Source organism: Natronolimnobius sp. AArcel1 (assembly GCF_011043775.1).
Classification (GTDB): domain Archaea; phylum Halobacteriota; class Halobacteria; order Halobacteriales; family Natrialbaceae; genus Natronolimnobius.
Genome location: NZ_JAAKXY010000004.1, coordinates 447,869 through 505,539 on the forward strand (window position 1 = coordinate 447,869; position 57,671 = coordinate 505,539).

Sequence of the window (57,671 nt, forward strand, 5' to 3'; positions counted from 1 at the left end):
CTCTGCTTCGTGGGTATTTCGGAACAATGTCTCGATCAGTTCAGTATTCGAGCGGTCACCGTCTGCGTGTTCGCGAACGGCATCTCGTTCCCGTTGCTCGAGTTCCTCGACGCGCTCTTCGAGCCTATCTTGGGCGTGTTCGATCATGTCCTCTCGAGCATCGTCATCTGCTTGCTCGAATTCGCGGTCAACGAGGAGGTACTGATCCGCATCGGACCGAAGTTGCGTGTCTGTCTGGGCTAACTCCATTCCGATTCCGGAGCGGTACTCGACGTGTTCGTTCCGAATTGGTTCCGGCAACTCGAGACGGTTCGTCGTATTCTCAGCAGTCGTTGGCGATGACGTTGGTTGCTCCTGTGCAGAAAGCGTCGACGTGGAGGGGTTCTGCTGGAGGGCAGTCGCCTGTTGGTTCTCACCCTGCTCGCCATGGAAACCGGTTGAATCGGCCGCAACGAGGGTGAATGCGGGCAGCGAGCAGATGAGAAGCAACGCGAGGAACACGGGGGCCGCGCTGTTCATCGGACCACAGTATGGGCTCCTGATATAAAAGCGGGTCGCACACGTTTTTCGAGCAGATTCACGTCAATTCGGGCGCCAACAGCGTTTGCTCGCGTCTCGAGAGCGTTTATACCCGCCGATAACATTTTATTTTCCGATGGAAAGTGTTTTTTCCCCCGGGAAACCACGCGTTTATACGCATGCGGTTATCCACCGCGATTACACTCGCCCTGACGGCCCTCCTCGCTACCTCCATGATTGGGGCGGTGGCTGCGTCACCGGCGGCGTCGCCAACGGATCCGGCCAGCGCTGGATCGATCTCCACGCCGGCGGCCGACCAGCCAGCATTGACCTCGTATGAGGCTTCACAGCCGGCGGTATCTTCGACAACCGCGACAACACCAGCCGCGACGCAGCCCACAGTTCAGGAGACTGCAACCCCGTTCGAACCCGCTGACCGCGAGCAGGTTATACGCATCAACGTCAGCGACAGTGGCAACGCCGAGTGGACAGTCGAAACTCGATACAACCTGAGCGACGACGACGTCGAGGACTTTACCGAGTGGAGCAACGCCGTTGCCGCCGGTGAACGTGAGGTGAGTTACGACTCTGATGTCCAACTCTTCCGCTCGTTCGCCGCCGATGCCGAGCAAGCAACAGACCGCTCGATGACGATCGAAAGTCCGCATTGGAACGAGCCACAGATAGAGTCACCGGCAGATGACGATACCGACGCAGACGACCACCAAATCGGTGTCATCTCCTACTCCTTTACCTGGACGAACTTCGCCCAGGCCGATACCGACCGAATCCACGTCGGCGATACCTTCCACGAACCCGACGAACCGATGTTCGAGCGACTGCTCGAGGGCCAACACCTTGTTATCGACTATCCCGACACCTACGCCCTCGAAACGCCAACCCAACTCGAGTGGGACGGCCCACACGAGTTCGATGACGATGAACTCGCAATTGTCTTCGTTCGTGGTCCCGGTGGTGGGCTGGGTCAGACGATCCTTGCGATTGCCTTCTCAGGGTGGGGAATTGGGGCGGGACTGCTTGCACTAGCCGCCGTCGCAGTGGGCTACGTCGTTATGACGCGGCGCGATGAGGACCTAGCCAACGGCGACACGGCGCCAGTCTCACAGTTCATGGGCCCGGTCGTTGCAGCACTCCCTTCGACACTGAGGCGGCGACTTGGGACTGGTAGCGCTACCGACGAGACTGAGCCGCCTCGAGACGTACACCGACCGCCAGACGAGCCTGCACCGGCACCGACAGGTGAGAGCGACGACGGAACACAAATCGCCTTTGAGGAAGAGGAGGAAATCGATCCTGAACTCCTGAGCGACGAAGAGCGTGTTCATCGGATGCTCAAACGCAATGGTGGACGCATGAAACAGGCGACAATCGTCAACGAAACCGGCTGGTCGAACGCCAAAGTCTCACAACTGCTCTCCCAGATGGACGACGACGGTAAAATCGAGAAGCTCCGTATCGGGCGCGAAAACCTCATCACGCTTCCCGAAGTTGATCCGACGGAAGTCGAGTAGTTGCTTCTTGCGACCGGTTTCCTATTGCGGTCGCTCTGCTCATCTTTGTCTAAAACTTCGATCAAAAAGTGCCGCTCACTCACGTCGTTCGTTCGCGGTACTCACGCCAGCGGCGTCCGCTCGACAACCTGTCCGTCGTAACTCGGATACTGTTCAACAATTTCGCCATCCTCGAGATCACCCTCCTCGATCATCTCTTCTAAGAGCCACCAGGCGATTTCGACGTGATTCGTTTTGACGGTGTAGAATTCCTCGGGGACGCCAAGCGCTTCGAAGCGCTCGGGGTCGGCGCGGGTCTTGCCGTAGACGAGCGTGCCGTCGTCGGTCACGTCATCGAATTCGCGGCGGATGTTGCGCGCCATGCGCTTGAGGCGACGGCGGTGCTGGGCGGCGTCTTTGAACACGGAGGTACAGAAGTAGACGCGTTCGTGATCCCCCATGACCTCGAGAATCTCCTCGCGGGAGCCCTCGACGGCGCTCATGTGGTTTTCCTTGAGTTCGTAGCCCTGCTCTTGCATCCGTCGGTAGTTCCCGTCGGACATCTCGAACTCGTTGATGTTACAGAAGTCGGCTGCGCCCTCATCTAAGAACTCGAGGAATTCCTCTTCGGCGCGGATACCCGGAATTTCGAACGCGGGCGTGAGGCCCTCCTCGCGAGCGATGTACAGAATCTCCTCCCACTCGGTGCCGTGGAGGTCGCCCCACTGCTCGTAGGGCGGGTGGAACCGAATCTCGTCGAGGCCGGCCTCGGCAAGTTTCCGCATGTTCTCGCGCCCGCCCGGAATCCCCGTATAGAGGTGGGTGTGGTGGTCCTCGCCGAACTCGTCTTTCAGAAGCTCGAGGTAGTGACAGGTTCGCTCGAGGGCCTCCTGGGGTTCGCCGCCGGTGATTGAGGTGCCCAGTGCGTCCATCCGGTGGGCCTCCTCGAGGACGTCCTCGTCGTCTTCGACGAGTCGTTCGTTCGCGTAGACGTCGGTGACGTTCTTGCGGTTCTCGCCAAGCGGGCAGTAAAAGCAGTCGCGCTGGTCACAGTAGCCGTATACGAACATGACCATCTTGCCGCCTTTCGCGCACTGCTCGCAGCCCTCGGAAATCATCTACTCGTATCGAACGGTTCCAGCGGAATAAGCGAACCGGGTTCGAAACGGTGTGTGAGTGGGTGTCCTGCGGCGTGTCGTGTGTGCATCTGTTCGTCATACCCACCGCACGTTGCTGTCGTTGCGCTCGTGATGATAACAAAACATATACTGACTCATTACAATTCGTATTGGTAACGGTACTTGGAATGGAGAAACGACTGAAACGACGACACCTCCTCGTCGGACTCGGTGCAAGCAGCCTCGTAGCAACCAGCGGCTGTACCGACCGCCTCGAGTTGGGTAACGACGATGATGAACTTCGCTGTCGAGGGGAGTATCGGTATCTCAGGCCAGAACTCGAGGACAGAGCGATCGTCTACGACGAACAAATGCCCGGCGTATCGCTCGAGGTCCCCGCGGAAGTAGAGGAGCTAACAGAATTCACTGTTACCCTCACGAACTCCAGTGACCGAGAGTTCGAGATTTACGACGATGATCGGCTCGCCGTTCAGGCGCTCGGCGACGATGGAGCGTGGCACACGATTTTCGGCGTCGAGAAGGATTACGAGTGGTCCGAGCAGACAACGGCGCTCTCGCCCGGCGACGATCGATCGTGGACGCTCAACGCAGCGATCAACGACAGCGGTCTCGAGCGGTACTCCTTCTGCTCGACCCCGACTCCTGACCAGTATCGACTGCTTTTCTGGGGATTCCCAAATGACCCCTCGGGAGTTTCGCTGGTGGTCGCGCAGGATTTCGAAATCATCGAGCAGCAAGACAACGAGCACTGATAGCGAGCGCCCGTCTCTATAGCACGCACAGGACGAAGCAGCACCTGGCCACGAACCGACTCGTTTCGAGGCGTGTGAATGACATCCCAGAAAACGGAAGTACCACGCCCGCGAACTCGAGGACGATGCTGTTGGTCCTCTGTGTCGACCTCGATGACGACCTCGGTCGCAAGACCGGCTTTTCGACGCCGGTAATCGGCCGGGAACCCGTCGAAGAGGCCGCTGTTGCCCTCGCGACCGCAGATCCCGAAGACTCCGACGTAAACGTCATCTTCCAGGGGCTGCACGTCTACGACGATCTGGACAGCCGCGACGAGAGCGTCGAAGTTGCGGTCGTGACGGGCAACGAAGACGGCGACGTAGCGGCCAACCGCGAGGTCGGCGACGAAGTGGATACGGTCCTCGCGAGCCTCTCGACTGCCGAGGACGTGACCGCGCTCATCATTACCGACGGTGCTCAGGACGAATCCGTCATCCCCGTTATCCGCTCGCGGGTCCCCATCGACGGCGTCCGCCGCGTGGTCGTCCGCCAGGCCCAGAATCTCGAGTCGATGTACTACACGATCAAGCAGGTGCTGGACGACCCCGAGACGCGGGGTACCGTCCTGATCCCACTCGGAATCCTCCTGCTGATCTACCCCCTCGCGCTCATCGGCAGCGCCCTCGAGATGCCGGGCTTCGTACTTGGAACCACCTCGGCGTTGCTTGGCCTGTACCTCATCTCGAGGGGACTCGGACTCGGCGACCGACTCGATATGGCAGTCGAGAGCGCGCGCCGCTCGCTGTATGCTGGGCGGACAACGCTCCTTGCCTACGTCGTCGCCGCGGCGCTGTTCGTTCTGGGCGGCGTCAGCGGGATGAACGAACTCGAGGGTGTTCAGGACGCGACGACTGGCGAGGTCGGCGCGCCGGTCATGGTCGCCGCGCTCGTCTACGGGTCGATTCAGTGGCTCGCTGCGGCAGGAATCACGACGAGTCTGGGCCAGATCACCGACGAGTACATCGCCGGCAATCTCAAGTGGCGCTACCTGAACGCGCCGTTTTACGTCGTCGCAATCGCCATCGTCCTCCACGCTGTCAGTGCCTTCTTCCTCGATAGAGTGGAAATTGGCTACCTCGCAACGGCGCTGACGGTCGGCACACTACTTGGCATCGTCAGCACGCTCGCCTTTGCCGTCGTCGAATCCCGACTCGAGGATACTGACGGCTCCGACGAGGAGGGTGACACCGACAGTCGTCGACACCCGGATCGAGTCTAGTGCGAGCCTCAATCACATGTTTCGCCAGCCCGCGAGCAGTGTCGGCAGTTGTAGGTAGGACGAGAGAAACCGACGGTTCGCCAGTACAGTTATCGTTCTCGTTCGACGACGAACTCAGCTAACTCGAGTAGGTAGCCCTCTGCTTTGGGATCGGCGACATCGACGCGGTCGAGTGCGTCGAGTGCGCGGTCGGCTTCTGCGCGGGCACGCGCGTTGGCTTCCTCGGGTGTGAGATCCGTGACCTGGACGACCGAGGGGCGCTCTAAAGCGGCGTCGTGACCGGTTGGCTTCCCGAGGTCGTCCGCGTCGGCGACGGCGTCAAGAACGTCGTCGCGAATCTGGAAGGCGATGCCGACGCGTTCGGCGTACTCGCCGAGTGCTTCGACGGTGAACGGATCGGAGTCGGCCGCAATCGCGCCGAGTTCGGCAGCAGCGCGAAAGAGTGCGCCGGTTTTGCGCCGCGCGAGGGTCATGTACTCCTCTTCGTTACTCGGCTGTGCTGAGAGTTCGGTCGCTTCGCCGATGCCGAGTTCGACCATCGCTTCGGCGACGGTGCGAGTCGCCTGTGGGTTCGTCGAAAAGAGGCCAAACGCCTCACCGAGGAGTCCGTCGCTCGTGATGATCGCCGGCCCGTAGCCGAATTCGGCCCAGGCGCTTGCGGTGCCGCGACGCAGTTCGGATCGGTCGATAATATCGTCAATAACGAGCGAGGCGTTGTGGACGAGTTCGATGCCAACCCCGAAATCGACAGCCTCTTCTGCGGTTCCACCGACCGTCTCACAGGCTAACACCGTGACCATCGGTCGGACGCGTTTGCCACCGGAGAGGGCGACGTGCCGAACTTCCTCGTTGAGCGTCTCCGGGTCGACCCCATCGACGACGTCGACGAGACGCTCTTCAATTAGCGCCCGGCGGCGCTCCAGAAGTTCCATTGACGGGCTTTAGGAGCAGGTCAAAAAGTAGGTGACGGTTTTCCGGTGTCTGTGACGCACTCACGCACCAACGCACGCCGTGGTGCGAAAGAGTGCGGTGGCGCTTACTCCTCGTCGTCGAACTGGAACGAATCTGCGAGCGGGTCGCTTCCGTCATCGCTCGCAGCATCCGTGTTCGTCTCGTCTTCGCCGTCGTTGACGTGGTCCTCCCAGCCGTCACCGTGTTCGCCCTCGTCGCTTGCCGACGTCTCGTCGTCCGCACCGCCTTCAGGTGTCGTCGCTAGTGGGTCCGTCGTCGCTTCCGTATCCGAATCAGACTCGTCGCCCTCGGCCACATCGTCCTCACCGAACGAGACGACTTCGTCGTCGTCGAACGAGACGGCGGCCTCCTCAGACGCGATGTCTGACGCCTCGAGCGAGTCGGAAGTGTCTGCATCGGTGTCGAAGTGATCGAGCGTTGCAGAGAGTTGCGTTGCCTGTTGGGCAAGGTTCCCGGCACTGCGCGAGACTTCTGTCAGTGCCGTCGTCTGCTCTTCGGCCGCTGCAGCGACGGTCTCGCTTTCGGTGCTTGTCTGCTCGGCAATCGTCGCAACTTCGTCGACCATCGCGACAACTTCCTGTGTCGAGGCCGCCTGCTCGTCGCTCGCACTCGAGATTTCCTGCATCCCGGTGTTCGTTTCGACAGCGTAATCTGCAATCTCGTCAAGTGCGTTCGCCGCACGCTCGACGGAATCAGTGTGCTCGGAGACGTGGTCGCTCGTCTGTTGGACCTCTGCGGCTGCGCGTTCGGTCTGGGACTTAATCTCCTCGAGGCGGTTCTCGATGTCTCGAGCGGCCTCGCGGGTTTCTGCGGAGAGCTCTTTGACCTCGCCTGCAACGGCGGAGAAGCCTTCGTTCGAGCTTTCCGAGCGGGATGCTTCGATGTTTGCGTTCAGCGCCAGCATGTTCGTCTGCTCGGCGATTTCCGTAATGAACTCGAGGAGGTCGTCGATCTGCTCCATCTCCGTCTCGAGTTTCTCGATTTCGGCGACGGCTGCGTCGGATTCGGTTTCGATCTCCTGCATGCCCTCGATGGCATCCTGTGCAGCTTCACGCCCGCGTTCGCCGGTTTCTGCCGTGCGTGCTGCAAGGTCGGCAACCTGGTTTGAAGAGGCTGCGATCTGTTCGATCGTCGTCGACAGCCCGCTCATCTCCTGATTGATCGACTGCAGACTGTCGTTCTGTCGATCAGCACCTTCGGAGATCTCTTGTGTGGATTCAGCAACCTGCGTCGACGCCGACTGGACCTCCTCGCTCGAGGCAGTCACTTCCTCCGAGGCCGTCGCGACTTCCGTTGCGAACGTCTTGATCGTCGCCGTCGTCGTCTCGAGTTCGGCGATCATCTCGTTGAACTCGGTCGCGATATCGGTCATCGCCTCGTTCTCGCTGTCGGCGTTCATCCGCGCGGTGAGATCGCCGTCGGCCGTCGCCTGCATCACCTCGCTGTATTCGTCGGCTTTCATCTCGAGGTGGTCGTTGAGACGTTCGGCTTCCGCACGAGCGGTCTCTGCCTCGTCGCGCGCCTGCGTCGTTTCCTCAATTTGGGTCTTCAGCGAGTCACGCATACTGCCGAACCCGGAGTATAGGCGGCCGATACTGTCGATCCGCTTGGACTCGAGGTCGACCTCGAGATCACCCTCTTCCATCTTGGAGGCCTTTCGGGTCAGGCGATCGATCGAGCGGGACGTGTTCCAACCGAAGACTGCACCGACGAGTCCGATCAGCATGACAGCGCCGATCGTTGCGATCAGGCCGTACTGCTGGACGTCGTCGACGAAGCCGTAGGCGATGTCAGTTGGCGTATGGATGAGTGCGACCCAATCGGAGCTCCCGATAGTCGCGTAGCCAACAACGTACTCCTGTGAGCCAAAGAAGTCTTCATCCATGAACGAACTCCCCGGTCCGGCTTCCATTGCCCCAAGTGAGCCGGTCTCCTCGTCGCGTGCATCGACCAGCGGTGTGTCATCGCCCCCATCAGTATACAGTTCGAACATCGGGTTCGTTGTAGATGCATGTGCATCGTCACCTGGGTCACTGAACGCAATTCGATCGTTTCCGTCAACGACCATTGCATAGCGGTCATCACCCGTCGTCACTGGATACTCATCCAGTGGAACCGTGTAGACGAGTACCTGCCCGGCCGGGATGTTGTGACTGGCAGTGATGTATGCAATCCGCTCTTCGTTCTCGTCAATGTCACCGCTCTCGTAGGCGTTGGTCACGTATGTGTTCGACTCGTTGTCGATTTCATCCACCCACTCGCCCTCGAGTCCTTCGTCGCCCTGTGGATCGACCTTGGTACTGGCGATTACGTGCCCATCCGTCTCGAGGAGATGGAGGTGTTCTTCGCCGACATCACCCTCGCCGCGGTCACCCATCGTTTCCTCAACGTAGTCTTGTGCCGCCGCCTGATCGTCAGCGTCTTGGACGTCGACCGCGCTACTTCGCGCGAACTCTTCGACCGTATATTCGTTGTTCTCGTGGAAATCATTGACCGATTCCGCTTGCTGTAGCGCAAGCGTCTCGTGATCGGTATAGACGTTCGACTGTACACCATCTTGTAGTTGTGCCGTCCCAACGAGTCCGATTGCCCCCACCGAGAGGCCGAGGATCAGCAATACAATCGCGAACTTCATCGCGTAGCTTCGACGGATGAAGTTCGGCACCACCTTACGCAGCAGTCCGTGCATGATCGATAAAGATTATTACCGATCAATAAATGTTGCTGATGGGAAATGTGCGAGCAGTAACTAATTCAGGTTGTAGGTAATATCGTGTATTCGCGGTGTGAAGAGGTATATACCAACGTTTCAACGGCTGCAACGAGGATCGAACGAATACTCACTCGAGTGATTAGTTACTGAAACGCTTCGGTCAGTGCTGGAACGACGTCGAACAGATCGTCGGTGATCGCGTAGTCCGCGATGTCCATGATCGGCGCATTAGGATCAGTGTTAATCGCGACGATCGTATCCGAGCCCTTCATGCCGGCAACGTGTTGAACGGCACCGGAAATGCCGATTGCAATGTAGACGTCGGGCGTAACGACCTTCCCGGACTGGCCGACTTGGCGATTCTTCGGCAGCCAGCCGTTATCAACGATCGGGCGCGACGAAGACACTGTCGCGTCGAGCGCGTCTGCAAGCTCGTGGATAATCTCGAGATTCTCCTCTTCGTCGATTCCGCGGCCAACCGAGACGAGCACCTCGGCGTCGCTGATGTCGACATCGCCGCTGCCGACTTCCTCGAACCCGGTCACCGTCGACCGGATCGCGCCCTCGTCGATCTCAGGCTCGAACGATTCAATCGTCGCGTCGCTGGTTCCCTCGGCTTTGGGCCACTCTGCGCTGCGGATTGTCACGACGGCCGGACCCTCGAGCTCGGTCGTCGTCTCGACTTTCCCGCCGTACATTTCGCGGGTTGCTGTCAGTGTCTGCCCCTCGGTTGTGAGGGCAATCGTATCCGTGATGAGCGGCCGCTCGAGGTTGGCGCCGACGGCGGGCGCGTAGTCGAGGCCGTTGACGCTGTTGGGAATAAGGACGTATTGTGGGTCAAGTGCGTCGGCAAGTTGGGTGACCGTCTGTGTGTAGATGTCGTGGTTGAACTCCTCGCCGTCGGTAACAGTGTGAATCGCATCGACGCCCTCGCGGTTGAGTTTCTCGGCGAAGTCCTCAACGGTGCCGCTGATGACCGCAAGGTGAAGTTCGCCACCGGTTTCGTCGGCGAGTTGGCGGCCGGCGGTCACGAGTTCGTAGCTCACATCGCGCAGGTCGCCGCGGCGGTGTTCGGCGACCGCAAGAATGTCAGTCATTGTGCCACCCCCTTCTCGCGGAGGAGATCAGCAAGTTTCCCGGCCGTCTCCTCGGCGCCACCCTCCCAGATGGTCGCGTCGCTCTCGCTTTCCGGTTCGTACATCTCAGTAAGCGTGATCGCCGATCCGATTGCGCTTTCGTCGACACCGAGGTCGGCTAACTCGAGGACATCGAGTGGCTTGCGCTGGGCCTGGCGAATCCCGCGCAGGCTCGCATACCGTGGTTCGTTGATCCCCGTCTGGATCGTCAACACGGCTGGCAGTTCGATATCTGTCAGTTCCTCCACACCACCCTCGAGTTCGCGTCGGACCGAGGCGACACCGTCCTCGAAGTCGTGCTCGAGGTGGTTAACGACGGCCGCCCACTCGTACCCGACCGTCGCCGCGAGCGAGACGCCTGTCGCGCCGAAGGCGTCGTCACCGGCTTGCACACCGGTCAAGACGAGATCCGGGTCTTCGTCGTCGACGACAGCGCTGAGGAGTTCTGCCTTCGCGTCAACGCCGAGCAGATCGATATCCTCGAGTGCGTCGTCCCAGAGACGGACTGCGCGGTCGGCACCCTTCGCGAGTGCCTGCCGGATGGTCTGTTCGCACTCCTCGGGACCGATCGTCACCGTGACGACCTCGTCAGCGACGCCCGCTTCCTGCAACTGGACTGCCTCCTCGATCGCGTAATCGTCCCACTCGTTCAAGTCCGCACCGAGGTACTGCTCGGCGATGGCAGTCCCTTCGATTTCGAACTCGTCTTCGACGGTCGCGACCTCCGTCACCGGTACGAGAATTTTCATTGGTACTAACACCCACGTCCTTCCCGTAAACGTTTTCGGAACAATTTACAATCCGTTTCAGATTTATTTGGCGCGTGCTGGCAAAACGCGGGGCAGAACCCGTGTAGACAAGACACCGGGACAGAGCCGTTGGGCTCGCTCGAGGCGTCTGTACTCGAGACGGAAACGGTTTAACGTCGCCGCTGATACGACATACTATGGCAGACTGTCCACTCGCCGACGACTGCCCGAGTTTCTCCGAACGGATCTCGGGAATGGGGTGTGCTCACTACGGGGATAAGGGTGGGAAAGAGTGGTGTAACCACTACAACCAGCCGATCGATGATCTGAAAACCCAGCCCGTTAAATCCGGCGAAGAGATCGTTGTCGACGTCGTGGACATGCACGAAAGCGGCGCTGGTGTCGGTCGAACCGAAGACGGCTTTATTGTGATGGTTGACGGCGTCCTTCCAGAGGCCCGCGCCCGCGTCAAAATTGAGCGCGTCCACAGCAACCACGCCCGCGCAGAGTTCCTCGAGAAACTCCCGATGGACGACGACGATGATGGAGTTGACGAGGATGCTGACGACACCGCGACCGCAGAGAGCGACGATGAGACTGATCGATCCTCCTCGACCGACCGGGAACGACTCGGCAGTCGCGATAACTTCTGGGGCTCATAACAGCCCTCGCAGTCGGCCGTTTACACCTGGACAGTCACGGCCACGCCACTCACAACCGACCGCCGCTCGAGGCGACCAATCGGACATCGCACACTCTACCCCACAACAGGGAAGCTTTGACTTTCTCCGGGTCGCTACTGTGTGTATGCACACCTCGACACAGCGACTCGATCCGCGGTGGACAGAGCCATGATGGACGACGTCGAAACCCTCTTGACGGAGATTGGCTTTGACTCGGACTCGAGCGTCCTGACCTACCGACAGGCACAGGTGCTCGCACTGCGCGAACGCGACATTTCACAGGCCGACATCGCCGCCGAACTCGGAACCTCGCGTGCGAACGTCTCCTCGGTCGAAGCGAGTGCGAGAGAAAACCTCGAGAAAGCGCGCGAGACAGTCACGTTCGCGGAAGCGCTTCGCGCCCCAGTTCAGGTTCGCATTCCGTCTGGAACGGACCTCTATGATGTTCCGGATCTGGTGTATGAAGCCTGTGACGAGGCTGGTGTCAAAGTCGATCACACTGCGCCGGACCTGATGAAAGTCGTCAGCGACGCGGCAGGGGCCGCCGTCAACGGCCGAGACGTTTCAACCCCGCTGATCGTCGGCATCACGAGCGACGGGCTGGTCCGCGTGCGCCATCAAGAATAAGCTGAATAGATACCTCTCGCTACGCACCGCGTACAGAACCGTAGTCACTGCAAACGGGGAAGGGGGGGGGGAGTGGCTGAGAGTGGCGTTACGCCATATCCCAACTGACCTGGAGAATGTGCTGGCGGTTTCGGTGGATACGTCTCCTGCGCACAGGGCTATCGGCAAGGAGTTGAATCCCACTGCCGCTGCTCTAGTCACCGTGATTGGTGTGACAGGAAGAGGTATGTCGCGGCGCAATGAGCCGACTCACACCGACCAGCCACGCCGCGAGTTGCCCGTTACTCGTCGATGTATTGGCGTTCCCACTCGCGGCGCTCTTCGATCTGCTGGCGGCCGCTCTCGCTGATTTCGTAGTAGTTCGTTCGCCGGTCAAGTTGCCCTTTCTCGACCAACTCTTTGTTGACGAGCGTGTCGAGGTTTGGGTACAACCGTCCATGATTAATATCGGCGCTGTAGTACGATTCGATCTCGTCTTTGACGTTCTGTCCCGAGGGTTGGTCAGCTCCTGCAATGACATACAGGAGGTCCCGTTGGAACCCAGTCAGATCGTCCATGTTTCACCCATATGATTACACCAGTAGATCGACTATTTGTTATCTATCGCGTATCATGGGCTGCGAGACGGTTTCAGGCGGACTAATAGCGTATTGCGGTGATTGTCATCAGTTGTCGACATCGTACAGACGATGACATACTGACAATTCTCGATAGCCGCGGTGACACTCACACTCTGTGGACTGTCACAACAACCAGTATTCGAGAGCCACTCCCAAGAGAGCCTCTGAACCATCTCGAGAGGTTCGCCACAACCGACTCGAGGGAGACCGAGATAGCACCGTTTACATAGGTGCACTCGAGAGGCGATGGGTATGAGCCAGCAGCACGGACCACAGTCGGCCGCCACGCCGACAATTTCACACATTGCACTGAGTGGCCTCTTTATCGCGGCACTGGTGACTGCCCAGTTGACAGCGGCAAAAGTACTCGCGTTCGAGTTGCCCGCTTCGATTCCGTTGGTTGGGCCGGAACTGATCTTGCCGGGAGCGGCACTCGCGTACGCACTGACGTACTTTGCGAGTGACTGTTACACCGAACTCTACGGCAAACGCGCCGCCCAGATCGTGGTCAACGTCGGCTTCGTGTTGAACTTCGTTGTCCTCGCGCTCGTCTGGTCGACGATTGTGGCCCCTGCCCACGGCTCCGGTGTCGATCCCGATACGTTCGAAACCGCACTCGGCGCGTCGACGAACATCGTCATCGGCAGTTTGCTTGCCTATCTCGTCAGTCAGAACTGGGACGTCTGGGTCTTTCATCGCATCCGTGACGCCACTGGCCCCGAGTACCTCTGGGTGCGAAACATCGCCTCGACGGGGACGAGCCAGGCCATCGACACGGTTATCTTCGTCTCGATTGCCTTCTTCCTCGCTCCAACCGCTCTCGGCGTCGGCGAGGCACTCCCACTCGAGTTGTTACTCGGCCTGATGGTCGGTCAGTACCTGCTGAAACTCGCAATCGCAATCGTGGATACGCCGTTCGTCTACGCCGTCGTCGGCCTCGTCCGCTCGCGTCGGGACGACGAAAGCCTCGAGACGGCCACCTGAGCACCTCGAGGAGAAGGTGGTTTGTGTTCCGAGCCGTATCCGCGGGTATGGACGAACGCATCCGCGAACACGCGGCAGTACTGGTCGATTGGAGCGCTCGCATCGAGTCGGGGGATAACGTCGTACTCTCGGTGGGGCCTGAGGCCCACGAACTCGCCGTCGCCGTCGCCGAAAAACTCGGCGAGCGCGGCGCGAACCTACTGTCGACCTACAGCTCCGGCGAACTCTCGCGTGCATATCTGCAGGCACATGACGGCGAGTTCGACGAGAATCCAGCCCACGAACTCGCACTCTACGAAGAAGCGGACGTCTACCTCTCACTCGGCGGTGGCCGAAATACGAGCGCGACAGCAGACGTCTCCGGGGAGACCCAGACCGCCTATCGCCGTGCTCGCCAGGACATTCGCGAGGCGCGCTACGAGACGCGCTGGGTGTCGACGCTCCATCCGACGCGCTCGCTCGCCCAGCAGGCCAATATGGCCTACGAAGAGTACCAGGATTTTGCCTACGACGCAATCCTGCGCGATTGGGAATCGCTGGCAGAGGAGATGGGCCAGTTGAAGGACCTCCTTGATGCAGGCTCCGAGGTCCGACTCGTCTCCGAGGGAACCGACCTCACCATGGAAATCGAGAACCGAACCGCCGTCAACAGCGCCGCCTCCGTCGAATATGACTCACACAACCTCCCGAGCGGCGAGGTCTTCACCGCACCCACCGCTACCGAGGGCGAGGTCACCTTCGACGTCCCGATGACGCTTCGCGGCGAAGCCGTCCGGAACGTCCGCCTCGAGTTCGCAGACGGCGAGGTCGTCGACTACGACGCCGAACAGGGCGCAGACGTAATCGCCGACATTCTCGAGACTGACGCGGGCGCGAAGCGACTCGGCGAACTCGGCATCGGGATGAATCGCGGCATCGACCGCTACACGGACACCATCTTGTTCGACGAAAAAATGGGTGACACCGTCCATCTGGCGCTCGGGCGAGCCTACGACGCCTGCCTGCCGGAGGGCGAGTCGGGCAACGACTCGGCGACCCACGTCGACATGATCACGGATATGAGCGAGGACTCGCGCCTCGAGATCGACGGCGAGGTCGTCCAGCGAAACGGTCGATTCCGCTGGGAAGACGACTTCGACAGTGAGTAAGGAGGTCTTACTGCAGTGTATGGCAGCCCAAACACCATAATCACGTTCATACTAATGATGGACTCCGTCCACGGATCGAATACCGCCTCGGTCGGTGGCGGCAAGTAACCGACCGGGATGCTTGGCGTCCCACCCGTTTCGACAGTTGTCTGCCCGCCCTGCCGGAGGCGGTACATATCCGGCGTTTTCGCGTGATACTACACCTCGAGAGGCGTTCCTACAGCACGCCAGTCAATAGACCGTGACGCTCTCGAGTCTCGAGGCCGAAACCGACAGTATGTGCCTGCGCGATCAGCTCCGAGCCGGCGCGGCGATCTATAACGAGGGCTTCTATCACGCCGCCCACGACGCCTGGGAGGCACGCTGGCTCGAGTGCGAGGATGGAACGGACGACGAGCAACTGCTCCACGGGCTGATTCAGGCCACTGCCGCGGTGTTTCACGCCCACGAGTGCAACTGGGAGGGTGCCGTCGGGGTGGCCGAGAGCGCCCAGTCGTATCTCGCGGGACTTCCTGATGACTACCGAGGCGTGGACCTGCCACCGATGCGGGCAATGCTCGCGACGTTCGCATCGGATCCCGAAGTGCTCGAGCGGCGAGCACCAGTGCGACTCGCGCTCGAGAGCGACCAGCCCCGCCTTGCCGATCTCAATATCGACCAGACCACGATTGCGGCCCCGATTCTCGCCGCCGAGTGGGGGTACGATCCGGAGCCGGTCGAACAGGCGTGTACGTACGCCCGGACGGATCTCGAGGCAGGCGACGACGACAGCCGATTCATCACACTGGCGTTCGATTTCGTCCGGAAAGCCGACGCTCGAGGGATTATCTACCAACGATTGACGAGTCACGTCGACCGGCGACAGGCGCGTGAAGAAGACGTGCAGGGGCTGTTTTGAGTGTCGTGATAGCATGCAGAGTCGTGATAGAGCGTCTCAAGAAGGTTCTGTGTTGGCGGTACAAACATGAGAGTCACCTCACTGAACGGTTAATAGCAGGCAGCGGTCGCATAGTGTGGCCGGCCGATGTCTTCTTTGACAAGAGAAGAGTTCCTATTCCTTGGATGAAAATTAGGTTTTCAAACATAGGTGTCTACATCATCTAATTTAGTTGCCAAAGTAATTAGTTGCTATAATTCAATCACCTTCCATGAGCGAACCAGATTGGGCAAAAATTCTGTCTTACCTCTATAATAGCCATTCGAAGGTAGAGATTTGGCATAATAATGAAATAGCGCAGTCAGATAAGGTCGTTTCAGAAACAGGGTTAGATCCTCAAACGATAGAGAACAACCTTGATTCAATGGAAGACATTGGAATAGTGGAAATGAATTTCTTTGATATAGATATTTCAACTGATTCTGGGAAAGAGACGACGACAGGAGTGAGTTATTCGTTGACTGAAAAGGGGTTTGATATCGCTCATGAGCGTAAACTAGTCGAACAACAAGACTTGACAAACCGAAGTCTTGTTGCAATCACAGTGCTCTTAGTGGGAGTGACGATGATACAAGCTATTGCTGCCGTTCAGTCTGTTGAAGGGGCTGAACGAACTTTTACAATTATAGCAAGCATCCTAATTCTCATATCAGTTGGTGTCGGCCTCTGGAGATCTGACTTCTTTAAATAGTTCAGCTGTTAGAGTGAGTTATTGGGATTTTCACTATTGGTGCCCACTAAACCCCCAATAGTGGCAGATTCAATAAACGGTCTGTGATATCCAATCAGTTCTCTACAAAAATCAATTGTGTTCGCAGCCTAAGTGATGCAGAAACTAATAGCGCTTAATCGTCGTGGTGCGCCGAATTATCCTGTGGCTCGTAGCCGAGGACGGCTTTCGCGCGCTCGAGTGAGTAGTACTTCCGGTCGTTGTCGGAGATGCCGTAGACGATTTCGTAGCCGTAGTCGGCTTTCACACAGCGATCGAACAGGTGCGCGCAGTCACGATAGGAGAGCCACATTGCCTGCCCGCGTTCGTAGTCGATTGGCGGATGGTCCTTCGTGAGATTGCCGATTCGAACGTTGACGACGTCGATACCGTACTCGTCGTGATAGTAGCGCCCGAGCGATTCACCGGCAGCCTTCGAGACGCCGTAGAGATTGCCCGGCCGGGGCAGTTCCGTCCCATCGAGCAGGTAGTCGTCGTCCTCGCGGTACATCTCGGGCGTCCGTTCGTCAGTTTCGTAGTGACCGACGGCGTGATTTGAGGAGGCAAAAGCAACCTTCTCAACACCGGCATCAACGGCCGCTTCGAAAATCGTCTGCGTGCCATCGATGTTGTTCGTCAGGACGCTGTCCCACGGCGCGGTCTTACGGGGGTCCCCAGCGAGATGGATGACGGCGTCGATCCCCTCCATCGCCTCGCGGACGGCATCGTCGTCAGTAATATCGGCGACGACGAACTCGCCCGGATAGTCTTCCGTCGGCGGATCCCGATCCATCAACCGCCACTCGTACTCCGCAGCGAGGTCGCCAAGGATCGCATCCCCGACGCGCCCCGCAGCCCCAGTCAACAGGACGGACTGTGCCATTCGTTCGGTGTGAGGGAAAGCGCCGATAAGAACCATGCGGTTCCAGACCAGTGCGGTCGTCGGTGTCACAGTCGACTCACTCGAGCAGGCAAAGACGGCGTCCACGTGCCACAGACGACCGGAGGACCGGAACCACCTTCCCGCACGCCCTCGAGCACTCGCATATGGACACTGCGCCGACCGACGCCGAAGCCGCCTGCTTCGAAGCCGGCATCAAATTCGGCACGCTGTATCACCAGTTCGCTGGCACGCCACTCTCGCCCGCGAGCGCCGACAGCATCGAGACCGCAATGGAAGAGGCAATCGAAAATCAGCCCCACTGCACCGACGTCAGCGTCGCGGTTCAACTCGACGTCCTCGAGGCCGAACTCGCCGACTCGAGTGCGACGTACACCGAACTGACTGGGCGCTTTCTCGAGGTCGAAATCATCGTCGAGTACGAAGACTGCGAGGTCGTAACGGAGATGGCGATGGAAGATGGCTACCCGCTGATGCAGGTCGTCTCGGTTCGCGAAGAGCGCGGTTCGGAACGAACGGAGTGAGTGAGAACCGCGACAGGCGAATTACGCGGGATCGGAGATTCCGCGAACCATGCAAGCGGGAGCACTTGAACTTCGCTCACTACCGTTCGCTCGTTCCATCTAAAGATAGCAAATGCTTAACTGGAAAACATATACGTATGAGACGTTCACTCTAATTTAGATGACTACTAGACGGACCCTCCTTACATCCGGTGCAACCGTTATGACTCTCACAGCAGGATGCGTGGATCGGTTTTCTGGATCACCGTCAACAACCAGTCGATCTGGTAGTGCCACTCAAGAACCGATTTTTGTCGATGAGGAAACGGGTTGGCATGGAGATCTGTTCCGTACAGAGTTATTCCTGACACCCGATTCACTTCAGGAAGCACTCAATGAAGATGCACTCCCTGGGACGCTAGATGAAGGGTTTACAGACTTCGATCCCTCTGAATTCTTTGTTAGTATCTTCGCCTCAAAACTCGAGCTACACTCTACAGGTACAACCAAGGGATGGTGTCCCCGTCCGGAAATTAAAGATGAGACGGTCGTATTTTCTCTTCCACTAGCTGAATGGCCTGACGAGTTAGACGACCCCTACGAAGAGCTTGTTACTATCGACCTCTGGCAACGAAATAGAGCCAACCCACCGGAATCTGCGACAGTTCAGGTCAATTTGGTGTCTGAGATTGAAGCGGATCTACGCACCTGTTCGGACTAACTTGATTTGGCAAGGTCTCTCCCAGATACATCTGGATGCGAAGTGGACAACAGCGAAACCCGTGAGGAACCGAACCACGAGTCTGGACTCCTTCAAGAAGGCTTTCGAAATTCACTCGCTATGTTCGCGATATTGGCGCTGACGGACGCGTTTTCACTTTCACTTTCGGGCAACCTTTTAACCGCGGCCCCCGCAAAGGAGATGACATGAGCCAAGCGACCTTCGGCGACGACGAGGAACTGTTCGGGGAAGCAGCCAACGAGATGCGCGAGGACGTCGAATCCTCGCTCGCAGACGGCTGGGACGCCCTTCCCGCTGCCGACGACGTCTGGGAAACCGACGCCGACAACGTGCTGGGCGTGCTCAACGGCCTCAAAACCGCTCTCGACGCGGGCGATGCAGAAGACCACCTGCGCGACGCAAAGAAGTGGTTCACGATGGGCCAGCGCGCCGACGCCTTCGAGGACGCCGACGATCTCGAGGAGGAAATCGGCGACCTCGAGGAAGCCATCAGCTCGATTTCGGACGCCGGCGAGCAGGTCGGCGACCTCACCTCGACGATTCCGGCGCTTCGTGGCACGCTCGAGGATGCTGGCCCGAGCGATGAGGAAGACGAAAGCGAGGCCGAAGCGGACGCTGACGACGAAGACGAAGAGTAACGCCCACAGCGCTCGAGTCCGTTAGCGCTGGTCGGGCCGTGAGCGGTCACGCTCGGCAACCGCCTCGAGCAGTCGCGCCAGTGCGTCACCAGCCAACTCGACCAGTTCCTCCCCGCGTGCTGCGTCGCCGGCCGTCGGGTCGCCGACGACGCCGTTTTCTGCAAATTCGGCCGAATCGTAGGCCAGATTCGCGTGGCTCACCCACTCTCCCCAGCCAGCAGCAGCGCCCTCGCGTGCCGCCTCGAGTTGCTCCTCGCGGACGAGGTCGGGCTCGAGCGCCTGCAGGAGTGAGGTCTCGAGTGGCCCGCCGTGGCCCATCTCGCTCGAGTGGTCACCAACGGCGTCGAACCAGGTGAACGGGACGGCGTAGGCGTCGCCGTCGCGAGTGAGTCGCGCACCGACCTCTCGGAGTGCGTCGACGTTGCCGCCGTGGCCGTTGACCAGCACGACGCGGTCGAAGCCGTGCGTGGCGAGGCTTGCGACGGCTTCGCGGACGTAGTCTCTGAACGTGTCTGCAGACACCCACATCGTCCCCGGAAACTGGCGGTGTTCCTCGGCGATACCGATTGGTATCGCGGGTGCGCGGACCACCTCGCGCTCGAGGCGCTCACAGCCGGCGTCGGCGATTGCCTCGGCAGTAAGCACGTCGGTTCCGAGCGGCGCGTGGGGGCCGTGTTGTTCCGTGCTCCCGACTGGGACGACAGCCAGGTCCGTCTCGCAGTCGCGAACGTCGGTCCACGTCGCAGCAGAGAGGTGCATGCACGGGACCACCAAGCGAACGGACATGAACCCGTCGGTGGCTCGAGAATATGGGGGACAGTGGGACGTATGCGAACGCAGGGTCAACCGGTTTGGGGCTCGTGCGAGTACGGTTCACTATGAGCGACGACAATCGCGAACTCGGCGTCGAACTCGGCGACCTCGGCGACGAACTCGAGAGCCAGGAGTACCCGATCAGTCAGGACGAGCTGCTCGAAGAGTACGGAGACAACGAGATCGGAGCCGGCGAAGAGACGTCGACGCTTAGGGAACTGCTCGAGCCGCTGAACGAAGATGAGTACGAAGACTACGGCGAGGTCGAACAGGCAATCATGAATATGGTCGGCGATTCCGCAATCGGGCGGAAAAACTACAGCGACCGAACGCCGCCCGCGGCGGGTGAAGACCGCCAGGATGAGGGCGCACCGGAACAAGAAGGACAGCGAGAACAGGAGTCCTTTTAGACCGTCACGACCCGGTCAGTCGTCGTCCGCGTCGATATCGAGGTCGACTTCCGTTCGGGCCTGACGGCGCTGGGCGCGCTCGATGAACTCCTGTGGTAGTTCGTCGATTTCGCCGGCCTGGACGCCCCAGAGATGTGAGTAGAGGCCGTCGTTTGCGAGGAGTTGGTCGTGGGAGCCGCGTTCGACGATCTGGCCGTCCTCGAGGACGAGAATCATGTCTGCGTCTTTGATCGTCGAGAGTCGGTGGGCGATGGCGAACGTGGTTCGATTTTCGGTGAGATCGTCGATGGAGCGCTGGATGAGCATCTCAGTCTCGGTGTCAACGTCGCTCGTTGCCTCGTCCAGAATCAGGATATCCGGATCTTTGAGCACGGCACGGGCGATGGCGATGCGCTGGCGCTGGCCACCGGAGAGTTTGACACCGCGTTCACCGACCATCGTATCGTAGCCGTCGGGAAGATTCTGGATGAAGTCGTGGGCCTCAGCCGCCTTCGCGGCCGCAATGATCTCCTCGCGGTCGGCATTGAACGTGCCGTAGGTGATGTTCTCCTCGACGGTGCCGTAGAACAGGAACGAGTCCTGTCCGACGTAGCCCATCGACCGGCGCAAACTCGGTAAGGACACGTCACGCAGGTCCTGCCCGTCGACGCTGATCGCCCCGTCATCGACATCGTAGAGTCGAAGCAGGAGTTTCAGGACGGTCGACTTGCCTGCGCCCGTCGGGCCGACGAGTGCGACCGTCTCCCCGCCATCGACATCGAACGACACGTCGTCGATGATGCGCTCGCTGTCGTCGTAGCCGAACTCCACGTGGTCGTACTCGACGCTTCCGTCGCGAACCTCGAGTGAGTCGGCATCGACTTCGCGTTCGATTCGTCCTTCCTCGTCCATCAGGCCGAAAATCCGCTCGCTCGAGGCCTCTGCGCGCTGGTACATGTTGATGACCTGTCCGAACTGGGCCATCGGCCAGACCAGTTGCTGGGTGTACATGATGAACGCGACGAAGACACCCGTCTCGAGGGTTCCCGTGAACGGACCGGGCGCGGTATCCATGAGCACCCAGTAGCCGCCGACGAGGAAGGTGAGGACGAAGCCGATCCCCGAGATGACCTGCAGGCCGGGGAAGAACTTGATCCGCAGCCAAATTGCGCCCCAGTTCTTGTCGTAGTAGTTCTGTGAGACGTCCTCGACGCGCTCGGACTCGTACTCCTCGGTGTTCGAGGACTTGATCACGTTGATGCCGCCGAGATTGTTCTCGAGTCTCGAGTTGACTTTCCCGACCGACGAGCGGACTGCGGCGTATTTCGGCTGGATTTTCTGGACGAAAAGGTAAGTGAAGATTGCAATTAGGGGCACGGGCGCAAGCGAAACCAGCGCGAGTTGTGGGTTGAGCCAGAACAGCAGGAAGGTGATGCCAACGACCATCACGATCAGGCGCGTCGCGGAGTTCATCCCCTCGTTGAGAAATCGCTCGAGTTGGTTGACGTCGTTCGAGAGGACAGACATCATCTCGCCGGTCTGTTTGTTCGAGAAGAACTCCATATCGAGGCGCTGCATCTTGTCGTAGGTTGCGGTTCGGACATCGTGTTGGACGTCCTGTGAGAAGGAGTTGAATCCCCAGTTGCGAAGCCAGTGAAAGACCGCGCCGAGGACGAATGAACTGGCGACAACGACGACGACGAAGATAAACTGGTCTAGCGACTCAGTCGGAAGCCACGCCTCCGGGAGAACGGTCAGTGGCACCTGCTCGTGAAACTCCTGTGGGCCGAAGACCGAGTCGATTGCGACCGCGAGCAAGAGTGCGGGAAGGAGATCAAGTGCTCGCGCGAAAATACTCGAGAACAATCCAACAACCATCGGGAACCAATAGGGACGACCATACTCGAAGATCAGCCGGCGCATCGGGCTCTCAGCCTGCTCGCGCTGCTCCTCGAACGGATCATCATCTTCCCAATCAATATCACTCCCGCTCATTACGAGCGAATCCGTGACGATTGACAATAAGGGTTTGCTACGAATCGAAATACGCCGGTTCGTCGCTAGTCGTACTCGAGTTCGACCTCATCCCCAACTGACATACCCGTCTCGTTTGCATAGCCACGGGGCACCTCGAGGACGTACTGTCCGTCGCCCGTGTGCTCGAGATCCTCTCCGTCTTCGTCGGGTTCAGGTGCGCGGGCGTGCTCGATGGACGTGATCTCGTGGTCGCTGTCGATGAAGATGATGTCAATGTCGAAGTCCATCTCGCGCATGACGTACGTTCGCTCGTTCTCGCTCGCGTGGACGAACAGCATTCCCTCGCCATCCTCGAGTGAGTCGTGGTCGCTCAACCCAGTGTGGCGCTCGCTGTACGTGTCGGCGACTTCCACGTCAACAACAGCTTTGGATTCGCCATCAGTATCGAGGACGCGGACTTCACCGGAGTCGGCACTCCAGGGTGGTGAGATGAGACCAGTCTGCAGCAGGGCGAATGCGATGAAACCGACCGCCACAGCGACGAGAAGTGCCTTCCAGACGCGCTCGAGGACCATATCCGATCTGCGCAGTGAGAAAGTAAAGGTTATTCGGACGCAGGAATTTGGTTCGAATACGGGCTCGTGGTCTAGCTGGTTATGACGCGGCCTTTACAAGGCCGAGGTCGGTGGTTCGAACCCGCCCGAGCCCATCCATATTCTGCACGAATGTGAGCCAACGGATTCAGCGGATAGAGCGCCTGAAGCGCTTGTTTCACTGATTCGGCAGGTGTTCGTCGTCCAGGTTTTGCGTGGAGCCCATTCATACGGTATACGAGGGTTGCTCTCTTCTCGCCTTCTCTAATGTCCGAAACACGCGGACGCATTAGTCAATCGCTGGTTGAGCTTTGGCTACCGCGCCTGCAAAACGTGTTGATGAAATAGCAAACCATCACAGTCGATGGTACCACGATTCCGTCACTCAACCTCGAACCTAACACTGAAACGGGTGATTCGGTAACTGCATGTGCGTGCTGGCGGCTGGAGATTTGATCAGCTACTAGTAGTGTATTATTCGTGCTTGTGACATATTGCGCATGTGCAGTGACTTGGCTGATGAGGAACCCAATGAATGCTGAGGTCTGGATATATTACCCGATTGAGGGAATGGTTGGCTCCACACTGTTGTAGACTTCGTCTCGACTGCTAACTTCTTTATCTTGGAACGTCAGGACGCCAGCATCGTGCAATGATTCGAGTTTCCGTCCGAGCTTCCAGGTGTCTGTGGTGTCGTCTTGGTATTCGGCTTGCAGATTCTCGGCAATGTCTTCGACACTCAGGTGAAGTTCTGGATCGTTGCGGCGGAGGGCGCTGAGGTAGTATGCGTTTGCGAACTTGGGGAAGTGGTTCAGCATCGCTAGGCCCAACTTCTGACGGAGCAGGTAGTATCCCTCGTCGATGATGTCTCCGATGATGTCCTCTTCCTGAAGACCCTGGATATCTGCGGATTCCATTTTTGGGCCTTGGTACATCTTTCCCTCCTCAATTCGGACGTAACCTAATTCCTCAAAGACATCCAGGTAGTCTCTCGTATTGGATGTGGTCTGGGCGTTTTCCAGTCTCCTAACGGAGTCCGGCGCTTCGTGGCGAATGAAGTCTACAATTTCGATGACCGAGTTCAGCTGGTTTCTAACTGGCGTCAGTTTGTAGACCTTGCTGTAGATGGCCCGGGCCATCGACCAGTCCAACCGTGTCAAGATATCCTTGTGACGCTCTTTGAAGGCGTCGTACAGGTCACTCCGGTCCGGAAGCTTCATCCGGTAGTAGCCGTCCTCCATCGGAGAAGCGTACAAGGTTTTCACGTCTCCAATGTTCACCATTTTCAGGACGTTATCCTGTTTCCGACAGTCTGAAACGTCGCGTGGATACGCTATCCCGACTTTCACATAGTAGCCCTCATCAGACTTTTCGACACCTTGGACGAAGAGTCTCCTACTATAGTGGTATCGAAGGTGGCCTTCGATTCTGTTCTTCACGCTCTCTTCTCCCGTACCTGCTGGGAACGTCAGAGCTTCATCACTGATTCGGGTTTGTTGAATGCTCATTGGTCTGTCTCCATGAACTCAGCCATCTTCTTCTGTTCCTGTCCGTCGATCCAGAGGGTCCAGCGGGCGCGTTCTGCCCTACTCCATAGACGGAGAAACGTGGTTTCGCTGAGAGTCATCTCGACTGGATCCTCGTTCTCGTTGTCGTAGTAATCGGCTAACGGATCCCAGTAAATGACAATGTCGTCTTCGACCTGAATTGGGATCAGGATTGGTATCTCGCTGGCTCCGAACTGCCCAGCCTGCACATCGTACTCATCGATTTTCTCAAAATACTCGGGGTCGAGTTCGACCAGTGGCAAGGAGGCAGTCTCTGTATTCAAAATCTCATTGAGGTCCTCCAGATCAATTTGGGTCGCTGTGTAGGCATCGAACGACGTTTCCTCCAGTTTCCCATTCAGCCTGGCTTCCAGCTGAGAGAAGTTCCCGCCAAAGCGCGATCGGTGACCGCAGAGTGTTTTTAGTTCTTTGCGAGCAACTTCCTCGGGGTCTTCGTCCGCATCTTCTCCGGGATTAATCGGGAAGTCTGGATGGAACTCACGATAATCCGCAAGCATATTCTTCACAGCCAGAAGCAGACAGTCGAGTTCGGACTCAAGACGGGTGAATCTTGAAAAAACCGTCTGTTTGTGCTGTGGGTTTTGACCGTCTTTACTCACGGTAAGACCTCTTCTCGAAGGTGGAGGTCGAATACGTTATATTTTATGGATATTCAATTCAAAAGGGTCGGTGAGAACCGGTGATTTCGCTGGAATGAATAATATCTTTCCCAACGAGGAGTGGGAGCCTGCTCAACCGGCATCGGATACAGAGTTGTGGCGTTATATCGATTTCACGCAGTTCGTATCCATATTGGAGAATGATGCACTCTGGTTTTCTCGTGCTGCTGGCTTCTTTGACTCATACGAGGGTGCCCTCCCACCTGGCAAACTGCGAAAGATAGCTAAAGGAGTGTCTGACCGTGTCTCTGACCCAGAGAACTTCGTTCGGGCTTTTTACGATGCATTGCGGTATTCGACCTATATCAGCTGTTGGCACGAGGCTTCCGAGGAGACTGCTTCGATGTGGCAGGTGTACCAGCAGAAGGGGAAGGAGGTAGCCATCAAAACTACTGCTTCCCAGTTCCTATCTGCACTAGACAGTAACTACGATATCGTGAGCGGCCAAGTGGAGTATATTGATTACTCTAACAGCCCAGATATCACAGTAAACCGCATCTCCCCATTCTTTTTCAAGCGGGAAAGCTTTGAACCTGAATCGGAGTTTCGAGCAGTCATCTCTAATTTCGAACCACCGGATGGCACTCCAGTCAATGAGAACTTCGTGGATAAGGTCGCACGAGAGTCCTCGCCAGGAAAGGCAGTTACTGTAGAGTCTTCAGCATTGATACAAGAAGTGTATGTCTCGCCTGTAGCAGGCGGATGGCTTGAAGCCTTAATAGGCGATGTTCTTGACACATACGGATTAGAAAGCGTCCCCGTTCATCCATCTAGTCTGAATAAGGATCCATTCAAATAACAAATATACCGTGCTACTAACAGTCGATTGCACTGGTCAAAAATCATCACAATCCAATAAACCTTTCAGACTCGGATACAGAGTAACTCGTTGAGTTCGCACCACGACTCAACGAGATGCGCCAATTAACACACGAAAACCCGCTTGAAAATCAGGATAACCATGACTGATTCCACTGGGGGGATCGATGCGTGGATAACGCATACAAGCAATCAGGAACGTATTCAGGCAGTCGTTCGAACCGTTTCGAAGCCTCGATCTTCCTCATTCATAGCAAACGAAGCAAACGTTGAGCAGAGTGTTGCACGCGACCATCTGGAAGAGCTAGCTGAGACGAACGCAGTTTTACTGATTGAGGAAGAAAACAAACGCCTCTATGGGCCAAATATGGACTATACGGCACGTGAAGCGGCCGCTGACCTGGCCTCTGAATTCGATGAGGAAGGCTTGTTAGAACTACGGGAAAAGATGGAGCGAGACATAGAAGGGTGGCGTGCAGAATTCGGCATTCCATCCCCGGAAAACCTTCGTGAGTACGCTCAAGATACAGACGAAGCGTCTGAAGCGATTCATCTTCGAAATGTTGCGAGGAAATGGGAACTCGTTCGGTATCGACTCACAGTTGTTGAGCACGCGGTAGAGCATTTCTCACGAGCTTAATGCAAAAGAGACGAGAATACACATGCCTGAATGTCAAAATTGCGGGAACCACGTGACGGAGCGCTATGTGCGAGTGTTTGCCCCGTCTGGAACAGACAATCCACGTGTTTGCCCGCAGTGCCCGGACAAGATTCGAGATGGTGCTGAAGTTCGTGACGCGAAATCTCAGCGCCGGTGACGTTCCTTTCCCTGCTGTTAGCTGGCGCTTCCCCATAAGTCAGATAACATATATCCGAAGAAGATTCTAACCTACAGGTAGAGATGCGTGAGGAATTGACGTCCGATATCATTGAAGCGATAGCGATATACAATGACGTCTGTAGTTCGGAATTGGGTTTCACATTGTATGATCATGTAGACCCTGACGCTATCAACTCTTTATCCAAACGGAGCAACAGTGTCTGGACGGTTTCATTTCGCGTTCCAACAAACAATGTGACAATCGATTCGCGCGGTAACATTCTGGTTGATGGAGACCAGGTTCTAAATTGGAAAGAAAACAACTCAATCTGTCTAGACACTGGGTAGACCACGGTTGACTCCCTCCCACGGCTGAACAGTAGTTGCTGATTTGATCGGATCAGTGGATCATCGAAAGGCGTCAGTACTCGATTCGTCTTCAATTTCGCTCGATTAGCTGTGTCCCCGTGCCTGGCCGGTGCCTAATCACAAACGAATCGCGTCAGGATCAGCCGTGACCATCACAAAAGAGTCTCCACCCTCAGTATCCTGATCCGTCCGTAGCGTGTTTACGATCGACTCGTGTATATCACGGACTGCGATAATCTGTGACCGAGGAATTATTCCTCGCTGCTCAATACGCGTCCAAAACCCTTTTTTAAGAACTAATACCTCTTCATGACTCGATTCGTGCACCACACCAGATATCTCTAACGCGTCTTCATCCCTTAACAACAACCCGTAGAGCTGGATTGTGGCGAGAGCTTCAATGAGTTCCGAACGGCGAACTGGATGGTGCATTGCAACCCTGTCTATTTCCTCGCCAAAATACCAGGTGACAATATCAATTTGACTGCGTAGATCATCGTTCACCTCGCCAGAATTCTGAATTGGTATACCCGCACTCTCTTCCATACCCTCACGTTAAAACAGACTTCTAAATAGAGGTTTTCTGAGACTAAGCACACCTGGGACTTACTTCGACCACACCAACACGATGAAAACCAAGTATCGTACCGCCACATTTCATCGAGAATCAAGGCGGATACCTCGGGGCCTGACCCTGAGGCAGTTGACATTCAGAAATCCAACTACTTTTGATAGCAGAACCATAATGATTCCTGCAATGACTGAGCCGATACGGATTCTACACCTCGACGCTGATAACGGCTACAGAGAGCAAACCTCGGCGCAGTTAGAACAAGCAGATGTGCCAATCAATGTCATCTCGGCTGCGTCTATCAGCCAAGCACTTGAAACGCTTCAAAACCAGTCCGTACATGCAATACTCAGCTCAGCACCTCTGATAAGAGAAGAGACCAGTCAAAACTCACTCGACCAAGCACTCCAACAGCAACATCGTCAAATTCCTATTTTTCTCTATTCCTCTACGGCCAGCAATCCTAATCAGAATCAGGAACCGCCCAAACTACACACAAACAGCAAGCACCTCACAAAACCGACAACCCCGGAAGAGTATTCGTTACTATCAAAATGGATCAAGAGTGAAACTGGCACGCAGAACGAGATCCTCTCCCCTTTCAACACAGTCGAAGGGTTCGCACTTTTAGATGAGACTCTCAAGTACAAAATCATTAATGAGGATCACGCCAGCACCTACGGATACGATGATACAGACGCCCTGCTGGGAACAGATTGGTTCAAACACTACGAGAAGAGTGCACGCGAGTCACTCTCAGAAAAGATACGAGAACTTCAACCAGGAGAAAGTTGGTCAAACGAATTCACCCGGGATCCTCTACCTGAATCCGTCGCCCCACACCGAGTAACAGTAACCCGGCTACAAAACGGCGAGTACGGATGTTTCGTGAAGAACTTGCAAGAGAAAAGACTGCTTGAACAAGAGCTAGAACGGAAGGAAATAATAACCGAAAACATTCCAGATATATGTCTCATAGTTAACAATGAAGGGATAGTCACGTACCAAAACCGTCTATCTGAAAACACATGGGATTACCCACTTCAAGATTTGCGAGGTGAATCTCCCCTCGAATATGTACACCCAGATGATCAAGACGCACTGTTGGCTGACTATCAGCACCTACTTTCCAATCCAGGCACTTCTCTCACCTCTGAATACCGGTTTCAAACATCGACCGGGAAATGGCGATGGTTCGAGAACCACGCTATAAATAAATGCGACAACCCCAGAATCGAAGGAATACTAGTAACTGCTCGGGATATTTCCAAACGGAAGCAACAGGAACAACAGTTGCGTAAAAGCAATGAACGACAACGCCTACTTTTCGAAAAGGCACCTGACAGTATCATCATTCACGATCGAGAAGGTAATATTCTGGAAGTGAATTCAAAAGCAGTTGAGCTAACGGGGTATTCTCGCCAGGAGCTGCTTTCGATGAAGATACAAGATATCGAGGTAGGGTTTACCGAGACACAACTAAAGCAGAACTGGGGTAGAATGTTGGCTGGCAATATCTTCCAAGCCGAAGGGAAAATCAAACGAGCCAATGATACAACCTGCCCGATTGAAGTCTGGATCAACAAAATCGATATTGATGGGAAAGCCCGTTATCTTGCCCACTCAAGAGATATTACAGAACGACGAGAACGAGAAAAAGAACTTGAAAGTGCGAAAAGTCGGCTGTCACTAGCTGTCGATGCCGCGAACGCAGGTGTCTGGGAATGGAATCTCGAAACAGACGAAATTCTCTGGGATGAGAGCACAGAACGACTATTCGGCATCAAGGACGGATCATTCAGTGGAGAGTACGATGAACTATTAGAGTATATACACCCGGAAGATAAGTCAAATTTTGATAGGAAGGTTCAGAGAATAGTTAACGATGGTGGAGAATTCACCATAGGTTTCAGAGTCAACAATGAAGCAAATGAACAGTTATGGTTAACTGCACGTGGCCGTGTCCTCGCAAGTCCCGACAGCGAATACAAACGTATGATCGGTGTTGTAATCGACAATACTGAGCAGAGAAAACAACAGGACCGGTTCGAAGCACTCGTAGAACAGTCTACAGATATCATCTCTATACTTGATGAGAACGGGACATTTCAATACCAGAGTCCATCTATCAATGAAATCCTCGGCCATGACCCTGACAGCCTAATAGGTGAAGACGCCTTCGACTACATCCATCCAGACCACCGGGAACGCATATGGGACGAATTTAAAACAGCAATCCCGGATCCAGACTCCAACCCGAAGGTGGTCTACAAGTTCAAAGCTGCGGATGGCTCATGGCGCTGGCTCGAATCCAGAGGCAATAATCAACTTAATAACCCAGCCGTTGGAGGTTTTGTGATAAACACACGCGATATAACACGACAAAAAGAATACGAGAAAGAGCTTGAAGTACAACGTGACAATCTGGAGGTTCTTAACGAAGTAGTTAGACACGACATTCGGAACAAATTAGTTCCAATCTCAGGATATACAGATATCTTAGCCGATCGTGTAGATGACGCTCATGAATCGTATCTTGAATTGATGCAAGCCAGCGTACAGGATGCGATCGAAACGACAGAGATGGCTGCGAAAGTCACCAAAATAACGCTGCAAGATGAGAACGATCTATTCCCCATTCAAATTCGAGATATTCTTGAGGACGAAGTCGCGGCTGCCGAACAAACCCATGAGGAAGCCGAGATAACTATTGAACGACCGCTTACCAGTGCGAAGGTCCTGGGTGATCAAATGCTTCCCTCGATCTTCACAAACTTACTCGATAATGCAGTCACACATAATGATGCAGAAACACCAAGAATAACGGTCTCTACAAGTGAAACAGAAAGCAAGGTCTCGATTCGCGTTGCGGATAACGGACCAGGGATCACTGACGAGAAACTTGAAAGCGTGTTCGAGAAGGGTGTCAAGGGCGTTGATAGCGACGGTACCGGTCTCGGTTTGTTCCTTGTCGATACTCTGGTAGAGCGTTATCAGGGTGGTATTTGGATCGAGAATACAGAAGTTGACGGGACTGTGTTTGTCGTCCAACTTCCGAAAGCTGACTGAGGTACTATACAATTTTCCAAATGTTGTCACGCCTTTGGGACAAGTGGATCTAGAGATTGTTGCTCAGACTTTGAGAGACCGAGTCGCTTCAGTCCGTCCAAACAGCACTGATACCCCTCCATTTCCTTTGCAACTTCACCATACGCATTGACGAGTGCAGCTTGCTTCGAGCGAATCGATAAGAATTCACGGGACTCAGAAGACAACTCAGAACGGTTAAGAAGCAGCTCCAATCGGCTTTTGATTTCTGACTCAGAAACTGGTTTTTGCGCGTAGTCATCCACCTCTAATTCGCAAATGTCGTTATCAGGTTCCAAACTTGAGACTGCCAGGATAAGGGCGTCTTCATCGAGTTTTTTAATCTCAGACGCAACTTCGTCACCTGAGATGCCTGTTAAATGCCGATCGAGGATAACAACGTCGATTGTTTGGTCGTATTTTGCGATCGCTTCTTCGCCTGTTCTTACGAACTCGACGGCGTACGAGTCGGACAAATACTCAGATAATATGTCGGCTACCATGCGTTCGTCCTCGACGATCATTATCGAGACCTGAGTCTGTTCGTGACGTTCATGCCACCCATTAAGCATATGCAAGGCTGGTAAGAGTCCTCGTCCTTTTTCCGTTAACTCATAGATTGTGATACCACTGCCCTCTACCTTCTCAGTCGTTTTGAGCACGCCCATTTCGCATAGGTCACTGAGTCCATCAGACAGCATTTTTGAGGAAATCCCATCAAGGACGGCTTCGATCTCGGAGTATCCTGCGCCGTCCAACTCGTCAACTACATAGATAATAATCGGGTGCCATTTGTAGGAGAGTATCTTCGTTGATTGCTTGACTTGCTCGACCTGGGCTGTCAGGTTGTCTTCCGTTTCGTGGTGAGCCTGAGTCATGTGGGTTTATAGTATTGTCATTACTAAGTAGGTGAGCTTTTCTGGGTGAAAGTCAGGGCTTTCTTGAGTGTCACCTGGCCATTTGTTCAGATATGTTAAACGGGGGAGGGCTTACCATAGCGTACGTTACAACTTCACTTAGTGTTAGATCGTTCACTTATGATTGGGGTTCAAACCGAGACATAGCGAACCCGCCTGCCTCGAACACGAATCAAAATCGCATTCCAAAGCCAGTCACAAACTCAACAGGACAGAGCACTACGCGATTCAATCCACCACGAGCAACCCACCATCAAGGCCCCATCAGGAACAATGGCGCAACCGAACCCAGAACCAGAGGGAAGAACACGAGTACTGATTGCACACCAGGATCTTGTTCAAGCAAAGAAACTCGCAGGTCAACTACCTCGCAATTATGCCGTAACCGCGACAGACACGCCTGGAACAATATTTTCTGAAACAGCAAAACATGTTGACGTACTGCTAATCAATTCAGATTTCTTCAACACTCTACCAAACGACATCGTGTGGGGCATAGCGTGTGGAACCACTGATTGCAAGGTGATCCTGCTAGGAGAGTCAACGCCCGTGACCGATGCGATCAGAAACGGCTTCGATGACTGCTTATAAAGCACAAGGAGAATACCTGCGGCTTCAGCCGCAGGATGAATCCGACAACTCGGAGTCAATCTACGCTGCGATAGCCACACTGAGATTTGACAATCCGTATCTTAAAGTGACAGGCAATCCTACGTATAGGTAGGAATCAGGTTGGGAACGGAGCGATTCCGGCCAGTCCTACGATGGCGGCCTGTCCGCCCCAAGCAATGAGACAGTAATCGGAACCAGTCAGGTGAACGGTCGGTTCCTATAATGAACCGATGCTGTGCCCGACTGCTGTACGCGCCACGGAAAGTAACTCCGAGTCCGTCGAAGTCTGCCGGACTCCCTGAGGCAAAAACAACTCTGGGAGTCCGAACACGATGGAGGATAGGAGTACCGGGGGCTTGGCACTCCCAGCAGTCCCACCCGCCACAGACCACGAGCATCTCCACAGATTCGTACTGTTTGGATGCTCGGTGGGGCTGTTAAACCTGAAATCTCCAACGCTCAGGATTCCTCCGCGTTCACGCGGAGGAGGATGTCAACAAGGCCAATCACGCCTGGGAAAATCGAAGAAACCGTTGAGCAAGTCTGTACTCGGCAGGTGTACGAGTCGGTAATTGATGATCTTTGGCGGGTACTCCACACGAAAGCACTTCTCCGAAAGGAACTCAACGATGAGGAAATAGAGAAATCTGATTCGTACCGCGTATTACAGCAACACCAGTCTTCTCTCGAATCCCTTGCAGACGAACTTGAGAAGGATCTTGAAAAGAAAGACTTCACCGCATTGTTCCGCGACGCAAGCTCTGGTTCTCGACTCGTACGACCCTCAGTTAACTAACTATGGATTCAACATTTACAGACAAGCTTCGTCGAATTAACCAACATTCCCCAGGGGAATCGGGATTACAGGTTTCGAGGACGGATCGCGCCATCGTCCAGGCACTTCTCAGGAACGAATACCCACTGTGGATGGTTGTCCTGGCATTTTGGGTCGTGGGTGATCTTTTGACGACAACGATCGGGCTTCAGATTCCAGGAGTCATTGAGGTCGGTCCTGTTGGACGTATTGTGGTAGCTGAATTTGGTGTATTAGGAATGATCTTATTCAAGATTGGGTTCACTAGCCTGGTTTTTGCAATTGCAGAACGCATCCCTGAGCCGCATCACGTTGGCGTTCCCATAGGACTGGCGCTTGTTGGTATTGTGGCAACTGCGTGGAATACAGTGGTCATTGCATCTGCATTCTAGTGGCCGAATGATGTTGGTGTTGGTGTTTGTATTTGACAGTCATTTGTGTTCCAATCGCATGGAGTGGGCTACTTTCGTGAAGGTGAGTCCTGGCTTACTTTGAAGTGACACTCAACTTATAAGTCGTGATTCCAACTATGTTAGTAATGGGAGAATCAGGGGAAACCGCGCCTACTAAGGAATCCACTCAGAACACCAGACTTGCAAACAAAGCAACAGCACCACTCCTCTCTCGGAGATCCACGCTGAAACGAGCTGGTGTATTCACAGCTACCCTCGGATTAGGAGCAGGCGGGTACTTCGCCTTCTTCGCTGATCAAGCAGCCGCAGCAGAAATCAACGAATTCGAACTCGACGACGTCGAGCTTGACACGGCAGACGGTCAAGTAGACGAAGTCACCGTTGAAATCACAGAGTACGAAATCGATTATTCGAATTTCAGCAGCGACGACGGTGAATTCGATGTCACGCTCTGGGGAGAATTTGATGAAGATGGAGAAGTTGAACTGGATAATGAGACTGTAGAGGTGGATGAGACACCGCACGGAGAGGTAAGTCCTGAAGCGATTGTGGGTGAGACGTACGATCTTACTGACGATGATGATTTAGAAGCAGAGGACCCGGTTGTAGAGGCTTCAGAACTGGATGTTGACGAAGGTGAGGAAGAGACGTACGAGTTCACTATCCGGACCGAGGTAGAGTATACTGGAGGAGATGAAGACATCTCAGTTAGCGATGAAACGGCTGAGTTCTCGCTCACAGTGGATAACTTCGATGGGGAAGTTGATGTGACAATTGACGGCGAAACTGGTGCGGAGCCTGTCCACGGTCCTGAAAACGGAGACTAACTTGGGACCCTGATTAGTAGATCATATGCGTTATTCACGTCGAGCGTATTTAGGTGGGTTTGGAGCCGTTATGACTGGCGGTATAGTTGCAACCACGATTGGCTCTGACAGTGTAGTCGCTAGTGAAATCAGCACTGAAAGCGGTGATTTAGACGATGTGTATATTCGAGATGCAGAAGGTGAATTGGACTCTCTCACCGTTACCTTCGATCAATTTGATGTGGTGTGTGAAAACCTGACACCGCGAGAAGGCGATCTGGAATTAACCATTAACGCAGAAGCAGGTGGCACAAGTGCAGAACTTTACGAAACGAATCTTGAGCTCACTCAACCACATGAAGAATTTTCCTTTGACGAGGTTTTCGAGGAGGAAGAGGATGCAGAACTACACATAACTGATTTTATAAGCCCGGACACGTTCGATGCTGCTGATGATGGTGACGTGACTGAAACAGAAGTCACAATCTCTATTGAAATTAAACAGGGTCAGGGGGAGGAGGGCAATAATGTTACAGTATTCTACAAAGATGAATTTACCTTTTCAGTGTTTGTTGCAAATGTAGATGAAGAGACTTTTGAAGATCCATCTGATGAGCCTTACGAAGTTGACGTTGAAGACTACTCAGAAGTAACCGCTACAATTGAAGGTGCAGCAGGAGGTCGAGGTGCAGGATCTGGCATTCTTGGAACGGGTTTACTCGAATCCTCTGGTGGGGATGGGGGGAATGGTGGTTATATCAGGGCAAGAGCAAACATTAGTCAGATTGACAAACTGAATGTGTGGGTTGGTGAAGGTGGGAAAGCACCTACGGGTGAAGACGATCCTGGCGATCAAACTGATGGACTATATTCTGGCGGAGCTGGTGGAGACAGTAGGTTTGCTGGAGGCTCTGGAGGCGGGTGTAGCGCGGTGACAACAACTGAAATTGAAGACTCAGAAGAAGATGAAAATGTATTATTACAAGAGAGCATAGCTATTGCTGATGGTGGTGGGGGCGGAAGTGCAGCGACTGGATTACTTGATTTAGGTCGTTCATCTGGGGGTGGAGGAGGAGGGCGAAATGGTCAGGGAGGAGATGGTGCATCCGGTTCCAGTAATGACGGAGACCCTGGGGATGGGCCAGTAGGAGGTGAAGAAATTGGTGGTGCAGGTGGGGATGCACCGACAAGTCTGGTTAGTAGTGGTGATAGCGGATCCGACGGCGGTCAGACACTTGGACAGTTCTCTCCAACAAAAGTTGGTGAATTAGAGATCGAGGAGCTAGACAGTGAATCGGGCGCAGGAATGGATACAGATGATGTTGAAGATGGTGGGGATGGAAAGAACGCTAAAGTTAGCCTTCAGCTAGTTGGCAAACCATTTGAACCATTAACAGACTGATAGAAGGTCCCAATAGTTTCTATCGGCGTGTAATGTCGGTGCACAACCTTCAGAGATGAGTACAAGACGAATGAAAGTGCTTTGCTCCGGCAGTGCAGGAGTAAACACAGACGCACCCGAGTAGTGTGGCGCGGGACACTTCACTGGGGATTATTGGTTGGTGTTCCTCCTGCTGTTCCTTCAATTATTATTTCGGCCGAAGGAGTTGGATCATCATCGCCATCCTCGCCATTGTCGTCATCATCTCCATTTCCGTTCGAACTTGATTCTGATTTAGAGCTTAGTAAAAAATTGCTCAGACTTTGAGCATACGAGAGGTCATATTGTTCTGATTCAACTCTGATCTCGATTTCCAGAAGTGTAACCGTCACATCGTCATCAGATGGTTCGAATTCCCCGAAATCAGACGACACCTCTGAATGATTAGCAAGATCTAATTCCTCACCAGCAAATGTTCCCGATAGACTCTCATTTGACTCTTCGCTGGATTCGATCGAAGTTGAACCGATCAACTCCTTCTCATCAGCAAACTCCGGACGAGCAAATACCGAAATAGTGAACGTATCCGGATCATCATCACTCACATCATCGAAACCTTCGTACTCAATTTCGAATTCGGTTTCCTCCCCATCAAAATACATCGCAGACAAACCAGTATGATCCGTCTCCGCCACAAACCCGTCCCAGAACGTGTCAAAACCAGCTGAGAGACGCTGACCGCGAGTTGCCGTCACTAAAGACGCGTACGTTGCAGTCGAAGTCAAATCAAACGACTGTGACTCCACGGTAATCTCAAACTCGACCGCAGTGGTTTGCTGATCTTCTCCCTCCTCAGGAGCAAACTCAGCGTAATCGTCTGACACTCCGCTGTGAGCAGCTAAATCGATCGTATTCGAGTCGAACACATCAGCGTCTAAGTCATAGAACAGGGAATCAGACGGTGTGTCTTCAACTCCAAATGAACCAGACACGAGCGTCTCCGCTTCAGAAGCAAAGTCTGGTTTCACCGCGATAGACACATTAAATTCATCGACATCATCAACTTCCCCGGAATCAAACCCGGTGTAAAGCACCTGCAAACTCATATCACTCCCACTGATAGTCACTCCCTCCGATTCGGTATCGATTGATCTGACAGTAAACGATGTAGGTAGATCTGTTACAGCATACATCGTCGGACTATCATTGGCTCCCACCCTTTGATCTGGTTCATCACCATTTCCAGAGAACAAAATATATCCAAGACCTAGCCCACTGACCGCACCGACGCCTCCTGTTGCTACTAGGATGCTTCGACGTGATGTGGCCACATCTTTGAGGTCATCAATCGAGTCAAGATCATCAATCATTCTGATACGTGATAGGGTTCGTTCGAGTTTAAAGCTTTGCAGGTAGAGCCGTTGTGAAGCATGAAATCCGCATTTCCGGTTAGTTTTGAGTGAGTCACAACTACTGCCCAGATAAGTTGGGAAAAAACAATAAATTGACTCGGGTTCAACCCGAGGCGATACGCTCAAAGAATGTTCGGCTTAACTACTGGGTAGTTCACCTTCACTTCGAATAAACTCGTCAATCAACTCTTGTTCGATATCTTCGACGAACGTCTCACCATCATCAGCCAGTGTTTCCTCACCGTGTTCAATAACCACATCACCATCACCATCACCTTCAACAATCTCACCAATCACTGTATCCTCACTATCAAGACCAGCATCATCTACCACGTACGAATCACGCAATACTGGGCCAGACTCTGCTATACTATTGTCTATTCCTAGTTGTCCGACAAGCCCGCCGGTCTGAGAATCGCCTTCTACGTCACCAGTCGCGTAAGACTCTACAACCTCTCCACTATCACTATTCAACCCGACAAATCCACCAACCATTTCGTCACCAGGCACATCACCAGACTGACCAGGCATTCTGGACTGCATCGGACCGATCCATTTTCTGTTTTCGCTTTGTTCGCGGATCGTAGTGCTTTTTGAGTACCGGGATCGAAACGTCAAACCGTTCACTTGCGCGAGAAGGGTATAATCCATTACTGAGATGATTCACGATCGCTCCCCGACGAATCGCGTGCGGGCAATATGAGTACGGACAAACGTTCAAATCCGGATCACACCCCCCATCACAAGTGATTGGTTTATTTCTTCTTACGGAATCATAATTTATTTCTGATTCATCAGGTGCCCAGCGGCAACTTGTCGCTTCATAGATCCACCTACGAAGCGTGGATTTAGACGCTCGACCCTGCTTTGTGGCAAACAGGGGCGAACGACTGTATTCATCAGTTACATCAGGGCGTACGTTATCGATGTACCATTGAATGGCGTCAATGACTCGATCTTTGACGATGACGTCTCGTTCACCATCTCCAGGTGTATTATCCTGCACCTCACCGTTTTTCAATCGAGTCCCTGTATCTGGCCGGTGTCTAAGGACAATCGTATTTTCATCCGATCTAAAATCCTTTACATCGAGTGAGTGAAGATCACCGATCCGAAGGCCACCATTGAAACCAACTTCTATGATAGCATGCATTTTCGATCCGTAGCGCTGTTCACCAAGCCGTTCGATGATGTGTCGTGCGACTGATTCCGGAATTGCTTCGTCACGTACCGTCGGGTCAAGATTTAATTCGTCTTTATCGAGAACCCTGTAAACGGCTTCATCACAGTATTGTCGTTTGGATAGCCACCGAAGCCAGCTTCGCACATTTTTTGTATATGTGAGCTGGGTTGCGTCAGCTTCGTGTTTCTGCTTGACCTCATCCACATACCTATCTACCAGTTCTATTGACAGACCTGATGGAATCGTCACTCCTTGCGCTTTTGAGAAGGCGATGAACTCGGGGATGGTTCGTTTATATTGTGCACGAGTTGCCGGACTTCGATTCTCTCTCCGTGAGAGATATCGTTCATACAGATCCTCAAGTGTGGGGGAAGACGGCGTTTTGTCATCAGACTCTGAAAGGACCTCAACGCCGACGCTATTGAGGATATCCTGAATGGTTTCTGGGTCATCGATTTGCGCTAGGGTTTCTGGGAGTGAGAGGCTCATTGTTCGTTGAGAGTTTTCGAGATTCCGGCCCACTGGATATCGCTTGGAAGAATCACTGTCTCCGAATCACTGCCCTGTTCGGATGTTCGGGCTGGTCGATCAGGTTCACGGGGCCATAGGGAGAGGTCGCTACTCGCGCGTTTCACAGAACGTCGAAGCGTCGATGATGAGGCTCGACCGTGTGGTGTTGTGAATAATGGTTTGTTCTGCTGTTCAGATGAGGTGTCTCGTTCGTGTTCCAGGTATGTGCTTATCGATTCCGCGACGTTGGCTGGTATACTTGCAGTTCGTGTGGTGTGTATGCCTGTTGAGACTGGAAGGTGCGTCTCCGGAAGATTGAGAGTTACCGTCTTGCTTTCGATGCTGATGTCGTTACAGTTGAGTTCTTGAAGTGGTGCTGGATTCGATCCTGTGTAGTAGAGGAGTGCAGCATACACGTGCGTTCGCGTGCCGTATTCAGAGCGTTGTAGATAGTTGAGAAAAGCTTCAACGTCTTCCTCAGAGACGCCGTTTGGACTTTTTTCCTGGAGGAGCGTTCCTGCGAGTTGCATTTTGACCTGAGTGGCCATGTCGGCATCATCGGGGATGTGGTGTGCTATGCGTGCCTTCTCGTGGCTTGGATCGGATTTGTGTATAACCGCGAGGAGGTTAGCTAACGTGCAGGCTTGCCCGGTGATAGTTTTGGGTTCGTACCCACGTTCCAGTTGGTAAGTTGCGTATTCTGCGACGATTTTCGCGGTGAGCTGTGGTGGGTTGTGCTGCTGGTTTATCAGCCAGGATTGGAACGCTAAGGTTGTGCTTTGATGGGACTGGTATGTGCTAAGTGCTGTGGACGTGGGTATTTGGCTGAGGTAGGTCGAAACCTCTGTTCGAAGTTGCATTCGCCATATTTATACAAGTGATGTTTCCCTGGAATAATCGAAAAACTGGTTTTTCACTGCTATATAAAAACCCCTCGTGAACTGCTACGAGCATGATGGCTCATGGCTTCCCGAGGATTAGCCGGACATACCCGTGATACCATCGTCCTGATGAACCCAAACAGTGTCGTGCTTCACACTGTGCCATCGGGCGCGAGGTACTCGCATCAAGCCCGAGCTAGTTCACGAATTCAAACGTTGATCGTAGGCGTTTTCGAATAGCTTGTTGTAATCCTGGCGTCCATCAAGATGGTCAAGAGCGAATGCGTAACACGCTGTGAGCGCATCGACCTCATCTGGAACGTACACTAATCGTTCTTCATCTGGATAGAATACGTGCAATTCCTCTGTGTCGATTTGTTCTACTAATGGGTAGTCAATATACGTCAACTTCCACCCTGCAACGATATGACCTAAGAAATCACCATAATACGTTAGCTCCCCTGATGTCTCCTTCACCAACGGATAGTCATCCCAAGGCTCCGGTGACGTCCCAACTCCAGAAAGATCGTTCAAATGCTTCCCTTCTATATTTGTACTGGCTCTCTGGAACTTATCGTTCAATAATTTAATAGAGCTGTCTGTATCTGTTGTCAGACTCGTGGTTGGAAGCCAGTTAGCGGCGAGAACATCTATTTCACACATATCCTGTTTCCACGTTTTCTCAGCTAACACCTCGACATCAGTGAGAACAGCTTCAGCCAATGCTTCAGCTTTCGAGATACGGTCACTCGCTTTGAGATCAGCTACCACTGGATAGATCAAATCGTCGAGGGGGAGGTTTTCAATATCACTTGGAGCAATGAACGTAGAATCTCCGATTTCATCGTAAACCTCCGATGCAATCTCATGATACACTTCCACGACAAGTGGCAATACAGGTTCGAAACCGGTTTTGCGTAAGCGCGATGCAATTTCACCGTGAAGTCCGATCTCCTCTGTGGTTCTGTCTACAGCTTTTAATAATTTCTTCTGCGTCGTCTCAATGTTGTTCATCTCTTCGCTCAATGGCCCATTGAGCTGTTTCATCCATAATCCGATTTGATCGACGCCGTGTTTGTCATCAAACCACTTCCCGGCAAGCCCTAACATGAACCCGCACATGAGTGCTGGGTGATGAAGATCAGTCTCGCTGTTTTCGTCGATAGTATGAAGAATATGACCGAGATGGACACCGAGTTCCATCGTATTGAACGTGTCCCTTGTGACGCCAGACACGGCTAGCGGCGGGTGATACAGTGGGTCTTTGCGCTCTATCTGGATCAATTCCTCAGCAATGTCTATGGGCTCTTCAACATCGTATTCCTCGTGAATTGCTTCGCGTGTGCCATCGTCAAGATATCCCTGTTGGTGGAGAATTGAGAGGTCTTCGACGAGGTATTGTATTCGTGAAGGGAGTTTTTGGACGGCGGTTTCGATCGCTTTGATAAGCGGATCCGGATTCTTGTATTTGAAGTCACCAATCTCGCCTTCGATAGCGTAGTGGAGTTGTGCTTCGGCTAGGTTGTAGCGTTCTGCTTCAGTTCTTGATCCAGGGTCCTGTGCCATGCTATGGGGTATTTATATAGCTGTGAAATAGTACTTTTGCGGAGTATCCAGAAAATCACCACGTCAAGTTTTAGGTGCTATGTCGAAGCCCAATTGCATCGACAATGCTGACGTGCGCTGGGCGGTCCAGCGCGCCCTGGTAAATCTCAAGCACCGATTGACCATGCTACGCGGACGTGAACGCGCCCGCATGCACTCAGAGCAGTTTTGTGGCGTTCGAGGTGGGATCAATGAGTAACCTTTCGAATAGTAATAGAGATAAATCGATCGCGTCGAGCAGCAGCGAAGACTCAGAGAAGGATGCGTTAGAGAAGGTTCCAGCAACATCGTATGTTCCTCGAATCCAGTATGAGAAATGGAAGGGAGAGGCAGAGAATCGTGACCAGTCGATCAGTACGCTGATCGCTACGATGGTTGAGGCAGGATTGAATGATATCGAGCTAGAAGACGAGTCGCCGTCTGAGATCGTTGATCTACGGTCAGAGTTGCAGGAGGTCCGATCTGAGCGTGATGATCTTTACGAGAAACTACAGCGGAAAGAGCGCGGGGATTTCCAGGTTGGACTCGGTCGAGTGAAGGAACTAATTATCGAGAACCCTGGTATTGATCGTCGTGAGATCATAAATTTCGTGATGGAAAATCCGGTATTGTTTGTCGATAGTTACCTTGAGAGTTTGGAGACATCTGAGTTCAGGAAGCAGAATGGAAAGTGGTTTCCGCCTGAATCTGTGGAGGTGGACGAATGACTACTACTCATAAGCACAAAGACTTCGCATCTGTGTATGACTCTCTATCCGAAATTCCTGATGACAAAAGGCTTGATACCTTTGAGATGGAATTTAGAGGCAGGGACGTAGTGAATGAATATCTGTCATATAAATACGGTGATGGGGACTACCACGAGAAATTCGTAAATCAGGTCGATAGGGCATTTCAAACTTGGAAAGAAGTCTGTAAACAGAATGATTGTCATCCAGCATTGGCTGCACCGCACGTGATAAATGAATGGTGTATATCACTCGTCAAGAATGCAAAAAGAACCACTGTGAAAGACAACTACCTATCACATATAAATCGTTTCTATAGGTACATGAAATGGCATATCGATTATCCTCATTGCTATAACCCTGTTCAATTTGCGGTTCGTGACTACGAAGTTGCTAAATCTGTCTGGAATTGCCGCGTTGGGGGTGAGAAGGATGGTGAATGATGAGGACGTAGTTGATCAACTATCGGCGTTCGACGAAATAGGTGATGAATTCAATCAGGATGTGGATTCATTGAAGAAGTACGATCAGCAGTTCAAGCAGATTGATCAGGATCCTGTTGAAATTTACTGTGAGGTTGTGGTTTCACAAATGAACAACACTGACAAGGCTAATAGAAGGAAAATTTCGAGAATAGAGGAGTACTTGGAACATATGGAGCAATATGAAAGGCATCCAGCTTGTGCAAACTCTCACCATATCTCTCAGTTTATAAACAAAGAGATTAGAAAAGGACACCAACCACATACGATCAACCTTAAAATTTCTGAGATTGAAAGCATGTTTGACTATTGGTCGAACCACCCTAAGATGCCGCACCCACCGGAGGGCGAAAATAAGTATAATCCAGCTACAATAGCTCGCGGATTCAAGAAGGATGCAATTCAGAGAAATTCAAAAAGCATCCAAAAGACCCCTCCTCGGATACCAATTGAAGAATTATCCCACCGAATCAGGCAAATAAAGAACACACTTCACAGGGCGTTCATCGTTTGCCAGTTGAAACACGGATCAAGAGCCGGGCAGACCTCTAATTTACAGTTGCGGGATATCCAGCTTAATCATGACGGGTTGAACAAACTGTACCCTGAACTTGGTACGCACCCTCGATTGAGGGATGTCAAAGAGGACGCGATCTATTATGCACCATTCCAAGAGCGTGAAGGTGGAAAATCTAAACGACCGATCGTTTTACCAATTGATAATGAATTGAATCGGTTGCTTGTAAAATATCTTCGCCTACGTCCGCCAGTTGAGGAACCCTGGCTCTTTCTCAATCCCGCCACATGTGGGAAGATAACTACTGGGTACGCAAATGAACGATTTTGGAAGAACCACTTTCAACCAGAATATGCTGAAACAGAACTGTACCGTGGAGTGACATCACACTTCGCACGGCACTATTTCAGCACGTACTGGAAGACTCAAATAGACACCAACGAAGAATACTTGAAATATATGAGGGGAGATAAGAATGGGGATTTAGATGGAGGGTCGCCAGACATTATGTATACATATATACACACACATTTCCCGGATGTGAAAGATGAATATCTTAGGAATATTTACAAGTTTGGGATCTGATCCAATTTAGGAGTGAGTGCCATTTTGATCTGTTCTGCTAGCAAATTCTAGTCTTTGTCCCGTGAATTCCCGAAAGTGCTAGCAATCGAAATTCGTTCCATCAACAATCAGTTATTATAATTAAAACCTACTCGTGGATGCAGATTAATCCGTTACTGTTGACTACCACTTGATTATCTGTGTGAGTGAATACAACAACTTCAGCAGTACCAACGGAATACTGGTCTCGTGAATCACCAAACAAAAGCAGTTGGAGCGCTTCAACATCAATGGAATCGTATAATGGTGGTTCCACTATTTCTGAAATTGATGTATCCTTGGCTTCGGCAATAGCGTCACAGATCGCAGTTGTAAGGCTATCATCATTCTTGATAGAGTATCGCTTTTGAGCTAAGCATTCCCCACTATCCTGAAATCCACATTCGCACCAATCACCCTCTATCGACGACTTCTCGTCATCAATCATTTTCACTCACCTTAATGAACCCCCCTTCAACGATTCTGTAGTGAACTTCCTCACTAGATTCAGTATTTACCCCCAGCTCCTCCAAATCCTCAGCAGTGAGAAACATTCCTACACCTAATGGGTTACCTGCCGCATCTCGAATCATCTGACTTCTCCATGAGTCACCCCGTTCCTCGTAATTATCTTTGATTGATGTTGTGTCGTCCTCGTTGTGGTAGTGTTCTCCCATTTTGATCACCAATCCAAATTCAGGTGTTCCCAACCGAATTCCGCGATCTCTTCCCTAGTGAGTTCATCTATTTGGAGTTCCTGAAGGGCGATACAGCCTTCACCGGGACATCCGAATAAATGAGATGGATACACACTTCCCTCGTCATAAACCCATCTTAAAGTCGTTCCACAACTACTACATTTAGATGTTAGTACCAATGGCATGAATCAAAACACCCGATTCCTGCTTTGATCGCCTCCCTGAGGTCGATGAGCGCATTGTGTTCTATTACAAAATGCTGTCGAGCTCTTCACCTGATAAATGGGACCTGGTTTGTTCAATGGAACTTCTTTGTACTGGTATTTGCTCATCGGGTATCACTATGTTTGGAGAGGTGCTTTTTGGTCAATCGGTAATTGAGTTATCCGGTGACACCGCTCCCCCAGAATAATGTTCCACGATTGACTTGCAGAAAAACGTTTGAACGAGCGGTGACGTGGTCTGTACGATCGCAACGAGTGGCTTCAAATTTTGCCCTGGTGTTACGATTTTTCGATCAGAATCATAGTTGATTGCGCTCACATCGTATAGTCGGGGCAAGTGTGTTTGAATGAGCGAGTTGTAGACATTGTGGTAGGAATCCCCGGTGGCGTGATCTTTCGGGACTCCTTGTTCTATCATTACGATTTCGCGTGCAAGTTCTCGAACTGTTACCTCAGCCGGTCCATCTTTGCGGCTGGGTTGAGAATTGTCTGTACCGTCATTACTTGGAACCACCCCAAACTCCCGGTCACCTAAAAGGAGAATTGTAAGTCTTCGTCTCGATGACCGAAGGACGTGATGGATAGTTGACGCTGATGATCCAGTATGATGATTTCGAAAGTAGTCTGGGTCATCCATTTTTGGCACCTCTGTTGCTATGTTCCCCCTCCTTCTGACCCCGCACAAACAAGCAGTCAATCCCTCCCATATGCGAGAACCGTTCACACCCACCTATTTAGTTCTTACTGAGGAATTAATTCCTCTGTGGTGGAGAATTGCTATTCCTTTGGCTTGGCACGATTTGGATAATGGCAGGACCGGGTCGAAAACCTACAGTCTCTGACTCCGAAATTCTTCGAGTATTTGAGGAAGCTTCTGATCCTGTACTCACAACTAGTGAGGTGGCAGAAGAGATTGATCTTGGTAGACGAGGAACCTATAGCAGACTTCAACAACTTTCTGAAGCTGATGAGTTAGAGTTAAAAAAGGTCGGTGAGACAGCTGCTGTTTGGTGGTATCCAGAGGGTTTGAGGAATCGATATGGATAATTCCAGAGCTGTCAATCATCGGTGCGTATCATAGGATAGAACACGTCTGTTTCGGACATAATATGTGAACAATAATACATTGTCCGCTAGGCTATCACCTTTCTCATTAGATATCTACCTCGTGAAACTACTGCTCACTCTACGTGCTTACTGTTCACTTTCAATTTCGACGAGCGATTTGCTTCCACACCGACAGTACGAATAACTACCTTTACGTCTTACTTTACCATCAGGAAACCGGGTAGCTAGATAACCGGCATTACAATCAGAACTGACAGCAACTGTCTCTTCTCAAGTTCGGTTGTTACTCAGTCGAGGTAATCGGGCCGACAACGCCCATGCAAATATCGTTGGTGACTATCCAATATCCTAAACTGGTAACTATCTGTGTGAATTAAGCATGGGTATTTAGTATCAATCTGTTCAATCATAGCTCATGAACTGTGAGCGTTGTGGAGAAGATACCACCGTCAAACGCTACGACGTAGACGGGTTTTCTGGGTATCTCTGTGAAGAATGCACAGAGACATGGGAAACACTTCTGGACGGATAATATTACTTTCCAGTTGAGCCGAAGGGGGTGGGAGCGTGTGACAGGTTGTGAACCACCGAACCCTTCGTCATCAATTCACCATACTAATACATAAATCTACATTCGCCCTGCAATATGTGTGTCACCTTTACTCGTCGGTTACGTAAACTTACAGCCGGATACGGGAGAGATAACAAATACCACAATCAATGAAATGGCCTTTGAGATGGACGAACTCACAGGATTCCAACGCGATTTATTGTACGTCATCGCGGGGGCCGAGCAACCATCAGGCCAAGACGTCAAAGAGGAGGTTGAACAGTACTACAGCAGTGAAATCAACCATGGGCGGCTCTATCCGAACCTCGACACCTTGGTCAATAAGGACCTCGTCGAGAAGGGCAAACTCGACCGACGGACCAACTATTATAATCTCAACGACACGGGTGAGGAAGTTATCGAGGAACGACGAGAGTGGGAGTCACAGTACGTTGATTAGCCTTCCTTGTGTTTTCGTACCTCAGTCTCCCTGTGAGTTTAGTTTTTGCCAGTAAGCAGAGGTATCGATTGTCGCCCAGGTAACGAGACTCCCTGAACGTAGTACTCAATCGGCTTATATGGGTATGACAGTGTGTGAAAATCATAGCCAGTCAGGAGACGGGCGATGCTCGTACCACTCGATCTCTTCAATTGTGACTGGGCGCTTACCGATGTCGGGGAGCTCCAACTCGGCGGCCTCGTACATGTCATAGAGAATCCCGATCTGATCGTAGAGATTCACCTGTTTCAACAGGCCAATCCCATACTCAGTGACCGCGTAATATTTCCGCGGGATCCCATTGGGAACTGGTGAGGCATCGGCCTCAAGAACGGTCACAATTTTAGGGTCTCGGTTCTGGAGATTGCGCAAGTGGTCACGGATCGTGCTCTCGGTGATCTCGTTCCGTGCAGCCAACTCAACGGCACTTAACGCGCCTGTCTGACTTGCCAGGATTTGCTGAAGGAGTCGGGCTTTCGGCTCTGTCAGGATTGCCCGCAGGTCAGCGAGACGGTCGGGATCCACGTTGTGTTCCACCACCTGTCCTGACCCGTCTTCGCCGCCGAGATACGCCGCAGACGAGGAAACATCCTGGGACATATCCAGAAGTTCGACTCCCAGCCCCATATGTTTTGCGACGATCATCGATAACCATGTTTCTCAACGTATAAACCCTCAGTCAAACATCCCACAACCATGGCAAATACGGACGCTCCACCACACATTCAGGGTACCCCGCGCCTCGAAGATGCGGACTTCATCTACAGCGGTCTAACCGGCCCCGAAATCCAAACCATCCACGACAACGCCCTCACACTCTTCACCGAACTCGAATTGAAAGCTGCCTCCGACACCATCTATCTCATCCTCGGTAACTACGATACGCCCCCAGGCGACCGCAACGGCCCGAAAGATCGCCTCGAAAACACCCGCGATAACATCAACGACAGTCCGCTCCTCGCCAGCGCAATCCTACTCGAAGATCTCGACGAAACCAACGAGCACTGGTCGAACTTCTACCTCAAGTTCCGCTACACACTCATCGGTGCAGACTACACTCTCCTTATAGCCGAAGATAACGACGGCGGCCACGAACTAGAGCTGGGCGAAGTTCCACTCGAAACCACCTTCATATTCAAACGCGACTACACCACCCTGGCAATTGACTCCGACCTCGAATACGAAAAATACGACGCCATGATAGCCACCTTATTCGACATCATGGATGAGAACGATCATCTCGCCACCTGGATCGATCCTGACGAACTCCAGACCCTCGTTATGAACACCGTCAAGCAAACTCTCCACAACTAACCCATCCTTACAATTCGCTCCATATTTTGCAGTGGCCTGGCAAGCTACCGAATACCAGTTCAGAGATGCCGTACGATATGGCAATGGTGACAAATACTCTGTGGGAGTGTCATAGAAAAGTTCGTATACCCACCCATCGGTTTTTCGCCGAACGGTAAGTACAGGAGATGCAGTGATTAGTTGGAGAAGACTCCATCTCCCTGTTAGATTCAAATGGTTTGGTGTGGTCAGAGATACGTATGGAGAAAGAGCGAAATTTCCTTGCTACTTGCGACCAATGCGGAAACGCATATTCAGCTACAATCACTGATGATGGGGAAATTCTTCCGCTTGGGGCTCGAAATGGTTGCAGATGCGGTGGAGAATCGTTCTCCCGAGTAGACGAAGAAGATTTTGACGAAGCTACTGACGACGATTAATCAGTATGCACACGTAGTTACCGACTGCCCAATTCATTTTCAGTCGTAATTCTGAATAAAGAAACCGTGCTACTATCTACTGATAACCACAGGTCTCCTCCGAATCAGAGTTTAGAAGACTGGGCGTATTTGGTTCACTTTCCAGAGATTTATGGTCCCTTTGTGAATAAGAGAATGCATGACATCTTCATCGGATCTCCAAGACGCTCTCCAGACGATTGACGACCGAATTTCTGATGAGATGAGTGAGCGCGACGTGGAGAATATCTTCCTTGAATCTGGGTTTTACGATGTCCTGGGCTATGAGGGTACGGGAACCGACATCCGAAGTGAATTCACGTTGCCCGACAACCGTCGGCCGGACTATATCACACTGGATACCAACGAGTCTGTAACTGGCGTTTTTGAATTCAAGAAACCGAACCGAGATCTCAGTGGACACGAGGATCAACTCTTCCACTACATGGACGAGCTCCGGGCGAAATATGGGGTACTGACGAATGGCGTAGAACTTCGTGTATACACCGCTGAGCAAAACTTCGTCATTCCAGCGAAAGCCCTCAGCACGATTACTGACTCCGAAGCAAGAAATCTCTCTAGCATACTCCGGAAGCGCGAATTTGACCTCACGAATCCCGACCATGTAAACCGCTTCCTCTCTGATTTAGATCCGATTCCGCTCGACAAACAGGCTAAACTTGGCCAGGAACACTTCTTCGATACCTTCCGGCTAGAGAAAGGCAGTCCGTTCGCTGACCTTGTGACGGCTATGATGGATCTTCTCCGGGAACTCCGAGATGAACGCGAAGAGAAGTTCGTTAAAGGTGCGTACGACTTCTGGGAAGCCACGTACGCAAGCGAACCCGAAGAAGTCCCCTCTTCATGGCAGCCGTTCATCAACGGAAAACAGTCCCTCCGTGATTTTATGTTCTGCTTGGAAAGCGGGCACGCGCTCCTCGCCCGCCTGCTTTTAGCGAAAGCCACCGAAGACCACGATTTCTTCGCTGGCACCGGATACAACGGGATGGATGACTACTTCCGCGGCCTCCAAGGATTCGGGATGAGCATCAACTTAGACGCCTTCCCAGTTGCCGCAGACAACCTTATCGACGATATGCAGGACCAACTTGTCGAAGGCCTATTCCAGGACGATATCTTTGTCTGGTGGACAGACGGCTACACCGAACAGCTATCTCGTGGGCACCATACTGGCGCAAATCAGTTCGAAGCTGTCGCGCGCGGAACTGGAGAAGTCGAGCGTATCAGTGAAGCCACTCGTGACCAGTTTAGTCGCGCCGTCGCAGAAGTGTTCTTCAACGTTCTCCGATTCGATTTCAGCGACGTCCAAGGCGACTTGCTCGGTGATCTCTACCAGCGGTACTTCGACCCGGAAACCCGGAAAGCGCTGGGTGAATTCTACACCCCGCAACCGGTCATCGATTACATAATGGACGGGGTCGGATACGATCGTGGCGTGTCGAATGAGCGCCTCATTGACCCGTCCTGCGGATCTGGAACGTTCCTTGTCGAGGGAGTCAAACGCTACGTCGAAGATGTCGAACGGTACAACGATAATCCGGACTGGGAAGAGCACTTGCGTGACCTGTGTACGCGACCACGGATCGTCGGGCTGGACATCCACCCCTTCGCTGTGCTCATGGCACAGATCCGTTTCGTCGTAGCGATCCTGCCTGCTTACCGGAAAGCTAAGCAGACGAACCCTGATTTCACAATCCGCCGTCTTCCGATCTACCGAACAGACACTCTTCGCAACGAGCGGGAGCTGACCGGTGTTGATCTCGGAAATGATGGTAGTCGACAGTTGACCTTCGACGCGATGACCGAGGACGAGCAGGATGTTCGGATTCCTGTGCCGCTCCCCGTTGAAGTGGATGAGAATGAAGTGTCCGAGACGGAGGACGGGTTCCTCGTACGGCGAGTTCGGATGCCGTTGTTCGACACGATTCAGTTGCAGACTAAGGTATCGAACTTTGGGGAATACTTCGCCGCGTTGCAGGGCGTGCTTGACACGGTGAAAGACCACATGGCGCTCGCTGAAGAGTTCGGCGGTGATTTCGACTGGACATACCAGAGCGGGCTTGAAGAGCGCATCAACCGCTACACACGCCAAGACTACGCGGGTGTTGAGGAGTTCTTCGAGCCATACGTAGATGACATGCTGGAGAACGTCCGTTACCTCAAAGAGGAACACAACGACGGACGGTTGTTCAAGATGTTCGAGGACACCGTACTCGCACTCGTTGTCAAGAACTACATGGAGTACGACTACGTTGTGGGGAACCCGCCGTACGTCCGCACGCAGAACCTGCCTGATAGACAAAAGGAGATGATGGACCAGTTGTACGACTCGACAACCGGGAACTACGATATTTACTGTCCGTTCTACGAGCGCGGTCTTGATTGGCTGTGCGAGGGTACTGGAAAGCTCGGCTTCATCACGCCAAACCAGTTCATGGTAACGGACTACGGTGAGGGTCTGCGACGTGTCTTGCTCAATGAGGCCTGTATCGAGGAAGTATACGACTTCCGCGATTCTGGTGTGTTCGAAGACGCGAAGAACTACCCAGCAATCGTGATTCTCGAAGACGAATCAGATCCGGACGTACGTGAAGCGAACGAGATCCGGTGTGTCCGAGTGAAGGGTGATACGAAAGCCCCAACGAACCGCGATCTCGACACAGTAATCATCGAAGCGGTCCGCGACCACCGTGATGAGCCTGGCTATGAGGATGAGTTCATTAACGTGTTTGACTACCCGCAAGGAGATCTAGATGACGGGTATTGGTCGTTGATGCCACCGGAAGAGCTGGAGATCATTCACAAGATGGATGCGGCAAGTAACGCGACCGTGGGCGACGTGACGGACTCAGTGTTTGCTGGAACACAAACCAGTGCGAACGACGTGTTCCTCGTTACTCCGGTTGACGCTGACCGGATCTCTGCTGACGACACTGGTGATACAGTGACCGTTGTCCCGAAGGGGGAGGTCCGAGAGTACGAAATAGAGACAGATACACTCCGCCCGTGGTTACAGGGCCGTGACATCAGTCGGTGGCGTGGGGACTGGTCTGGAGAGCACGCAATCGTACCGTACACGCTTGAGTACGACGACGAAGAGAACCTCTCATCAAATCTTATCGACCAAGAGCGGTTGGAGAGGGAGTTACCGTTGACGTGGGCCTACTTTGAGGAGCACCGGGATACGTTAGAGAGCCGCGAAGGCGGCCGGTTCAAAGACCGTGACGACTGGTACGGATTTGGATACCCAAAGAGCATGACGCGGTTTGAAGACCCGAAACTTATCTGCCCTGAAATCGCAGCAGAAGCGACGTTTATGGTTGATGAAGTCGGGACGTGGTACTTCAAGTCCGCATACGGTATCCAACTTGAAGATGAGTTCAAAGATTGGACAGATACTTTCGCTGCACTCTTGAACTCGAACGCGCTGGACTTCTACCTCAAGCACTACACGACACTGAAGGTAGATGGATACTATAAATACACCACGAACTACCTGACTCCGCTCCCGATTGTTTGGGGTAATAAAGATGACCGTGTTGAGGTACGGAATCATATCTCAATGATCACGAAAGCGTTGGATACGGAGAGTAAGATTGAGCGGTTCCCCGAGGCGTACCTTGGCGAGTATGATGGTGAGTTGGATTATATCACATACGAATGGCAGACACGCCGCTATCCGGTGAATGCCAAGGTAGAGCAAGACGAGGATGGCGAATATACGGTACAGGCTGGTCGGTCGGATGTGATCACCGACGCGGCAATGTACTCCCCTGATGAGGGCGTGAGGGAACGCCGAGCAACGTATGTCCGTGAAGCGGTCAGCGGGCGGAATGTGAAGAGTGGTGAGATGATGACGATCCCGATTCCACGTAGCGATGAGGGTGTCGAGATACTGCTGGATGCCCTACGTTCTGATGAGGTGACTGTGGATGAGACCAATCTAGATGAGTTGGAAGATATGGTTAACGACGTGGTGTACGATATGTACGACATCAAATCTGAGGAGCAGGACGTGATTGAGGAATACTTGGAGACGTTCCGAGTGTACTGAGGACGCCGTTGTTACCTGATATTGAGGACCGTCTCTTGCCGAGTATCATACCAACATGATTCTACGTTCACTAATGTTTGAGAAACAAATCAAATTAAGTAATGGGTGTAAAATGAGGTGGTGTGCACGCAGATTGTGAATGTGATCGACTGCGTGTTTTGTTCCCACTCCCAATATTCATATTAGGGTGCGGTGAAAAAGTCGTCTCTTGACTCAAGGAATGAAACAAAATCAGGGTCGTTCGCTTGTTCTTCAGCGAATTCCGCCGTGCACTCCCACCCGTCTGAACGTGGGCAATGATGCGGACATCCATCACAGTATTCGTGTTTGAACTCATCAAAGAGACGTGTGAGGCTAGGCCCCATCATCCCGCCGCCATACTGGCACCACAGTGTTTTGATCCCGATTGAGGTTGCGTTCGTTAATCGACCGAGATAACTCGGTTCATATGCCAAGTGCAGATGCTCGCAATAACGATAATACTCCTCTGGATCTGCATCTTCGATTCCATATTGGATCGCTGTTTGCATCGGGTCGTACGGGCCCTCCTCTGGATCGTAATCCGGATCAACCTCGTATCCTTGCAATTGGAGCGCCTCGCGTGTTAACTCCTCTAACCCGAGATCTTCTGCTTCATCTGACTCAGGTGTTTCAAACGGATCCGGCTGCTCTTCAATCCGTTCGATCAAATAGTCCGTATCTTCAATAAGCACAATGTCATCAAGTTCTTTCGCAAGCTCATGCGCGTCGGTGAGGTGCTCTTTGGCTTTTCCGTGGTTTTCAGCATGATAATGATATACGCCAACGCTTTTCCGCAAATTGAACTCTGTTTCCGGGTCTGGGATATAATCTGCGAGCTGAATCGCTTGATCGACTAATGGATGTTCTTCTAAATCGATTGGGTCTTCTCGTGGAGATAGTGCCTCAACTATTATTCGACTTGAAATGTAATCGAGGATACGGGGTAAGCACACCGCGTATGCATAGTACTGTTCGTTTTCGAGCAGTGTTGCCAACGTTCGGTTGATTTCTCCAGTAGCATGGAGTTCGTTCGTAAGCATTTCCCGAGACTCCATACCACGAAGATACTCGTAGTCCTTAACGCTATGCTCGCCAACTTCTTGCACTGTATCTGTGAACACCATCTCACGACGTTTTGAAAGTATCACGAACAGCCCTCCGACATGCATGTTTACCGTTGCGATAAGCTCATCTGTCTCCATCTCAAGATCAGCAGCGAGTTCCTTCGCCTCATGCGCCAATTCTGCAATCTCGATAGCCTCATCTCCGTCTGCTGGGTTTCGACGAAGAATTTCGACAAATAAGGCTTTCACCGTAGCTTCGTCCGTGTGTTGAGAATTGATAATTTCGTGGATCTCTTTGTCTGCTTCGTCAAAATTACCGCGCTTCAAATGGTTCCGAGCTTTCATGAGCGTGAGCCCACGGTAACTTAACCGGTCGTTCCGGCGTTGCTGTTCCAGTTCAGTGAAATCATCAGGGGTGAAGTTAATCCCTTCACCAATATCCATGTTCCGCGAGCGGTGACGAACGATCCGGTTTTGCGTTCGCTGGACTGCTCGTTCTAAGCGATCGTAGTCGGTAAGTTTCTGTGAACGATTGATTCGGATACGGACTGTTGATTGTTCACGCCATGTTTTATTCTCGTGTAAGAGTTCATCCCAGACGAATTCTTGAACGGCACGCCAGTAGATCTCCTCACGCTCATCGTCGTAGATCGCTAAAATCACTGGAATAGGCTTTTCCAAATAATCGGTGAGGTGGGTTGTGTTTAGATCAATGTGGACAGAGTCTTCGTTTTTGAACCCGGTCGAGGACTTTAGCTGTATGAAACAATGCTTTCCGGTGATTTCTCGGTACCCATCGTCATCGGGATCGTCGGTAAAGTTAACCTCAAAATCGATCCCGAAATCATTGTCATATTCGTTGACAACATACTGTTCGAGTTGGAGTTCGAGTCGGTTGACTCCTCGTGTATCGACACGGTGTTTCTCACCACGCTTCGTCATGATCTTCTCCTCGCTTGGATAACGCCGATAGTGTGTTTCGTATTAGCATAGTGGGAAATTGAACACATGAGTATTTTCTGAGTGTTAATATCTTACTTCGTATAGTGTCCTGTCGCCTTCTAGGAACTCCAAAAACTCCATGTCGGTAAGGAACCGCACTCCCCGCTTCTCCACATAGGAGGGGGTCAAATTTGAGACCACTAGCTTCTCAGGGGTGAGGTTTAGCCAGTCACCTGAGAAACGGTGTTCTTCTCGGTCCCCGCTATCAGGACCAGTTTGAGATGTGAATTCGTCTCCGTCGCTCAAGCTTAACCATTCATCCACTTTTTCAGGGAACGGATCGCCGGTTGGCTCTCCAAGATATCCATCTTCATCGTTGAAGACTTTGAAGTCAAACTTCCTATTCAAGTTCTCAATTCCATCTGAGGTGTTCATGTCGGTCTCTGGTAAAATAAACTTGGCTTCGATAAACCAGAGTTCGTCTTCCGCTTCATTCACCAGTAAAACGTCTATCTCTTCTCGGTCAGATCCCCTGATTTCTGCGCTGTGATAGCATTCAAACCCTTGAGAATCCAAATACTCATACAAGTTCCTCTCGAACGATTCGCTTCGACGCTGGTTCTCTTCGGAAAGCAATTCATGGCCATTGGGTTGACTCCCGTTCTGCAATAAGGGGAATAACTGGAAGAGGAGCAGCAAATCATAGAATCTGGGATAAATGATACGAGGCACTTCCCGAGTCAAAGGGTCACGACCTGGAAGTTCTTTAATAACCTTCTCAACATCCATCTTGAAGAGCAGCGGATGGGCATCTAGGTTATCCTCGCTAATGATGATTTTTTCTTTCACCTCTGTCCATGAATCTCCAAAAATGTGTTCACCGATTGCCTCAACCTCTTCCTCAGACGCCATGCCCAGTGTGTGGTCTTGGAGAATCAGGGTTCCCTGAGGATCCTCGAATTGCTTGTTGACCCGTTCCAAGAACTCGTATAAGTCAAGAACAGATATTTCGTTAGGTAGTTCGGTGTAATAGATATTCCCTACAATATCATCGGCGGAGGCAATAAAAAGGAGTTGAACAATGAACTCAAAGCTGATTTTCACGAAGTTGTCTAGAGAGTCAAACATACTGCCATCCGGCGTGTCGAAATCTCTAAACTCTCTTTGAACTTTGTCGAATAATTTCACATCCTTCTCTAGACCGCAGCCTAAGCTTCTCAAGCAACGATAGTACGCCCAGTTATACTCTGTACTGAAGAGATCGTATTCTCCGAAGAACGGTGTATCATCTGGAATGGGTCGAGGATAACAATAATTGAAACCGCCTTCAGAATGTTTTAAGTTCTTCACTAGTTTAGATTGGGTCTTAATCAATACGTCAATACTATCGTCAAGTTCATCTCCTCTGTCCAGGTGGTTATCCCCGAAACCTGATCGTGGATAGATGATTTTAATCAAGTGGTTTAGATAGGAGAATTCGGTTAGGTTGAGGCGGCGTGTATTTAGAAAATCATCGGCAACTTTGTTCAGCCGTTCTATCAGATAAAGAAGAAGGTTGCCTTTGCTGTAATCCTCAATCACACCCATCAGACGTTCTTCCCGGAAATATTCAAGTCCATCTTCCACTTTCTGGTCTATGACCTCCTGGTCCTCAATATCAATGTCGGCACAAAAAGGACATATAAGTTTCTCACGGCTATGATTGACCATGAGAAGGGATTCGCAGTTAGAACAGGGCATAATTCAATTGAACCTGGTTTGACACCAGCCAAACCTATATTTTTCGATGAAATGTTCGGTACTCACGTAAGAACCCTCAGATCCAGTGTCGTGCCAGTCAAACGTCCTGATAGTTGTGAGGGTTGACCTACCGACGGGATACGATTGTTTCCACGAACCCATAGATGTCAATGAGAGTAAGGAAACATTGAACATTCCACTCGCGTACGTATCCACCCAACTGTCCAACTCGGTTGGTGAATAATTTCAGGTGATGGAATAGTTCTTCTTTCTACCATCATTTGTAATCCCCCAAGATGCTTATATTCACTAAAGGAGATCACCAAGAGTTGATAACGGGTACTAAATCTTGATGGCGAAATGAAATTGCAAGCTTTTCACCTGCTTCTATGTCTCGAAGAGTATACGAGTACGCGTCAGTGTACCGCCCTGTTTCTGTGTCAAGGTCATCTGTGAAAACCTCGTCAATCTCACAGACTAAACCATGATACCTGGAATCTGGGTCATCAGAACCGATATAAATCTGCACCCGATCGCCAACTGAGTATGGATCACTCGCTGGCTGAGGGATATCCTCCATTGGTCCATAATAGACTGACAAGCTGTATCAGTCCATCGCTACTTCACTCTCGACCTTAGCGTATCAGTCGCCATAGAAACGCTATACCGCTCTCCACTAACTGTCTGGAAGGTATCGACGCCGTTGGCGCATTTTATCGACGCTTGACCTCTGGTCATAGTGCAGATCGATGACGTCAGGACTTACGTCCATGCGCGAGCTGACCACGGGCTCGGGTGTATCTTTTCGCAGATGGTACGTGATCGCCCCCCGTCGAATCGGATGTGGACTGAGAACTGATGGACAGGCATGAACATTTGAGGTAGGAATCGCTTCACAATCGTCGATATCACGATCATGAGGACATGTGTCGCTATAGACACACGGGCGAGTGTACTGGTACGCGATTGTTCGACCACGGTTACGACTCAATCGGTTCTGTCGAGTGACGAACAACGGCTCACGGCCATGCTCGTCTACAAGGCCATTGTGGTTGACTTCCAGCCAGTCATCTAACACCGTGCAAACGTGATCTTGCAGTGCAATCACGCGCTCACTCCCTTTTCCGTTCTTCAGTGAAGTCCCCTGCTCTGGACGATGTTTGAGGATCAAATATTGCTCCTCTGAATTGTAATCGTCCGCATCAAGACCGACAGCAGCTCCTATTCGAATACCAGTATGCCAGAGCACAGTCAAAAGTGCGTGTTCC

General features: G+C 52.6%; 54 protein-coding genes and 1 tRNA gene (2 of these 55 running past the window's edge). 29 read left to right on the forward strand and 26 right to left on the reverse strand.

The window, feature by feature from the left end:
* Positions 1-519 carry the beginning of a hypothetical protein gene (locus G6M89_RS14585; RefSeq protein ID WP_165162551.1) on the reverse strand. It extends 768 nt beyond the left edge of the window, so 519 of the gene's 1,287 nt are visible here — the first part of the coding sequence; its start codon is at positions 517-519; its stop codon lies off the left edge, out of view.
* A 179-nt stretch (positions 520-698) separates the two neighbouring features.
* On the opposite strand from G6M89_RS14585, the gene G6M89_RS14590 reads away from it, so the two are divergent.
* Positions 699-2,051 carry a hypothetical protein gene (locus G6M89_RS14590; RefSeq protein WP_165162552.1) on the forward strand — a complete coding sequence of 451 codons (1,353 nt, stop codon included), beginning with the start codon at positions 699-701 and terminating at the stop codon, positions 2,049-2,051.
* Between the two features lie 101 nt (positions 2,052-2,152).
* Here G6M89_RS14590 and G6M89_RS14595 read toward each other — a convergent pair whose 3' ends face one another.
* Positions 2,153-3,148 (reverse strand): radical SAM protein, encoded by a 996-nt coding sequence (locus tag G6M89_RS14595; protein ID WP_165162553.1) that lies wholly within the window; start codon positions 3,146-3,148, stop codon positions 2,153-2,155.
* 188 nt (positions 3,149-3,336) lie between these two features.
* On the opposite strand from G6M89_RS14595, the gene G6M89_RS14600 reads away from it, so the two are divergent.
* Together G6M89_RS14600 and G6M89_RS14605 are read left to right on the forward strand one after the other, a co-directional pair.
* Complete coding sequence (locus tag G6M89_RS14600; protein WP_165162554.1) at positions 3,337-3,921, forward strand: hypothetical protein; 585 nt, start codon at positions 3,337-3,339, stop codon at positions 3,919-3,921.
* Between the two features lie 125 nt (positions 3,922-4,046).
* Entirely contained in the window at positions 4,047-5,180 is a 1,134-nt protein-coding gene (locus G6M89_RS14605) for a DUF373 family protein (protein WP_165162731.1), read from the forward strand.
* An 89-nt stretch (positions 5,181-5,269) separates the two neighbouring features.
* Here G6M89_RS14605 and G6M89_RS14610 read toward each other — a convergent pair whose 3' ends face one another.
* The 4 genes from G6M89_RS14610 to G6M89_RS14625 form a co-directional block, all read right to left on the reverse strand.
* Entirely contained in the window at positions 5,270-6,112 is an 843-nt protein-coding gene (locus tag G6M89_RS14610; protein WP_165162555.1) for a polyprenyl synthetase family protein, read from the reverse strand.
* 104 nt (positions 6,113-6,216) lie between these two features.
* Positions 6,217-8,841: a methyl-accepting chemotaxis protein gene (locus tag G6M89_RS14615; protein WP_165162556.1), complete on the reverse strand. Its 2,625-nt coding sequence runs from the start codon at positions 8,839-8,841 to the stop codon at positions 6,217-6,219.
* A 167-nt stretch (positions 8,842-9,008) separates the two neighbouring features.
* Positions 9,009-9,962, reverse strand: coding sequence for an electron transfer flavoprotein subunit alpha/FixB family protein (locus G6M89_RS14620; RefSeq protein WP_165162557.1), 954 nt, complete (start codon positions 9,960-9,962; stop codon positions 9,009-9,011).
* On the reverse strand, positions 9,959-10,750 hold the full coding sequence (locus G6M89_RS14625) for an electron transfer flavoprotein subunit beta/FixA family protein (RefSeq protein ID WP_165162558.1): 792 nt from the start codon (positions 10,748-10,750) through the stop codon (positions 9,959-9,961). The genes G6M89_RS14620 and G6M89_RS14625 overlap by 4 nt, the downstream gene beginning before the upstream one ends.
* 197 nt (positions 10,751-10,947) lie before the next feature.
* On the opposite strand from G6M89_RS14625, the gene G6M89_RS14630 reads away from it, so the two are divergent.
* Together G6M89_RS14630 and G6M89_RS14635 are read left to right on the forward strand one after the other, a co-directional pair.
* Complete coding sequence (locus tag G6M89_RS14630) at positions 10,948-11,412, forward strand: TRAM domain-containing protein (protein WP_165162559.1); 465 nt, start codon at positions 10,948-10,950, stop codon at positions 11,410-11,412.
* 141 nt (positions 11,413-11,553) lie between these two features.
* Positions 11,554-12,060, forward strand: a complete 507-nt coding sequence (locus tag G6M89_RS14635) for a Tfx family DNA-binding protein (RefSeq protein WP_343162647.1) — start codon at positions 11,554-11,556, stop codon at positions 12,058-12,060.
* 281 nt (positions 12,061-12,341) lie between these two features.
* Here the strand turns inward: G6M89_RS14635 and G6M89_RS14640 are convergent, their stop codons facing one another.
* A complete protein-coding gene (locus G6M89_RS14640) occupies positions 12,342-12,617 on the reverse strand; it encodes a PadR family transcriptional regulator (RefSeq protein ID WP_165162561.1) in 276 nt (91 codons plus the stop codon).
* A gap of 315 nt (positions 12,618-12,932) precedes the next feature.
* On the opposite strand from G6M89_RS14640, the gene G6M89_RS14645 reads away from it, so the two are divergent.
* The 4 genes from G6M89_RS14645 (at position 12,933) to G6M89_RS14660 (ending at position 16,440) form a co-directional block, all read left to right on the forward strand.
* On the forward strand, positions 12,933-13,664 hold the full coding sequence (locus G6M89_RS14645) for a queuosine precursor transporter (RefSeq protein WP_165162562.1): 732 nt from the start codon (positions 12,933-12,935) through the stop codon (positions 13,662-13,664).
* A 47-nt stretch (positions 13,665-13,711) separates the two neighbouring features.
* Complete coding sequence (locus tag G6M89_RS14650; protein ID WP_165162563.1) at positions 13,712-14,812, forward strand: aminopeptidase; 1,101 nt, start codon at positions 13,712-13,714, stop codon at positions 14,810-14,812.
* Positions 14,813-15,095: 283 nt separating this feature from the next.
* Positions 15,096-15,710: a DUF309 domain-containing protein gene (locus tag G6M89_RS14655; RefSeq protein WP_165162733.1), complete on the forward strand. Its 615-nt coding sequence runs from the start codon at positions 15,096-15,098 to the stop codon at positions 15,708-15,710.
* A 250-nt stretch (positions 15,711-15,960) separates the two neighbouring features.
* Positions 15,961-16,440 (forward strand): hypothetical protein, encoded by a 480-nt coding sequence (locus G6M89_RS14660; RefSeq protein WP_165162564.1) that lies wholly within the window; start codon positions 15,961-15,963, stop codon positions 16,438-16,440.
* Positions 16,441-16,594: 154 nt separating this feature from the next.
* Here the strand turns inward: G6M89_RS14660 and azf are convergent, their stop codons facing one another.
* Positions 16,595-17,341 carry an NAD-dependent glucose-6-phosphate dehydrogenase Azf gene (gene azf, locus G6M89_RS14665; protein WP_165162565.1) on the reverse strand — a complete coding sequence of 249 codons (747 nt, stop codon included), beginning with the start codon at positions 17,339-17,341 and terminating at the stop codon, positions 16,595-16,597.
* Between the two features lie 164 nt (positions 17,342-17,505).
* On the opposite strand from azf, the gene G6M89_RS14670 reads away from it, so the two are divergent.
* From G6M89_RS14670 to G6M89_RS14680, 3 genes are all read left to right on the forward strand, one after another.
* Positions 17,506-17,883 (forward strand): dihydroneopterin aldolase family protein, encoded by a 378-nt coding sequence (locus G6M89_RS14670; RefSeq protein WP_165162566.1) that lies wholly within the window; start codon positions 17,506-17,508, stop codon positions 17,881-17,883.
* A gap of 160 nt (positions 17,884-18,043) precedes the next feature.
* Positions 18,044-18,583 carry a hypothetical protein gene (locus tag G6M89_RS14675; protein WP_165162567.1) on the forward strand — a complete coding sequence of 180 codons (540 nt, stop codon included), beginning with the start codon at positions 18,044-18,046 and terminating at the stop codon, positions 18,581-18,583.
* 206 nt (positions 18,584-18,789) lie between these two features.
* The gene (locus G6M89_RS14680) at positions 18,790-19,242 is read left to right on the forward strand and encodes a DUF5790 family protein (protein WP_165162568.1); all 453 of its coding nucleotides are present in this window, start codon (positions 18,790-18,792) and stop codon (positions 19,240-19,242) included.
* 21 nt (positions 19,243-19,263) lie between these two features.
* Here the strand turns inward: G6M89_RS14680 and G6M89_RS14685 are convergent, their stop codons facing one another.
* Positions 19,264-20,001 carry a creatininase family protein gene (locus G6M89_RS14685; protein ID WP_165162569.1) on the reverse strand — a complete coding sequence of 246 codons (738 nt, stop codon included), beginning with the start codon at positions 19,999-20,001 and terminating at the stop codon, positions 19,264-19,266.
* A gap of 119 nt (positions 20,002-20,120) precedes the next feature.
* Here G6M89_RS14685 and G6M89_RS14690 point away from each other — a divergent pair, with 119 nt between their 5' ends.
* Positions 20,121-20,465 (forward strand): hypothetical protein, encoded by a 345-nt coding sequence (locus G6M89_RS14690; protein WP_165162570.1) that lies wholly within the window; start codon positions 20,121-20,123, stop codon positions 20,463-20,465.
* Between the two features lie 15 nt (positions 20,466-20,480).
* On the opposite strand, the gene G6M89_RS14695 is transcribed toward G6M89_RS14690, so the two are convergent.
* Positions 20,481-22,439: an ABC transporter ATP-binding protein gene (locus G6M89_RS14695; RefSeq protein WP_165162571.1), complete on the reverse strand. Its 1,959-nt coding sequence runs from the start codon at positions 22,437-22,439 to the stop codon at positions 20,481-20,483.
* Between the two features lie 65 nt (positions 22,440-22,504).
* Positions 22,505-22,996, reverse strand: coding sequence for a DUF192 domain-containing protein (locus tag G6M89_RS14700; protein ID WP_165162572.1), 492 nt, complete (start codon positions 22,994-22,996; stop codon positions 22,505-22,507).
* A gap of 60 nt (positions 22,997-23,056) precedes the next feature.
* Between G6M89_RS14700 and G6M89_RS14705 the strand changes: the two genes are divergently transcribed.
* Positions 23,057-23,130: transfer RNA gene (locus G6M89_RS14705), tRNA-Val, on the forward strand.
* A 438-nt stretch (positions 23,131-23,568) separates the two neighbouring features.
* Here the strand turns inward: G6M89_RS14705 and G6M89_RS14710 are convergent.
* Both G6M89_RS14710 and G6M89_RS14715 read right to left on the reverse strand, forming a co-directional pair.
* Positions 23,569-24,522, reverse strand: coding sequence for a hypothetical protein (locus G6M89_RS14710; protein WP_165162573.1), 954 nt, complete (start codon positions 24,520-24,522; stop codon positions 23,569-23,571).
* The gene (locus G6M89_RS14715; RefSeq protein WP_165162574.1) at positions 24,519-25,181 is read right to left on the reverse strand and encodes a hypothetical protein; all 663 of its coding nucleotides are present in this window, start codon (positions 25,179-25,181) and stop codon (positions 24,519-24,521) included. Before G6M89_RS14715 ends, G6M89_RS14710 begins: the two co-directional genes overlap by 4 nt.
* A gap of 70 nt (positions 25,182-25,251) precedes the next feature.
* Between G6M89_RS14715 and G6M89_RS14720 the strand changes: the two genes are divergently transcribed.
* The 3 genes from G6M89_RS14720 (at position 25,252) to G6M89_RS22865 (ending at position 27,228) form a co-directional block, all read left to right on the forward strand.
* On the forward strand, positions 25,252-26,040 hold the full coding sequence (locus G6M89_RS14720; RefSeq protein ID WP_165162575.1) for a hypothetical protein: 789 nt from the start codon (positions 25,252-25,254) through the stop codon (positions 26,038-26,040).
* Between the two features lie 162 nt (positions 26,041-26,202).
* Complete coding sequence (locus G6M89_RS14725; protein WP_165162576.1) at positions 26,203-26,700, forward strand: ArsR family transcriptional regulator; 498 nt, start codon at positions 26,203-26,205, stop codon at positions 26,698-26,700.
* Positions 26,701-26,961: 261 nt separating this feature from the next.
* Positions 26,962-27,228: a HalOD1 output domain-containing protein gene (locus tag G6M89_RS22865; protein WP_165162577.1), complete on the forward strand. Its 267-nt coding sequence runs from the start codon at positions 26,962-26,964 to the stop codon at positions 27,226-27,228.
* Between the two features lie 138 nt (positions 27,229-27,366).
* Here G6M89_RS22865 and G6M89_RS14735 read toward each other — a convergent pair whose 3' ends face one another.
* On the reverse strand, positions 27,367-27,795 hold the full coding sequence (locus tag G6M89_RS14735; RefSeq protein ID WP_165162578.1) for a hypothetical protein: 429 nt from the start codon (positions 27,793-27,795) through the stop codon (positions 27,367-27,369).
* A 211-nt stretch (positions 27,796-28,006) separates the two neighbouring features.
* Between G6M89_RS14735 and G6M89_RS14740 the strand changes: the two genes are divergently transcribed.
* Complete coding sequence (locus G6M89_RS14740) at positions 28,007-30,889, forward strand: PAS domain S-box protein (protein WP_165162579.1); 2,883 nt, start codon at positions 28,007-28,009, stop codon at positions 30,887-30,889.
* 26 nt (positions 30,890-30,915) lie between these two features.
* Here G6M89_RS14740 and G6M89_RS14745 read toward each other — a convergent pair whose 3' ends face one another.
* Entirely contained in the window at positions 30,916-31,785 is an 870-nt protein-coding gene (locus G6M89_RS14745; RefSeq protein WP_165162580.1) for a response regulator, read from the reverse strand.
* Between the two features lie 1,141 nt (positions 31,786-32,926).
* Between G6M89_RS14745 and G6M89_RS14750 the strand changes: the two genes are divergently transcribed.
* The 4 genes from G6M89_RS14750 to G6M89_RS14765 all read left to right on the forward strand — a co-directional run bounded on the left by G6M89_RS14750 (position 32,927) and on the right by G6M89_RS14765 (position 35,871).
* Positions 32,927-33,232, forward strand: a complete 306-nt coding sequence (locus G6M89_RS14750) for a HalX domain-containing protein (RefSeq protein ID WP_165162581.1) — start codon at positions 32,927-32,929, stop codon at positions 33,230-33,232.
* Between the two features lie 2 nt (positions 33,233-33,234).
* The gene (locus G6M89_RS14755) at positions 33,235-33,642 is read left to right on the forward strand and encodes a hypothetical protein (protein WP_165162582.1); all 408 of its coding nucleotides are present in this window, start codon (positions 33,235-33,237) and stop codon (positions 33,640-33,642) included.
* A gap of 146 nt (positions 33,643-33,788) precedes the next feature.
* Positions 33,789-34,490: a DUF4097 family beta strand repeat-containing protein gene (locus tag G6M89_RS14760; protein ID WP_165162583.1), complete on the forward strand. Its 702-nt coding sequence runs from the start codon at positions 33,789-33,791 to the stop codon at positions 34,488-34,490.
* 70 nt (positions 34,491-34,560) lie between these two features.
* Positions 34,561-35,871 carry a hypothetical protein gene (locus G6M89_RS14765; protein WP_165162584.1) on the forward strand — a complete coding sequence of 437 codons (1,311 nt, stop codon included), beginning with the start codon at positions 34,561-34,563 and terminating at the stop codon, positions 35,869-35,871.
* A gap of 140 nt (positions 35,872-36,011) precedes the next feature.
* Here G6M89_RS14765 and G6M89_RS14770 read toward each other — a convergent pair whose 3' ends face one another.
* The 5 genes from G6M89_RS14770 to G6M89_RS14790 form a co-directional block, all read right to left on the reverse strand.
* Entirely contained in the window at positions 36,012-37,220 is a 1,209-nt protein-coding gene (locus tag G6M89_RS14770; protein ID WP_165162585.1) for a hypothetical protein, read from the reverse strand.
* A 180-nt stretch (positions 37,221-37,400) separates the two neighbouring features.
* A complete protein-coding gene (locus G6M89_RS14775; protein ID WP_206335564.1) occupies positions 37,401-37,772 on the reverse strand; it encodes a GLUG motif-containing protein in 372 nt (123 codons plus the stop codon).
* 1 nt (position 37,773) lies between these two features.
* Positions 37,774-38,934, reverse strand: a complete 1,161-nt coding sequence (locus G6M89_RS14780; protein ID WP_165162587.1) for a site-specific integrase — start codon at positions 38,932-38,934, stop codon at positions 37,774-37,776.
* On the reverse strand, positions 38,931-39,815 hold the full coding sequence (locus tag G6M89_RS14785; RefSeq protein WP_165162588.1) for a site-specific integrase: 885 nt from the start codon (positions 39,813-39,815) through the stop codon (positions 38,931-38,933). Before G6M89_RS14785 ends, G6M89_RS14780 begins: the two co-directional genes overlap by 4 nt.
* Before the next feature lie 222 nt (positions 39,816-40,037).
* The gene (locus G6M89_RS14790; RefSeq protein ID WP_165162589.1) at positions 40,038-41,402 is read right to left on the reverse strand and encodes a hypothetical protein; all 1,365 of its coding nucleotides are present in this window, start codon (positions 41,400-41,402) and stop codon (positions 40,038-40,040) included.
* A 230-nt stretch (positions 41,403-41,632) separates the two neighbouring features.
* On the opposite strand from G6M89_RS14790, the gene G6M89_RS14795 reads away from it, so the two are divergent.
* Genes G6M89_RS14795 through G6M89_RS14805 form a run of 3 tightly spaced genes read left to right on the forward strand, consistent with a single transcriptional unit; the run spans position 41,633 to position 43,753 of the window.
* Positions 41,633-42,148 carry a hypothetical protein gene (locus G6M89_RS14795; protein WP_165162590.1) on the forward strand — a complete coding sequence of 172 codons (516 nt, stop codon included), beginning with the start codon at positions 41,633-41,635 and terminating at the stop codon, positions 42,146-42,148.
* Positions 42,145-42,612 (forward strand): hypothetical protein, encoded by a 468-nt coding sequence (locus tag G6M89_RS14800; RefSeq protein ID WP_165162591.1) that lies wholly within the window; start codon positions 42,145-42,147, stop codon positions 42,610-42,612. Before G6M89_RS14795 ends, G6M89_RS14800 begins: the two co-directional genes overlap by 4 nt.
* Positions 42,605-43,753, forward strand: coding sequence for a site-specific integrase (locus tag G6M89_RS14805; RefSeq protein ID WP_165162592.1), 1,149 nt, complete (start codon positions 42,605-42,607; stop codon positions 43,751-43,753). Before G6M89_RS14800 ends, G6M89_RS14805 begins: the two co-directional genes overlap by 8 nt.
* Before the next feature lie 127 nt (positions 43,754-43,880).
* On the opposite strand, the gene G6M89_RS14810 is transcribed toward G6M89_RS14805, so the two are convergent.
* Positions 43,881-44,219, reverse strand: coding sequence for a HalOD1 output domain-containing protein (locus tag G6M89_RS14810; protein WP_165162593.1), 339 nt, complete (start codon positions 44,217-44,219; stop codon positions 43,881-43,883).
* A complete protein-coding gene (locus G6M89_RS14815; RefSeq protein ID WP_165162594.1) occupies positions 44,212-44,448 on the reverse strand; it encodes a hypothetical protein in 237 nt (78 codons plus the stop codon). The genes G6M89_RS14810 and G6M89_RS14815 overlap by 8 nt, the downstream gene beginning before the upstream one ends.
* A 1,052-nt stretch (positions 44,449-45,500) precedes the next feature.
* Here G6M89_RS14815 and G6M89_RS14820 point away from each other — a divergent pair.
* Entirely contained in the window at positions 45,501-45,740 is a 240-nt protein-coding gene (locus G6M89_RS14820) for a hypothetical protein (RefSeq protein ID WP_165162595.1), read from the forward strand.
* 758 nt (positions 45,741-46,498) lie between these two features.
* On the forward strand, positions 46,499-46,771 hold the full coding sequence (locus G6M89_RS14825; protein WP_165162596.1) for a helix-turn-helix transcriptional regulator: 273 nt from the start codon (positions 46,499-46,501) through the stop codon (positions 46,769-46,771).
* A gap of 141 nt (positions 46,772-46,912) precedes the next feature.
* Here the strand turns inward: G6M89_RS14825 and G6M89_RS14830 are convergent, their stop codons facing one another.
* Positions 46,913-47,410 carry a hypothetical protein gene (locus tag G6M89_RS14830; RefSeq protein WP_165162597.1) on the reverse strand — a complete coding sequence of 166 codons (498 nt, stop codon included), beginning with the start codon at positions 47,408-47,410 and terminating at the stop codon, positions 46,913-46,915.
* A gap of 96 nt (positions 47,411-47,506) precedes the next feature.
* On the opposite strand from G6M89_RS14830, the gene G6M89_RS14835 reads away from it, so the two are divergent.
* Positions 47,507-48,124, forward strand: coding sequence for a hypothetical protein (locus G6M89_RS14835; protein ID WP_165162598.1), 618 nt, complete (start codon positions 47,507-47,509; stop codon positions 48,122-48,124).
* Positions 48,125-48,784: 660 nt separating this feature from the next.
* A complete protein-coding gene (locus G6M89_RS14840) occupies positions 48,785-52,636 on the forward strand; it encodes an Eco57I restriction-modification methylase domain-containing protein (protein ID WP_241175352.1) in 3,852 nt (1,283 codons plus the stop codon).
* 182 nt (positions 52,637-52,818) lie between these two features.
* On the opposite strand, the gene G6M89_RS14845 is transcribed toward G6M89_RS14840, so the two are convergent.
* The 3 genes from G6M89_RS14845 to G6M89_RS14855 all read right to left on the reverse strand — a co-directional run.
* Positions 52,819-54,663, reverse strand: coding sequence for a DUF4365 domain-containing protein (locus tag G6M89_RS14845; RefSeq protein ID WP_165162600.1), 1,845 nt, complete (start codon positions 54,661-54,663; stop codon positions 52,819-52,821).
* A gap of 84 nt (positions 54,664-54,747) precedes the next feature.
* Positions 54,748-56,373: a hypothetical protein gene (locus tag G6M89_RS14850; RefSeq protein ID WP_165162601.1), complete on the reverse strand. Its 1,626-nt coding sequence runs from the start codon at positions 56,371-56,373 to the stop codon at positions 54,748-54,750.
* Positions 56,374-57,079: 706 nt separating this feature from the next.
* On the reverse strand, positions 57,080-57,671 hold the 3' portion of the coding sequence (locus G6M89_RS14855; RefSeq protein ID WP_165162602.1) for a tyrosine-type recombinase/integrase. Its footprint extends 422 nt past the window's final position; the window shows 592 of its 1,014 coding nt (coding positions 423-1,014); its start codon lies off the right edge, out of view — the gene reads right to left on this strand; the stop codon is at positions 57,080-57,082.

Excerpts from the sequence above, each read along its gene's own strand:
- G6M89_RS14835 (WP_165162598.1), top strand. The coding sequence starts at position 47,507 with ATGGCAAATACGGACGCTCCACCACACATTCAGGGTACCCCGCGCCTC.
- G6M89_RS14645 (WP_165162562.1), top strand. The coding sequence starts at position 12,933 with ATGAGCCAGCAGCACGGACCACAGTCGGCCGCCACGCCGACAATTTCA.
- G6M89_RS14595 (WP_165162553.1), bottom strand. The coding sequence starts at position 3,148 with ATGATTTCCGAGGGCTGCGAGCAGTGCGCGAAAGGCGGCAAGATGGTC.
- G6M89_RS14710 (WP_165162573.1), bottom strand. The coding sequence starts at position 24,522 with ATGAGCATTCAACAAACCCGAATCAGTGATGAAGCTCTGACGTTCCCA.
- G6M89_RS14850 (WP_165162601.1), bottom strand. The coding sequence starts at position 56,373 with ATGGTCAATCATAGCCGTGAGAAACTTATATGTCCTTTTTGTGCCGAC.
- G6M89_RS14660 (WP_165162564.1), top strand. The coding sequence starts at position 15,961 with ATGAGCGAACCAGATTGGGCAAAAATTCTGTCTTACCTCTATAATAGC.
- G6M89_RS14765 (WP_165162584.1), top strand. The coding sequence starts at position 34,561 with ATGACTGGCGGTATAGTTGCAACCACGATTGGCTCTGACAGTGTAGTC.
- G6M89_RS14770 (WP_165162585.1), bottom strand. The coding sequence starts at position 37,220 with ATGATTGATGATCTTGACTCGATTGATGACCTCAAAGATGTGGCCACA.
- G6M89_RS14620 (WP_165162557.1), bottom strand. The coding sequence starts at position 9,962 with ATGACTGACATTCTTGCGGTCGCCGAACACCGCCGCGGCGACCTGCGC.
- G6M89_RS14795 (WP_165162590.1), top strand. The coding sequence starts at position 41,633 with ATGAGTAACCTTTCGAATAGTAATAGAGATAAATCGATCGCGTCGAGC.
- G6M89_RS14750 (WP_165162581.1), top strand. The coding sequence starts at position 32,927 with ATGTCAACAAGGCCAATCACGCCTGGGAAAATCGAAGAAACCGTTGAG.
- G6M89_RS14755 (WP_165162582.1), top strand. The coding sequence starts at position 33,235 with ATGGATTCAACATTTACAGACAAGCTTCGTCGAATTAACCAACATTCC.
- G6M89_RS14600 (WP_165162554.1), top strand. The coding sequence starts at position 3,337 with ATGGAGAAACGACTGAAACGACGACACCTCCTCGTCGGACTCGGTGCA.
- G6M89_RS22865 (WP_165162577.1), top strand. The coding sequence starts at position 26,962 with ATGCGTGAGGAATTGACGTCCGATATCATTGAAGCGATAGCGATATAC.
- G6M89_RS14745 (WP_165162580.1), bottom strand. The coding sequence starts at position 31,785 with ATGACTCAGGCTCACCACGAAACGGAAGACAACCTGACAGCCCAGGTC.
- G6M89_RS14740 (WP_165162579.1), top strand. The coding sequence starts at position 28,007 with ATGACTGAGCCGATACGGATTCTACACCTCGACGCTGATAACGGCTAC.
- G6M89_RS14810 (WP_165162593.1), bottom strand. The coding sequence starts at position 44,219 with ATGATTGATGACGAGAAGTCGTCGATAGAGGGTGATTGGTGCGAATGT.
- G6M89_RS14640 (WP_165162561.1), bottom strand. The coding sequence starts at position 12,617 with ATGGACGATCTGACTGGGTTCCAACGGGACCTCCTGTATGTCATTGCA.
- G6M89_RS14590 (WP_165162552.1), top strand. The coding sequence starts at position 699 with ATGCGGTTATCCACCGCGATTACACTCGCCCTGACGGCCCTCCTCGCT.
- azf (WP_165162565.1), bottom strand. The coding sequence starts at position 17,341 with ATGGCACAGTCCGTCCTGTTGACTGGGGCTGCGGGGCGCGTCGGGGAT.
- G6M89_RS14610 (WP_165162555.1), bottom strand. The coding sequence starts at position 6,112 with ATGGAACTTCTGGAGCGCCGCCGGGCGCTAATTGAAGAGCGTCTCGTC.
- G6M89_RS14840 (WP_241175352.1), top strand. The coding sequence starts at position 48,785 with ATGAGTGAGCGCGACGTGGAGAATATCTTCCTTGAATCTGGGTTTTAC.
- G6M89_RS14780 (WP_165162587.1), bottom strand. The coding sequence starts at position 38,934 with ATGAGCCTCTCACTCCCAGAAACCCTAGCGCAAATCGATGACCCAGAA.
- G6M89_RS14605 (WP_165162731.1), top strand. The coding sequence starts at position 4,047 with ATGCTGTTGGTCCTCTGTGTCGACCTCGATGACGACCTCGGTCGCAAG.
- G6M89_RS14820 (WP_165162595.1), top strand. The coding sequence starts at position 45,501 with ATGGCAGGACCGGGTCGAAAACCTACAGTCTCTGACTCCGAAATTCTT.
- G6M89_RS14670 (WP_165162566.1), top strand. The coding sequence starts at position 17,506 with ATGGACACTGCGCCGACCGACGCCGAAGCCGCCTGCTTCGAAGCCGGC.
- G6M89_RS14650 (WP_165162563.1), top strand. The coding sequence starts at position 13,712 with ATGGACGAACGCATCCGCGAACACGCGGCAGTACTGGTCGATTGGAGC.
- G6M89_RS14625 (WP_165162558.1), bottom strand. The coding sequence starts at position 10,750 with ATGAAAATTCTCGTACCGGTGACGGAGGTCGCGACCGTCGAAGACGAG.
- G6M89_RS14800 (WP_165162591.1), top strand. The coding sequence starts at position 42,145 with ATGACTACTACTCATAAGCACAAAGACTTCGCATCTGTGTATGACTCT.
- G6M89_RS14760 (WP_165162583.1), top strand. The coding sequence starts at position 33,789 with ATGGGAGAATCAGGGGAAACCGCGCCTACTAAGGAATCCACTCAGAAC.
- G6M89_RS14785 (WP_165162588.1), bottom strand. The coding sequence starts at position 39,815 with ATGCAACTTCGAACAGAGGTTTCGACCTACCTCAGCCAAATACCCACG.
- G6M89_RS14630 (WP_165162559.1), top strand. The coding sequence starts at position 10,948 with ATGGCAGACTGTCCACTCGCCGACGACTGCCCGAGTTTCTCCGAACGG.
- G6M89_RS14615 (WP_165162556.1), bottom strand. The coding sequence starts at position 8,841 with ATGCACGGACTGCTGCGTAAGGTGGTGCCGAACTTCATCCGTCGAAGC.
- G6M89_RS14845 (WP_165162600.1), bottom strand. The coding sequence starts at position 54,663 with ATGACGAAGCGTGGTGAGAAACACCGTGTCGATACACGAGGAGTCAAC.
- G6M89_RS14790 (WP_165162589.1), bottom strand. The coding sequence starts at position 41,402 with ATGGCACAGGACCCTGGATCAAGAACTGAAGCAGAACGCTACAACCTA.
- G6M89_RS14680 (WP_165162568.1), top strand. The coding sequence starts at position 18,790 with ATGAGCCAAGCGACCTTCGGCGACGACGAGGAACTGTTCGGGGAAGCA.
- G6M89_RS14830 (WP_165162597.1), bottom strand. The coding sequence starts at position 47,410 with ATGTCCCAGGATGTTTCCTCGTCTGCGGCGTATCTCGGCGGCGAAGAC.
- G6M89_RS14685 (WP_165162569.1), bottom strand. The coding sequence starts at position 20,001 with ATGCACCTCTCTGCTGCGACGTGGACCGACGTTCGCGACTGCGAGACG.
- G6M89_RS14825 (WP_165162596.1), top strand. The coding sequence starts at position 46,499 with ATGGACGAACTCACAGGATTCCAACGCGATTTATTGTACGTCATCGCG.
- G6M89_RS14700 (WP_165162572.1), bottom strand. The coding sequence starts at position 22,996 with ATGGTCCTCGAGCGCGTCTGGAAGGCACTTCTCGTCGCTGTGGCGGTC.
- G6M89_RS14695 (WP_165162571.1), bottom strand. The coding sequence starts at position 22,439 with ATGAGCGGGAGTGATATTGATTGGGAAGATGATGATCCGTTCGAGGAG.
- G6M89_RS14675 (WP_165162567.1), top strand. The coding sequence starts at position 18,044 with ATGACTACTAGACGGACCCTCCTTACATCCGGTGCAACCGTTATGACT.
- G6M89_RS14725 (WP_165162576.1), top strand. The coding sequence starts at position 26,203 with ATGACTGATTCCACTGGGGGGATCGATGCGTGGATAACGCATACAAGC.
- G6M89_RS14690 (WP_165162570.1), top strand. The coding sequence starts at position 20,121 with ATGAGCGACGACAATCGCGAACTCGGCGTCGAACTCGGCGACCTCGGC.
- G6M89_RS14735 (WP_165162578.1), bottom strand. The coding sequence starts at position 27,795 with ATGGAAGAGAGTGCGGGTATACCAATTCAGAATTCTGGCGAGGTGAAC.
- G6M89_RS14815 (WP_165162594.1), bottom strand. The coding sequence starts at position 44,448 with ATGGGAGAACACTACCACAACGAGGACGACACAACATCAATCAAAGAT.